The following is a 45,435-nucleotide window of genomic DNA, read 5'->3' as shown; positions in this document are numbered from 1 at the left end:
CTCGGCTGGGAAACCCCAGCCGAGCGCCTGCATAAACTGCTCGCGGCCTGATCAACACGACCACGTGTTGCGACGACCCCTAGAAAGCACCGTGCGAGGGGGGCCTCACGGCCGTCGCGGGGGCGTCACACCAGAGGGATGGTCACCTCGTCCTCGACGGGCGAGTCGAGTTCCTGGCGCAGATTGCCGGTCGCCGCGAAGCAGCGCAGCCGGACGGCCTCGGGGGTGACGTCCAGACGCAGGAAGTTCTTGAAGAACGGCGGGCTGTAGGTGGCCGAACTCGGCGAGAAGAGCCGGGTGTAGACCTTGCGGACCGGCAGCCGGAACCGCGAGGTGCGGTCGGGGCGGCCACCAGCACCGAGCAGAGAGGCCACGAGGCGGGTGCGCAGGGTGACCCGGGTGGGTGCGCCGGGGGCGCGGGTGGGGGCGATGCCGAGGCGCTCGGCCATCACGGCGGTCGCCTCCGCCTCGGTGAGCGTGAACAGGCGCCGCAGCAGCAGTCTGCGCCCGTAGAGCCGGCTGTAGAAGGCGAGGGAGTCGCCGCGCAGCGGGTAGCAGCGGAAGTCCCGCTCGGTGACGTTCGCCACCGACACACGCGGGATGGTGTGGGTGGCGTGCATGAAGGCTCCTCCGCCGCCGGAGACCACGTACTGGATGGTGCGGCCGTGCACATCCACCGGATAGCGCTGGTAGTTGTGGATGTCACCGCCGATCGCGGCGACGTAGTGGTGGTCCGGGTCGCGGACCACGTCGTCGACGGTGCCGCCGCCCTCGATGGGGCAGGGGTGGTGCTCGCCGTCCACGTACAGCGGGGAACCGGTGACGAGGATCTTGGGGCGGGGGCCTCGCGAGACCTCGCGCAGCCATCCGCCCTGTTCGGCGTCGAGGGTGCCCAGCAGGCCGGTGTCGATACCGACGATACGGACGGGGCCGGCGTCGATCGCCCAGTACGGACCGGGCAGTCCGGCCTGCTGGGCGGGAGCCGAGCGCAACCTTCGTGCCTCGGCCAGGCGTTGTTCGTCCGGGGCGCCCGGCCGGTGCCACAGCAGGGAGCGCAGCCAGGCACGGCTCGGCGGGCGGGGTGCGGGCTCCGGCGCGGGCGGCCGGGCGTCACAGAAGACGCGCATGAACCCGTGCAGGTCCTCGTACCAGTCGTGGTTGCCGGGTATGGCGTAGATGGGCGCCTGGTAGTCCTGGTAGGGGCGGAAGAACTTGGTGCCGTAGTCGGCGGTGGCTCCGACGGGATAGATGACATCGCTGGCCAGGACGGTGAAGCGGGTGTCCTGACTCACCCTCAGAAAGCCGGGCACCACCGCGTACTGGGGCGCGTCGCCCTCACCGGTGTCCCCGATGACCATGAAGGAGAAGCGGTCGGGATCGTCGCGCCGGATCACCTTGTCGGCGGGTGCGCCCGCCGCCTCCTGCTGCTGCGCCCAGCGCGTGCGGGTACGTCCGGTGGGGTCGCCGAACCAGGAGGCGAGCACCCCGTTGCGGGCCACCCAGAGGGTCTTCGGGTTGAGCCAGGAGAGCTTCTCCACCTGACGTGGCATCAACTCTTGGTAGGTGCCGCGTTCCGCGGCTCCCCAGCCGGCGCCCTCGGCCGTATCGCGTGAAGATTCGGACATCGCAGAACCGTAGCAATGATCCCTACGGCGAGAAGAAGGAGAGGTGAGGGAAGTGGGTGAGTCCAGGTGTCCGGCCGCCGTCGGGCGGGACGACGGCGGCCGGACCCATGGACCGATGTCCCCTCTGGGCCTCATGTCCTTGGCCGAGGTGCGGAGGTGACTGTCCGTCAGGCACGGGCGAGAAGGTCCGGGTGTCCGTCTCCCGGGAGGTCCAGAGCCCCTTGGGCGGCCAGGGCGAGGGCACGTCGGTCGGTCCCGGTGTCCGTGAGGAGCACCGGTTCCACCCGGACCTCCGCGACGAGCCGGTGTGCCGACAGCACGCGCCACAGGGACGGCAGCAGGGAGTCGCTGCCCACGAACGCGGGCGCGGTGCTCGCCGGTCCGCCGTCGTGCCGGTAGTGGAGCCGCACCGGCTGGACCGGGACGCCCGCGTCGAGTGCGGCCTGGAAGGCCGCCCGCCGGAAGTACCCCTGCGACCGGCCGCACCAGGTGCTGCCCTCGGGGAAGACCACGACCGCCGATCCGGCGCGCAGACCGTTCGCGATCCTGGCGACCGTGTCGGGCAGCGCCCGCAGCCGGTCACGGTCGATGAAGAGCGCGCCGCTGCGGGCCGTCAGCGCACCGGCCACCGGCCACTGCCTGATCTCGGTCTTGGCGAGCATCCGTCCGGGGCGGACTGCGGCGAGCAGCGGGATGTCCAGCCATGAGATGTGGTTCGCGACCATCAGCAGACCGCCGTGGGACGGAGCGGCCCCGGTGATCCGCAGCCGGACGCCGGCGGCACGGACCACCGTCCGGCACCAGGCCCTGATCATCCGCTCGCGGACCGGGACGGGCAGTCGGCACACCAGCGGGGAGAGGACGGTCCCCGCGACCACCACGGTCACCAGGGCCATGAGCCGCAGGACGGCGCGCGGTGCGGCGGCCGCCGACGTCGTGGCGTCCACGCAGGAGCGCGGGGAACAGGGAGCGCTGGGCAGCCAGGCGCTCGCGGGAGCAGCAGCCGAGGGCTTCGCCTCGGTGCCCTGCGGCCCCGGTGCCGGCGTGCTTGCGCCGGGGCTCACGGGTGCCGGAGTCCCACGCCGAGGGCGCAGCCCCAGCGCGGGACGGTACACGGCCTGCGTACCGGTCCTGAACATGGTCGTCACGCCGGCACGAGCGAGAGGAAGTGCCGCAGATAGCGCGCGTTGACCCGGCGCATCGACAGCAGGACATAGAGGTCGGCGACACCGAAGTCCGGGTCGTGCGCGGGCTCCCCGCAGACCCAGGCGCCGAGCCGCAGGTAGCCGCGCAGCAGCGGGGGCAGCTCGGCGTGCCCGGCCGGGGCCGGGGCCTCCGGCCGCCAGGGCAGCAGCGGACGTACGCGGTACTCCTCGGGGGCCATGTACTTGGCCTGGACCCGCTCCCAGGTGCCCGCGGCGAGCGCGCCGCCGTCGGCGAGCGGCAGGGAGCAGCAGCCGGCCAGCCACTCGTGGCCGCCGTCGATCATGTAGCGGGCTATCCCCGCCCAGATCAGTCCGATGACGGTGCCGTCGCGGTGGTCGGGGTGGACGCAGGAGCGGCCGACCTCGACGAGTCCGGAGCGGATCCCGGCCAGCGGGCCGAGGTCGAACTCGCCCTCCGAGTACAGCCGCCCGGCGATCGCGGCCCGCTCGGGCGGCAGCAGCCGGTAGGTGCCGACGACCTGGCCGGTCACGGTGTCACGGACGAGCAGGTGGTCGCAGTACGCGTCGAAGGCGTCGACGTCCAGGCCGGGCTGCGGGGTGGACAGGAGGGCGCCCATCTCCCCGGCGAAGACGTCGTGGCGCAGCCGCTGGGCGTCCCGGACGTCGGCCTCGTCGCGGGCGAGGGTGACGGTGTAGCGGGTCGGTGCCACGGGCGATGGGGGGCTGGCGAGGGTGGTAACGCCGGTCATGGCTCTCTCCTGGTCACGGGCCGGTTCGGCGGGGCGGCTGCAGACCGGGGCTGTGCGGTCTGTGCGCTCCTGTTCTTCCGATGCCGGTTGGCCTGCGCGTGACCGCTGCCAGGAGGGCGGATGTGGGAATGTTGAATGCCAGGGGTGACCGGTGACGCGGGGCGGCCGACCCGGCGGGTTCACGGGGCCCGCGAGGGCGCTGGCGGGACCGGGGTTGAGCACCACGCCCGGTCCCGCCCGTCCGCACCCTGCCGGCGAACGGCGTGCGGCCGGCGCCGCCCGTCCCAAGCGGCACCGGCCCGTCCATGGGGCGCCTGGTGCTGCGACCGGGAAGCTTCACCGGCTCGCGACGCCCGGCAAGCGTTCCCTGCCACAGCCCTAGGACCTGTCGTCAAACCCACGTCGTCGCCCGAAGGGCGGCCCTGCGGCGTCAGGTGCGCCCTCCGGGGGGTACCCCCGGCTCGAAGAGCTTGGGGAAGTACCGGGCGGAAGCCCTCGTACTGGGTGTACGTGGGGTTTCGCCCGGTGCGGCGGTGGGGGCACCGCCCCCGCGAACGAAGCCGAGCGTGGGGGAGCGTGCATGGCGTCGCGGGGCAGGCGGGAGTTTGACGACAGGCCCTGGGGGGTGTCGGATCAGTTCCCGCCGGGCGCGCGACTCCGCCGGCCCGGCGGCTGGGAGGTGCCCCCAGGCACGGCACCTCGCCGCGTTGCCGGATCACCCGAGTACGTCCGGTACGCGGATGATCCACCGCCTTGCGATGCTCCCCCGGCTACCGCTGGGAGGTGCCCCCTGCGCCGGACGCCGCGCGCTGATCCGGCGCGAACTGTCAGACACCCCTAGCGGCGGGCCGCCTTGCGGGTGGCTCGCAGCCACTCCTTGTTCATGTTGGTGATGGAGACCAGCGGGATGCCCTTGGGGCAGGCTGTGGCGCACTCGCCGGTGAGGGTGCAGCCGCCGAAACCCTCCTCGTCCATCTGCGCCACCATGTCCAGCACCCGGGTCTCGCGCTCGGGCGCGCCCTGCGGCAGCACATTGAGGTGGTTGATCTTCGCCGAGGTGAACAGCATGGCCGCGCCGTTCGGGCAGGCCGCCACGCATGCCCCGCAGCCGATGCACTCGGCGTGCTCGAACGCGAAGTCGGCGTCCGCCTTGGGCACGGGTGTCGCGTGGGCCTCGGGCGCGGAACCGGTCGGGGCCGTGATGTAGCCGCCGGCCTGGATGATCCGGTCGAAGGCCGAGCGGTCGACGACCAGGTCCCTGATCACTGGGAAGGCGGAGGCCCGCCACGGCTCGATGTCGATCGTGTCGCCGTCCTTGAAGGACCGCATGTGCAGCTGGCAGGTGGTGGTGCGCTCCGGGCCGTGCGCGTCGCCGTTGATGACGAGCGAGCACGCCCCGCAGATGCCCTCGCGGCAGTCGTGGTCGAAGGCGACCGGGTCCTCGCCCTTGAGGATGAGCTGCTCGTTGAGGGTGTCCAGCATCTCCAGGAAGGACATGTCGGACGAGATGCCGTCCACCTCGTAGGTGGACATGGTGCCTTCCGCGTCGGCGTTCTTCTGCCGCCAGACGCGCAGGGTGAGCTTCATGCGTAGCTCCGCTGGGTGGGGTGGACGTACTCGAAGACCAGGTCTTCCTTGTGCAGGGTGGGCGCCTCGCCGGTACCGGTGAACTCCCAGGCGGCCGCGTAGGCGAACTCCTCGTCCCGACGGGCGGCCTCGCCGTCCGGGGTCTGGGACTCCTCGCGGAAGTGTCCGCCGCAGGACTCGCTGCGGTGCAGCGCGTCGAGGCACATCAGCTCGGCGAGTTCCAGGTAGTCGACGATGCGGTTGGCCTTCTCCAGCGACTGGTTGAACTCCTCGCCCGTGCCGGGGACCTTGATGCGCCGCCAGAACTCCTCGCGGATCTGCGGGATGCGCTCCAGCGCCTTGCGCAGGCCCGTGTCCGTACGCGCCATGCCACAGAACTCCCACATGAGCTCGCCGAGTTCACGGTGGAAGGAGTCGGGGGTGCGGTCGCCGTCCACGGACAGCAGCAGGTTGACCCGGTCCTCGGTCTCGGCCAGCACCTCCTGGACGGCTGGGTGGTCGACGGTCACCTGATCCTGGTGCGGGTTGCGGGCCAGATAGTCGTTGATCGTCGACGGCAGGACGAAGTAGCCGTCGGCGAGGCCCTGCATCAGCGCGGAGGCGCCGAGGCGGTTGGCGCCGTGGTCGGAGAAGTTGGCCTCGCCGACCGCGAACAGGCCCGGGATCGAGGTCTGCAGGTCGTAGTCGACCCACAGGCCGCCCATCGTGTAGTGCACGGCCGGGTAGATCCGCATCGGCACCTCGTACGGGTTCTCCGCGGTGATCCGCTCGTACATGTCGAAGAGGTTGCCGTACTTCTCCTCGACCTTCTTCCGGCCCATGCGCTCGATCGCGTCGGCGAAGTCGAGATAGACGCCCTGGCCGCCGGGTCCGACGCCGCGGCCCTCGTCGCAGACGTTCTTGGCGGCGCGGGAGGCGATGTCGCGGGGGACCAGGTTGCCGAAGGAGGGGTAGATGCGCTCCAGGTAGTAGTCGCGCTCGTCCTCGGGGATCTGGTTCGGCGGACGGTTGTCGCCCTTGGCCTTCGGCACCCAGATCCGGCCGTCGTTGCGCAGCGACTCGCTCATCAGGGTGAGCTTGGACTGGTGGTCGCCGGTGCGCGGGATGCAGGTGGGGTGGATCTGTGTGAAGCAGGGGTTGGCGAAGTAGGCGCCGCGCCGGTGCGCCCGCCAGATGGCGGTCGCGTTGGAGTTCATGGCGTTGGTCGACAGATAGAAGACGTTGCCGTAGCCGCCGGAGGCGAGGACGACGGCGTCCGCGAAGTACGTGTCGATCTTTCCGGTGATCAGGTCGCGGGCGACGATGCCGCGGGCCCGCCCGTCGACGACGATCAGGTCGAGCATCTCGGTGCGCGGGTGCAACTCCACGTTGCCGGCGGCGATCTGCCGGGAGAGCGCCTGGTAGGCGCCGAGCAGCAGCTGCTGGCCAGTCTGGCCGCGGGCGTAGAAGGTACGGGAGACCTGGACGCCGCCGAAGGAGCGGGTGTCGAGCAGGCCGCCGTACTCGCGGGCGAACGGTACGCCCTGCGCCACGCACTGGTCGATGATCTCGACGGAGATCTGGGCGAGGCGGTGGACGTTGGACTCGCGGGCCCGGAAGTCGCCGCCCTTGACGGTGTCGTAGAAGAGGCGGTGGATCGAGTCGCCGTCGTTGCGGTAGTTCTTCGCGGCGTTGATGCCGCCCTGCGCGGCGATGGAGTGGGCGCGGCGCGGGGAGTCCTGGTAGCAGAACTGGACGACGTGGTAGCCCTGTTCGGCGAGGGTGGCGCCCGCGGAGCCACCCGCGAGGCCGGTGCCGACGACGATGATCGTGTGCTTGCGCCGGTTGGCCGGGTTGACCAGCTTGGCCTCGAAACGGCGGGTGTCCCAGCGCTCGTTGATCGGGCCCTTCGGCGCCTTGGTGTCGACGACCGGCTCGCCGGTCGTGTAGTCGGTGTATGCGGCGGAGGCAGTCATGTCAGCTCACCACTCCGGTCATGACGCCCACGGGGACGGCGATGAAGCCGACCGTGAGCAGCAGCGCAAGGACATTGGCAATGGTCTTCAGGGCGCGGTCGCGGGTGCGGCTGCCGACGCCGAGGGTCTGAGCGGCGCTCCAGAAGCCGTGCCGGATGTGCAGGCCGAGAGCGAGCATCGCGACGATGTAGATGACGTCGCCCCACCAGGTGGAGAAGGTGTCGACGACGTTCTGGTACGGGTGGCCCTCCTGGAAGCCGCCGGAGTGCACGGTGCCGGTGGTCAGGTCGAGGAGGTGCCAGACGAGGAACAGGCCGAGGATGATGCCGCCCCAGCGCATGGTGCGGGTGGCGTAGCTCGCCCGCGGTCTGGGGTGCACGTACTTGCTCGGGCGCGCCTTGATGTCACGGCGGCTGAGCTGGTAGGCGGAGACGGCGTGGGCGACGACGGCGACGATCAGCGCGACGCGGATCAGCCAGAGCGTCCACTCGTAGTGCATGAACGGTTCGCCGACGGTGCGCAGCCAGTGGGCGTAGTGGTTGAACTCGCCCGCCCCGAAGTAGATCTTCAGGTTGCCGATCATGTGGGCGACGAGGTACAGCAGCATGATCAGGCCGCTGACCGCCATGACTGTCTTCTTGCCGACGGTCGAGTCCCACACAGTGCGGGCCATGGACGGCCGTCGGTCCGTCCGCGTTGCCAGAGCCATGGCAGGAACGCTAGGCCGAAGTTCCCCATCGGTCCAAGACATGGTGCGCCTTGTTTCGATAGGCCAGCCCTATCCTGGCTGCATGCAGTTCCAGCAGCTCCAGTACTTCGTCGCAGTCGCCGAGACCCGGCACTTCACCCGGGCCGCCGATCTGGTCCATGTCGCCCAGCCGTCGCTGTCCCAGCAGATCAAGGCGCTGGAGCGGGAGCTGGGGGCTGATCTCTTTCTCCGGGCGCGCGGCAACATCACGCTCACGGACGCGGGCGAGGCGCTGCTGCCGCTGGCCCGCCGGATCCTCGCCGACGCGGACACGGCCCGTCACGAGGTGCAGGAGCTGGCGCAGCTGCGCCGGGGCCGGGTACGCCTGGGCGCGACGCCGAGCGTGTGCACGGGCCTGCTGCCCGGCGTGCTGCGCGCCTTCCACGACCGCTATCCCGGCGTCCAGCTGCTGATCGAGGAGGGCGGCTCCCACGATCTCGTACGGGAGCTGGCCCGCGGCGCCCTCGACCTGGCGCTGGTCGTGCTCCCGCTGCCCACTCCCTCACCCGCGCTGACCACGGTGGAACTGCTGCGCGAAGACCTGGTGGTGGTGTCCTCGCCGGACGCCCCGAGGCCCGGTGGCGGCCGCCGCGCGGTCCGGATCCCGGACCTGGAGGGCGAGCGCCTGGTCATGTTCCGCCATGGCTACGACCTGCGGGAACTGACCGTGGCCGCCTGCCGCGCCGCGGGCTTCGAGCCGGACTTCGCGGTGGAGGGCGGCGAGATGGACGCGGTGCTGGGCTTCGTCCGGGCCGGGCTCGGGGTGGCGGTCGTGCCGCGCATGGTCGCCGTGGGGTCCGGGCGCGGGTTGCGGGTGACTCCGCTGGCCCGGCCCGGACTCCACCGGACGATCGCGCTGGCCCACCGCAGCGATGTGGCGCCGCCGCGGGCGGCGAGGGAGCTTCAGCAGATGCTGCTGGAACGCTGAGCGGGCCGTCCGCAACAGCCCCTGCCACCCGCCCGCGCGGCTCCCGCCGCCCGCATCGCCCGTACGGCCGTGGAGGGTTCAGCCCCTCGCGTCCGCCAGCGCCAGTTCGTGCAGCCGCTCCGGCGGGCCCGGGCGGGCGTAGTACCAGCCCTGGGCCGTGTCGCAGCCCAGGATCCGCAGCTGCTCGGCCTGGGCGCCGGTCTCCACGCCCTCGACCGTGACCGCGAGGTTCAGGCTGTGGGCGAGCGAGACGATCCCCTCGACGATCTTCAGATCGACGGGGTCCGCCGGGCACTGCTGCATGCTCTGGGTGAAGGAGCGGTCCAGCTTCAGGACCCGTACCGGAAGCCGGCGCAGGTTGGCGAGGTTGGAGTACCCGGTGCCGAAGTCGTCGAGTGCGATGTCCACCCCCATCTCCGCCAGGCAGCGCAGAGGTTTGAGCAGGTCGTCGTCCGCCCCGATGAGCGCCGACTCCGTGACCTCCAGGCAGAGCGCGTCCGGTTCCAGACCGGCCTGCTCCAGGATGTCCACGGTGTCGGAGACCAGCCCCGGATGGGCGAGCTGGCACGGCGACAGATTGACGTTGATCCGCAGCGGGCCCTTCTCGTCGTGCGTCTGCTGCCACGCCCGGGCCTGCCGCACCGACTCCTGGAGGACCCACCGGCCGAGCGGCACGATCAGTCCGGTCCGCTCGGCGAGCGGGATGAAGCGGTCGGGGCCGAGCACTCCGTGCTGCGGATGCAGCCAGCGCACCAGCGCCTCGGCGCCGTGCACGGTGCCGTCACCGAGATGGACCAGCGGCTGGTACTCGATGAAGAACTCGCCCCGGTCCAGGGCGGTGGGCAGCGCCGTGGTCAGCCCGTGCCGGGTGATGGCGCGGGCGTCGGCCTCGGGGTCGGCGAGTTCGAAGCGGTTGCCGCCCGCCGACTTGGCCCGGTACATGGTGATGTCCGCGCTGCGCAGCACCTCCGCGGAGCCCCGCTCCCCCACAGGCCCCTCGACGACGCCGATGCTGCCGCGCACGGTCAGCTCCCGCCCGTCGACGCTGATCGGAGTGACCAGCGCGTTCATGATCCGTCCGACGAGTTCGTCGACCCCGCGCTCGGTGTCCGGCCCGGTGGTCAGCGCCACGAACTCGTCGCCGCCGAGCCGCGCCACCATCTCACCCGGTGCCGTGGCACACGCCTGGAGCCGGTCGGCGACCTCGACGAGCAGCCGGTCACCGGCCGCGTGCCCGAGGCTGTCGTTGATCGCCTTGAAACCGTCGAGGTCGAGGTAGCACAGGCCGAACCGCTGCCCCTCGCCCGCGCCGAGCGCCTTCTCCAGGCGCTCGAAGAACAGGGTGCGGTTGGGCAGTCCGGTGAGCGCGTCGTGGGTGGCCTCGTAGCGCAGCCGCAGATTCAGCAGGCGCCGCTCGGTGGTGTCCTCCATCAGCGCGAGCTGGTACTGCGGGGTGCCGTCCGCGTCCCGCAGCAGGGACACCGTCAGATTGGTCCACAGGACCGTGCCGTCGGGCCGGTAGAAGGCCTTTTCGACGTGGTAGTGGTCGCGCTCGCCGCGGACCAGTTCGTCGTACAGCCGCCACACCTGCGGCGCGTCGTCCGGGTGGGTCCACTCGGCGACGTTGCGCCCCCGCACCAGGTGCTCGGAACCGCCGAACATGCGCAGCAGTGCGCCGTTGACCTCCAGGACGTTGCCGTCCAGGTCGGCGATCCCGATTCCTATGGCCGCGCCCTCGAACACCGCGCGGAAGCGGGCCTCACTGGAGTGCAGCGCCTGCGCCACCACCCCCTGGGCGGTGAGGGCGGCCTGCGCGATGACCTCCTGCTCGGCGAGCGTGCACTCCTTCAGGGCCGCCGCGAAGCCGGCGGCCATCGCGTGCTGCAACCGGGCGGAGCGGGTCCGCAGGGCTTCCTGCGCCTCAGGGGAGGCGTCGGGATCGCCGCAGTAGAGCACCAGATAGGCGTCGACGCAGTCGAGCGTGCGGCTGAGGGCCTCCGGGTCCGTGCAGTGCGCCTCCGGGAGCGCCGCGCCGATCGCCTTGGCCGTGGGCGCGTCGAACGCCCGGGCTCGCAGTGCGTCGCACAGCCGCCTGGCCAGGGGCAGCAGTTGCTCCTCGAACTCCGGCCGCGTCAGCGAGGTCGAGGTCACCGGGTAGACGGCCCGGCTCCAGATCGTCGCGAACCGGCGCAGTCTGTCCTCCGGTCCGCCCGGTTCCCCGCTCACGCGGCGCGCCCCACGCCGGCGAATCCGGAGAAGGCATAAGGATCCTCGTCCTCGGGTGCCGTGTCGGGCCGCCACGTCGGCATCGGCACCAGTCCGGGTTCCACCATGTCGTACCCCTCGAAGAACCGCGCGATCTCCTCGCGCGAGCGCATGATCAGCGGATTGCGGATGTTCCTGTACACGTCGACCGTGCCCTCTGCGCGTTCCTGCGGCAGCGGGATTCCCTCGTACGAGGCATGCGTGAGGATGAGCAGGCTGCCCGGCGCGAGGGCGTCGCGCAGCTCGGCCACCGCACCGTACGGGTCGTCCGTGTCCTCCACGAAGTGCAGTATGGCAACGAGGAGCAGGGCGACCGGCCGGTTCAGGTCGATCAGTCGCTCCACCTGAGGGTTCGACAGTATCTCGCGGGGCTTGCGGAGATCGGCGGCGACGACGTCCGCGTCGTCGTTCCCCCGGAGAACTGCCTCGCTGTGCGCGACCGCGACCGGGTCGTGGTCGACGTACACCACACGGGCGCCCGGGTGCGCCCCCTGGGCCACTTCGTGCACGTTGCCGAAGGTCGGGATGCCCGAGCCGATGTCGAGGAACTGGGTGACGCCCTCCGCCACGGCGAAGCGCACCGCGCGGCGCATGAACGCCCGGTTCGCCTGCATGATCTTGGGGAGCCCCGGCATGAACTCCAGCGCCCTGCGCGCCGCCTCGCGGTCGGCCTCGAAGTTGTGCGAACCGCCCAGGTAGAAGTCGTACATGCGGGACACGCTCGGCACGGAGATGTCGATGCTCCGTGGCGCCCAGGCAGGACGCTCCATGTAGTTCTCCAAGGCGTAGACGACGGCGGGGGCGATCCGGTGTTTCGAGCAGAGGCTACTGATCGTCTGCCAACGGAGCGAGCAAAAACGGAAATTGACCGTCCGTTCCCGGTCACTGCCGGTGGCACGTGCCGTCGTTATCGAGCACTCCCGGACTCCCCGCCGCGGGGGGCGCACGCCGCCCCGCACCTACGACAAAGGGTCCGCCCCCTCCGTGCGGTGGAGAGGGGGCGGACCTGGTCGTGCGCGTCTGTGTCCCGTTGTTCCGGCTTGGGTGTCTCACTCCCTTCCGCGGTCTGAGCTGACTGGGGCGAGGCGATCGATCGACCCTGGGGAGGTGATCTCTACTTGGACGCGCCGACCGGCTTTCCGTCGGGCGAGACGGCGTACCACGTGCCGCCCACACCCTGACCGTTGGTCTCTCCGGGGGCCTTGTCACCGGAGAAGGTGTAGATGGGCCAGCAGTTGATGGTCATCTGCTTGGCGCCGTCGGGGCGGGTGAAGCCCATGAGGCCCTTCTTCTTGACGCCCTTGGTGTCGTCCGCCGCCACCGGCGAGACGACGGGCCACTTCTCCAGGCAGGCACCGGTGCAGTTGGACACCGGCTCGGGCCACGCCTTGTCCTTCAGGAAGCGGTAGACCGTCATGCCGTTCTTGTCGACGACGATCGGGCCGAGCTTGGCGTCGTTGCGGACCGACAGACCGGGCAGGTCGGAGACCGCGGCCTTCTTGCCGGTGGGCGCGGTCGCGAACCATGTGCCCTTCACACCCTCGCCGTTGGTGTCACCGGCCTTGGTGTCCTTGGCGAAGCGGTACATCGGCCAGCCGGCGATGGTCAGCTGCTTGGTGCCGTCGGCCCGGGTGACCTCGCCGACCAGGGACTTGTCGATGCCGGAGGCCACCGACGCGCCCTCGGCGGGAACCGGCGGCCACGTCTTGGCGCAGTCGCCGTCACAGGAGGACTTCGGCGGTTCGGCCGTGTCCTGGTCGAAGCGGTAAAGGGTGAAGCCCGCGCTGTCGGTGACGATCTTGCCGAGCTTCGCGTTGTCGGCGACGGTCAGCGCACCCGCGGACTGGCCGTTCGCGGAGGCGCTCGGGGCCGCCGTGGAGTCGGCGCCGTAGCCGTTCCCGGGGGTGGTGGAGAGGGAACCCAGTCCCCCCGGAGCAGCCGTCGCCCCCACGTTCTGGCTGCCCGTCGACTGGGTGCTTTCCTGACCGCACGCCGTCGTGAGCGCCAGCACGGCCGTAGCTGTCGCCACGAGGGAGGCGCTCCGCCAGGATGTCTTCATTCTCAACTCCAGCTGTCCGCTTGGGTGTTGCAGCGTCCTCTGGGCGCCGCGTATGGCCATAGGTACGGACGGGAGCGCTCGATGTGTTCAAGCGGGCCACAAATTTCTTTCGGGAATCCATGACGCTTCTCGGCCATCTGCCGGCAGGCGCCGTAACGGCCTCGCACAGAGGTGCTGAACTCGCGCCGGTCCGGACGTCGTTGCCGAAACCTCCCGAAGTGGGATCTCCCCCCTTCGGGCCAATTCGCCCTCGCCCGGGCGTGCGGGGAGACGGACCGGCCCATGATCTCCGTCGTGCATCGACCCGAACGGACCCGGTCCGCCCTCGTCAGAGGGGCATTGGCCGTGGTGACGGTGGCGTGGACCCTCATGGGCGCGGCTGCCCACACGGCGTCGGCCGACGCGTGCGCGTACGCCTCGACGGGCCCGGACGGCACGGCGGCGGTGGCGGTCGCGGGCGGCGGCCACCGGACCTTCCCCAGGCTCTTCGAGCCGGGGGCGCTCCCACCGCTGCCGTGTCAGCCCCCGAGCCCCACGCCCACTCCCACGCCTACGCCCACCCCCACGCCCGAGCCCACACCGCCTCCACCACCGCCGCCCGAGCCCGCTCCGCCTCCACCACCGCGGCCCGTACCGCCGCCACCGCCCCCGCACACGATGGCGCCGCGCCCCCGCCCGGCCCCCGTCCTCGCTCCCCCGCCCGCTCCCGAGCCGGCCCCGACGCCCCCGCCCCGCCCGAGTCCGCGCCCCTCGGCGCCCCCGGTGCACTACCCGGCGTACCACGCGGTGTCCCACCCCCGGCCGCCGCACGACGGTCCGTCGCCGCTCATCTTCACCCTGCTCATCGCCGCACCCGCGGTGTTCGCCATCGCCGCGCTGCGGCCCCGCTGACCCCCTGGAGGGACCTCTTGTCGGAATGGCTTGTTCTCACCCTCGCGATGGCGGCCGCCTGTGCCGTCGTGATCGTGGTGACCCTGGTACGGCAGCGCACGGCCGCCGTGGACGAGGATCCGTCCGAGACCCCCGATGTGATCGAGTACATGACGATGTGGATCGGGGTGGTCTACGCCATCGTGCTGGGTCTGGCCATCGCGGGCGTCTGGGAGGCCCGCAACGCCGCCCAGGACCACGTCCAGGCCGAGGCCCAGGCGCTGCACGAGATCTCGGAGCGGGTCCGGGTCTATCCGCCCGATGTACGCGACCGCATCCGAGCGGACGTCAACGTCTATGTCGGCCAGGTCGTCGGACCCGAGTGGAAGGCCATGGCCCACCAGGCCAAGGTGACCGGGCGCGGCGCGGACCTCCTCCAGCGGATCCGCCAGGACGTGACCGACTACAAGCCGCGGTCGGACTTCGAGGCGCAGGCCTACCAGCCCCTCCTCGACCAGGTCACCGCGGCCGACACGGCACGGACCGCCCGCGCCGACTCCACCGGCTCCACCATGCCGCCGGTGGTGTGGTTCGGGCTGATCGCCGGGGCGGTGATCACCATCGGGATGGTGTTCGCGCTGCAGATCCGGCGAACACCCCGCGAACTGGTCCTGGCCGGGCTCTTCTCCGCGCTGATCGCCTTCCTGCTCTTTCTGATCTGGGACTTCGACGCCCCCTACAGCCGGGGCATCACGGCCTCCTCGGAACCCTTCCTGGCCCTGTTCCCTCACCTGCCCGGGTGACGGACCCGCATCAGCACCCGCCGGGGCGGCGGGGACGGAACCAGGCGCTTCCGTTCCCGCCGCCCCGGTCGTCGTCCCCCGGCCTGTGAGACCGTCACCCGGCCCACAGGTTTGCCCCATTCGCACGACTCCAATCGCGCCCCGACATCATCTTTCCTAGCGTTTCGATCACCGGGGTGCATTTCAGGCGCAAGCGGAAGAGGTCCGCAGCACGGCTCCTCGGGGACCTGGAGGCTCACCATGCGCGCGATACGCGTCGCTTCGGTCGCACTGCTGGGCGTCACCGCCCTGGCCTGCACCGCGCCGGGATCCGTCGCCGGAGGGGGCGGGAACTACGACTCGTTCGGCTACGACCTGCAGCCCACGAGAATCGGCCCCGGTGAACGCGTCAACCTTCCCATACGGGGCTGTCAGGACAACGCCACCGTGTTCTCCGACGCCTTCGACACGGTCACCATTCCCAAGGGCCGATCGACTGCGACGGCCACCATCAACGGAAACGCCCGGCCCGGTGCCGACTACGACGTCACGTTCCAGTGCGGCCACCAGTCCGGCCACAAGCGGCTCGCCATCGCGGCGGGGAGCAAGAACGAGCGCCGTGACTCCGGTGGCGGCGGCGGGGGCAACGGGGGCGGCTTCTTCGGTGGGGGCGGGAACGGGGGCGGCGACTACGGGGGCGGTGGGGGCAACAGGGGCGGCTTCTTCGGTGGGGGCGGAAACGGAGGCGGCGGGAACGGGGGCGGCTGGGGCGGTGGCGGCGGGGGCGGCGAGGGGTCCTACGGACAGCACGGGGTGCGGGCCGGGGCCGGCGGCAGCATCGGCAGCTTCGACCCGAAGGAGATCGGGATCGGCGCGGCGCTCATCTCGGGTGCGCTCGGCACCGCCTGGTATCTGTCCCGTCGTCGTACCGCCCGGGACCAGTAGGGCGCGGTGACGGCCGCATCGAGAGGTGAGGGAGCATGTCCGAGCCGGAGCGACGTAAGAAGCGCGCCCCCTGGGGGGTGATCGCCCTCGTCCTGCTGACGGGCCTCGCCTGTGTCCGGCACGGTTCGGGAGAGTTCGCCGTGGGCCCGCCCCAGCCCGCTTCGGCGGTGGCCCCCGACTCCCCCGGCGGTGCGAGCCCCGGCTACACGGGGCCGGACGCCCTGCCCTACTCCGCGGCCGTCCGCGTCGGAATCCCGTCGCTCCACGTCGACGCCCCCGTCATCCCGGTCGCCGTGGACACCTCCGGCTGGGTGGACGCGCCGCCGCCCGACAACCCGGACCTCGCGGGTTGGTTCACCGGCTCGCCCACGCCCGGCGAGAAGGGCACCTCCGTGATCGTGGGCCATGTCGACAACAGCCAGGGGCCGGCCGTCTTCTACGGACTGGGCACGCTGAAGAAGGGCGACCGCGTCGAGGTCCGGCGCGTGGACGGCAGAACCGCCGTGTTCGAGGTGTACGGCGTCGAGGTGTTCAGCAAGGCGAACTTCCCCGGGGACCGGGTCTACGGCAGCAAGGGAGTCCCGGAGTTGCGCGTCATCACCTGCGGAGGAGCCTTCTCCGAGGAGAACGGGTACGCGGGCAACGTGGTGGTGTTCGCCCGGCTGGCCGCGGTGCGCTGACCGCCGCACCGCGGCCTGCGTACGGCCGGTTTCCTGCGGCGTGCATTCGTCCGATGCCCGACCGGTTCCGGACCAGGAGATTCCGATAGCCTCACAGAGTGACGGAACAGCACGCACAGGGGTTCGAGCGGGGCACGGACGGACCCAAGGTCATCGTCGTCGGCGTGGACGGCTCCGACTCCTCGCTCCGGGCGGCGGCGTACGCCGGGGGCCTGGCACGGCGGCAGCGCGCGCTGCTCGCGATCGTGTACGTGCAGCCCGTGATGGCGGCGGGGGCGGCGTTCGGGGTACCGGTGGCCGAGACGACGGACCAGATCGCGGAGGACGTCGTCACCTACATCCGTGAGGCCACCGAACGGGTCAAGGGCATATTCGAGGTGCGCTGGGAGTTCCACACCTTCCGCGGTGACCCCTACAACGGCCTGGTGAAGGCGGCCGACGAGCTCAAGGCGGACGCGGTCGTGGTCGGCGCGTCCGAGCAGGCCGGCCACCGGATCATCGGCTCGGTGGCGATCCGGCTGGTGAAGGCGGGGCGCTGGCCGGTCACGGTCGTGCCGTAGGAGAGCCGTTTCCGGGCGTCGCACGATCCGCCGGTGGACGGCAGGTAGCCCAACCAGGCCGTCACACGATCCGCCGGTGGACGGCAGGAAGCCCACCAGGCCGTCACACGATCCGCCGGTGGACGGCAGGTAGCCCAACCAGGCCGTCGCGGCGCCGTGCACGCGGTCTTCCGTCCTCGTCGGCCCTGCGCCATCATGATCAGCGGTCAGTCGCTTGCCGCCCGCGAAGAGGTGAGGCTCATGGCCAGGCTCAGGATGGGCGAGGGGATTCTCCGCCGCAAACCCGTCGAGCACATCGAGGAGACGGAGGCCCGCGAGGGCGCCGGGCTGGAGCGCTCGCTCGGCCTGTGGCAGCTCACCGCGATCGGCGTCGGCGGGATCATCGGCGCCGGCATCTTCACCCTCGCCGGCACGGTCGCGAACGGCACGGCGGGTCCCGCGGTCCTCGTGTCCTTCCTGATCGCCGGCGTGGCGAGCGCGGCCGCGGCGCTGTCGTACGCCGAGTTCGCCGGGCTCATCCCGAAGGCGGGCTCGGCGTACACCTATGGCTACGCGGTGCTCGGCGAGTACGCCGGCTGGTTCATCGGCTGGGACCTGCTGCTGGAGTACACGGCGATCGTGGCCGTGGTCGCCATCGGCATCTCCGGCTACTTCGGCTTCCTGGTCGGCGAGACGGGCGCGCATCTGCCGGCCTGGATGCTGGGTGCGCCCGGTACGGGGGCCGGGCACCGTGTCGATCTGTTCGCCGTCGTGCTGTGCCTGCTGATCGCCTATCTGTTGAACCTCGGCATCCGCAACGCGGCCCGCTTCGAGACGATCGTGGTGGCCCTGAAGGTGCTCGTCGTCGTGCTGGTGATCGGCGTCGGCGTGTTCCACATCGACAGCGCCCACTACCACCCGTTCTTCCCCTACGGCGTCGGCGGCGCGTTCACCGGTGCGGCCACCGTCTTCTTCGCGGTGTTCGGCTACGACGCCATGTCGACCGCGGCCGAGGAGTCCAAGGACGCGCAGCGCCATATGCCGAAGGCGATCATCTATTCGCTGGCGATCTCCATGGTGCTGTACGTGGCAGCCTGTCTGGTCCTCACGGGCATGCAGAGCTACCGGGACATCGACAAGGAGAGCGGCTTCGCCAGCGCGTTCAAGGCGGCCGGCCTGAGCGGTCTCGCCGACGTGATCGCGGTCGGCGCGATCATCGGCATCCTCACCGTGATGTTCACGTTCATGCTCGGCGTCACCCGGGTGTGGTTCTCGATGTCCCGGGACGGACTGCTGCCGCGGTGGTTCGCGAAGACGCATCCGACCCGCCGTGTGCCGACCCGCGTGACCTGGATCGTCGGGGTGGCGTCGGCCGCCATCGCCGGATTCCTTCCGATCGGGCAGGCGGCCGAACTCACCAACATCGGGATCTTGTTGGCGTTCGTGGTGGTGTGCACGGCGGTCATCGTGCTGCGCTGTCGGCGGCCGGATCTGCCGCGCACCTTCCGCACCCCGTGGATGCCGTTCGTACCGGCCCTCGGGGTGGTCTTCTCGATCTGGCTGATCACGTTTCTGCAGTGGCAGACCTGGGTGCGGTTCGCGGTGTGGTTCGTGATCGGGCAGGCCGTCTACTTCGGGTACTCGTACCGGCGCTCGGCGCTGGCAAGGGCGAGCGGCCCCTCCTGACCGCTCGCCGGACCGTTCACCGACGAACAGCGACCGTCCACCGCACGGTGCGGCGCACACCCTGTCCCGGGGACGCGGACCGCGTTGCCATACGGCCATGACGGCCGCAACCAGCACTGCCCCCGGGACGACCGCCGAGCACGAGCTGGCCGCACTGCAGCGCGAGCACGGGCGGCCCCTCTTCGCGCTGCTGCTCAGGCTCTGCGACGGCGACCGGCAGCGCGCCGAGGATCTGTCGCAGGAGACGTTCCTACGCGCCTGGCAACACCCCGAAGCGCTCCGCGCGCATGAATTCGACTCCGTGCGCCCCTGGCTGCTGACCGTCGGCCGGCGCCTTGCCATCGACGCGCGGCGGGCCCGCCAGGCGCGTCCCGCCGAGGTCGGGGACGGCGTGCCGGAGGGCGCGCGTGTGGTCGCCGACCACGCGGAGCGGTCTGCGGCGACGCTCGATGTGCGGGAGGCTGTGAAGACACTCACTCCCGAGCACCGGGAAGTCCTGGTGCAGGTGTATTTCCGCGGGGCGAGTGTGGCGGAGGCCGCCCGGACCCTGGGAATTCCGCCCGGTACGGTGAAGTCCCGCGCGTACTACGCGCTACGCGCTCTGCGCAGAGTTCTTCCGGGATACGCGGCCGACCTGCGGTGAAACCGAAGGCCGGGTCAAACCTCCGTAAAGCGCCTTGCTGCGGACCATGGTTGAGCAATCAGCTTGCTTCATCCGTGTTCCGAACCGGGGCCCGGGATCGGGCGACGCGCACGTACCGGAGGAAGGCAGGAAGGGATGCTGCACAGAGGCCAAGAGAGCACGGACGGCACCGGAGGCGGTGACCTGGCCGTCCCGATGGCGTGGCTGTACGCCGAGTACATCGCGGACGAACTGCTGCGGACCGGCGATCTCATGCCGCCCACGTCCTTCGAGTTCCGTGCCGGGCGCGACGCCCTGGCACTGACCATCTTCCTGTCCGACACCGGCGGCGAACTCCCCGGCATCCGGGTCGTCTCCCAGATGGAGACCTGGCTTTCGCTGACGGCGTACGACCAGCCGTGGGAGTACTGGGTGCGCGAGCGGATGGCGCAGCTGGCCGCCGAGGCGGCCCGGTCGGGCGGCCCGGCACCGGATCTGGACCTCGCCTCCGCGGCCTGGCGCTGGCTGGAGGAGACCGAGCTGCTCGCCCCTGACCTGGACGCGGTGCCCGGTTCCCTGGTGACCGGTGAGGACGACGGACCCCAGGTCTGGACGCCCGCCTGGCAGCTCGGACTCCCCCTGGGGCATCTCGCCATCCATCTTTTCTGAGCATCGGACCAATCCGCGGGGCCGACGGCTCCGAATGTCTTGGCCGCGATTCGGTAACGGCCTTGAGTGATTCGGGCGCCTGGTCCGTACCGGTGGGCAGCAACAGCACCATCCCCCACCCCGCTCACCGGCATGAGGATTTGGTATGAGGTCCCTGGAAAGCCATCGCGACGTCGGCGCCTACGCGCTCGGCGTGCTGGACGAGGCGGAAGCCTTCCGCTTCGAGGACCACCTCATGGAATGCCCTAGTTGTACAGCACATGTGACCGAGTTCGGGCCCGCCGCACGACAGTTGATGCTGTACCGGCGGGCGACCCCGCGGTCGGTCCACCCTTTCGCGGCCCCCGGGCCGCGAATGCTGGAGCGGCTGCTGGAGGAGGTGTCGACCAAGCACCGCACCCGGCGCAAGCGCTGGTTGTACGCGCTCGCGGCGTCCGTGGTGTTCGCGGTCGGCGGGGCCTCGGTGGCGCTGCTGGCCGGCCAGCAGGGCTCGTCCGCGGTCGCCGCGGCGATGACCGCGACCGACCCGGACACGGGGGTGTGGGCGAAGATCGACACGCAGGACCGGGACTGGGGCAGCCAGATCGCGGTGACGGTCAAGGACAAGTCCGGGCCGCACCCCTGCCGGCTCGTCGCGGTCGGCAAGGACGGCACGGAGCAGACGGTGACGAGCTGGATGGTGCCCTCGGACGACGGCGCGGCGACCACCGTGCAGGGCGGCGCGGCCCTCACCTCGGGGCAGATCGATCACTTCGAGGTGCGGACCGAGGACGGGAAGCACCTGGTCACGCTGAAGTCCCAGTGACCACCGGCGGCTACTTCAGCAGCCGTGACATCCTGCGGTCCGCGAGCGGCTTCCCGCCGGTCTGGCACGTCGGGCAGTACTGCAGCGAGGAGTCGCTGAAGGACACCTCGCGGATGGTGTCGCCGCACACCGGGCAGGGTTCCCCGGTGCGGCCGTGGACCCTGAGGCCGCTCTTCTTCTCCGCCTTCAGCCGCCCGGCCGCCAGACCGCGGGAGCGCTCGACCGCCTCCGTGAGCGTGGAGCGCAGCGCCTCGTACAGACGTCGGATCTCCTCGGGCGACAGCGACGACGCCAGTTCGAACGGGGACATCCCGGCCGCGTGCAGGATCTCGTCGCTGTAGGCGTTGCCGACGCCCGCGATCAGGCTCTGGTCGCGCAGCGCGCCCTTGATCTGTCGGCGCTCACCCGTCAGGAGCCTCGCGAGATGCTGCTCGTCGAAGTCGTCGGCCAGCGGGTCCGGCCCCAGCCGGGCCACTCCGGGTACCTCCTGGGGATCCCGGACGACGTACACCGCGAGCCGCTTCTGGGTGCCGGCCTCCGTCAGGTCGAAGCCCGCGCCCGTCTCCAGCGCGACCCGCAGGGCGAGCGGGCCCTTGCCGGGGCGGGGCGGTCCGTCGGGCAGGCGGTCGCGCCACTGGAGCCAGCCCGCGCGGGCCAGATGCGTGACGAGGTGCAGGCCGTCGGCCTGTAGGTCCAGGAACTTGCCGTAGCGGCGCACGCCCGTGATCTCGTGCCCCTCGACGGCGGTGACGGGCGGGTCGTACGTCTTGAGGACACTGATCGCGACGGGCAGCACCCGGACGACCTCGTGCCCGACGGCATGGTCGGTCAGGAAGTCCTTCAGGGCCTCGACCTCGGGCAGTTCCGGCATGTGTCCAGGGTGCCACCGGCCACCGAAGTCGCGCCCCGCGCCCGGCTCAGCGGCGCGGCGCGACCTTGAACTCGGCCCAGACGGCCTTGCCGCCGCCGCGTGACTCCACGCCCCACGCGTCCGCGAGCTGGTCGACGAGCAGCAGGCCCCGGCCCGAGGTGCCCCAGCAGCCCGCGTCCCGGCGGCGGGGCAGCGCACTGGAGGAGTCCTCGACCTCCACCCGGAGCCTGCGGTCGTGGCCGGTGATGACCCGCAGGGTGACGATCGCCGAGCCGTCGGTGTGCATGAGGACGTTGGTGATCAGTTCGTCGGCGACGAGTTCGATCTCGTCGGACCGCTCACCGGCGCCCCAGGAGCGGACGGCGGTGCGGATCATTCGGCGGGCCCCGACGAGGGCCTCCGGGTCGCCCGGCGCGACATGCTGCTGCTGGCGCCCCCCGGAGCGCTGGCTCAGGCTCCCGCGTCGCAGCAGCAACAGGGCCACATCGTCGTCTCCGCACCGTTCCGCGGCCGCGTCGATCAGCAGGTCGGCGAGGTCGTGCACATCGTCCGGGCCGCCGCAGACGAGATCCAGCAGGGTCTGTACGCCCTCGGAGAGGTCGGTGCCCGGCTGTTCGACCAGACCGTCGGTGCACAGCAGCAGGCTCTGGCCCGGTTCCAGCTCGACCGTGGTGACCGGGTAGGCGAGCCGGCCGAACTCCGCGGACAGGCCGAGGGGCAGCCCGCCCTCGACGGCCAGCGGCCGGCAGGATCCCTGGGCCGTCCGCAGCATCGGGTCGATGTGCCCGGCCCGGACCAGCTGCACCACCCCGGTGGACAGATCGGCCTCGGCGTAGAGGCAGGTCGCGAAGCGCTGGGTGTCGAGTTCCCGGAGGAAGACCGAGGCGCGCGCCATCACGGTGGCCGGGTTGTGGCCCTCGGCGGCGTACGCGCGCAGCACGATCCGCAGCTGGCCCATGACGGCGGCCGCGTGCGCGTCATGGCCCTGGACGTCGCCGATGACCGCACCGACCCGGCCGCCCGGCAGCGGGACGATGTCGTACCAGTCGCCGCCGATGTCCCGGCCGAACGCCGCCGAGCGGTAGCGGACGGCGATGTCGGCGCCGGGCACGCTGGGGATGGAGCGCGGCAGCATCGCCTGCTGGAGGCCCTGCGCGAGGTCCTTCTCCTGCTCGTAGAACATGGCCCGCTGGAGGCTCTGCGCGATGCTGCCGGCCAGGGTGAGCAGGACGTTGCGCTCCTCCGGGGTGAAGCCGCTCCGGTCGTCGTAGAGCAGTCCCATCGCGCCGATGGGGCGTGCCTGGACGATCAGCGGCATATAGGCGGCCGAGGTGATGTGCAGGTCGGTGAGGTCCGGCCACAGGATCGGGTAGCGCTCGGCGAACTCCTGCGGGGACTCGATGAACCGGGGGCTGAGGGTGCGGATCACCTCGCCCATCGGGTAGGGCTCGTCGATGCGGGTGACCTGGGTGCCCGGTACGGAGGCGGCCGTGGGACCCTCGGCGACCAGCCGGATACGGCCGCCCTCCACGAGGCCCACGACGAGGCTGGCGGCGCCCAGGTGGGTGAGTCCCCGGGCGTCCTTCAGGACGTCGATGACGTCCTGGACGGTGCGGGCGTGGGCGAGCGCCGCGGTGGTGGCCTGGACGACGTCCGTCTGCCGGCGCAGGGCCTTGTCCTGCAGGGCCTGGTCGGCGCGCGCCTGGCTGTCGCGCAGCTCCTGGGTGGCGTCGCGGACGATGCCGATGATGCGGCGCGGCCGGCCCGCCTCGTCCCGCCGGATGTAGCCCTGGGTGTGGGTCCAGCGCAAGGTGCCGTCGCGGCAGCGGAGGCGGAAGTAGGCGCCGTAGTTCTCGCTGCCGTCCTTGATGGCCCGGGCGATGAGGGCGTCGAGGCGCTGGCTCTCGTGCCGCGGGACCCTGTCCGCCAGGGTGGTGAGACGGCCGTCGAACTCCTCGGCGCGCATCTCGAAGATCTCATGGGCCCGGGCGTCCATGTGGATGAGTCCGGTGTCGAGGTCCCAGTCGAAGCTGCCCATGCGATTGAGTGCCAGGATCGGGTCCGGGTGGACCGGCCAGTTCTCCGGGAGTGCCAGCGCGCTCGCTCCCCGCTCAGCCATGGGGCCACCATGCCAGGGATTGCGCGAATCTTCGAGTCCTGTCCGCTCCTCTCCGCGGGGCCGGACAGGGGATGCGGGAGGGCCGCCCGCGCGCCGTGCGCGTCCCACCGGCCCCGGCGGGACACCGGGGTCACACTGGAGGGAGAGGAGCCCTCGCCGTGGACTGGTTCGTCGCACCGGAGTACTGGCTGAGCCGGCTGGTCTTCCAGCGGGCCCTGGCGGTCGTGTACCTCGTCGCCTTCCTCACCGCGGCCCTGCAGTTCCGGGCGCTGATGGGAGAGCGCGGGATGCTGCCGGTGCCGCGTTTCGTCGCCCGGGTCTCCTTCCGGCAGGCACCCAGTGTCTTCCACCTCCACTACTCGGACCGCTTCTTCGCCGCCTGCTCGTGGGCGGGGTGCGCGGTGTCGGCGGCACTGGTGGCCGGGCTCGACTCGCAGGTGCCGCTGTGGGCCGCGATGGTGCTCTGGCTGATCCCCTGGGCGCTGTATCTGTCGATCGTCAACGTGGGCCAGACCTGGTACTCGTTCGGCTGGGAGTCCTTGCTGCTGGAGGTCGGCTTCCTCGCGGTGTTCCTGGGCAACGACGAGATCGCCCCGCCGGTCGTCGTGCTGTTCCTGCTGCGCTGGGTCCTGTTCCGGGTGGAGTTCGGCGCGGGGCTCATCAAGATCCGCGGTGACGCCTGCTGGCGGCGGCTGACCTGTCTGGACTATCACCATGAGACCCAGCCCATGCCGGGTCCGCTGAGCTGGTTCTTCCACCATCTGCCGAAGCCGCTGCACCGGGCGGAGGTGGCGGCCAACCATGTCACCCAGCTGATCGTCCCGGTGCTGCTGTTCACCCCGCAGCCGATCGCGACGGCCGCCGCGGCCCTGATGATCGCGACACAGCTGTGGCTGGTGCTGTCCGGCAACTTCGCCTGGCTGAACTGGATCACCATCGTGCTGGCCCTGTCGGCGGTCCGGTACTCCGCCGGCGCCCCCGCGGTGGCCGGGCCGCCGCTGTGGTACGAGGTCCTGGTGCTGGTGGTCGCCGCGGGTCTGGTCTGCCTCAGCTACCACCCCGTCCGCAACATGATCTCGCGCGGCCAGATCATGAACCGCTCCTTCGACCCGCTGCATCTCGTCAACACGTACGGGGCGTTCGGCAGCGTGAGCCGGACGCGCTACGAGGTCGTGGTCGAGGGCACGGCCGACGATGTGCCGCGCGAGGACTCCGACTGGCGGGAGTACGAGTTCAAGGGCAAGCCGGGCGATCCACGGCACTGGCCACGCCAGTTCGCCCCGTACCATCTGCGGCTCGACTGGCTGATGTGGTTCGCGGCGCTCTCCCCCGCGTACGCCGGGTCCTGGTTCGGCGGCCTGGTCGAACGCCTCCTGGAGAACGACCCGGACACGCTACGGCTGCTGCGCCGCTCCCCGTTCCCCGCGGACGCGCCGCCGCGCTTCGTACGGGCCGGTCTGTACCGCTACCGATACACCACCTGGCGCGAGCTGTGGGAGACGGGGGCGTGCTGGGACCGGACGTTCGTCCGCGAGTACCTGCCGCCGACCCGGCTGGCCACCCCGATGGCTCAGAGGCGGTAGACGCGCCGGGCGGTGCCCTCGAAGACCTGTGCGCGGTCGTCGGCGCCGAGGCCCAGGGTGAGCTGCTCGGCGGTGCGGAGCACCTCCCCGTAGGAGGCGGCCGGTGTGCACACCGGCCAGTCGGAGCCGAACATGATCCGCTCGGGGCCGAAGGAGTCCAGCACGGTGTCGGCGTACGGGCGCAGGTCCGCCGGTGTCCATGTCGTCCAGTCGGCCTCGGTGACCATCCCGGAGAGCTTGCACACCGTGTTCGGCAGGGCGGCCAGCGCCCGCACCTGCGACGCCCAGGGTTCGAGGGCCCCGGCGGCGATGGGCGGCTTGCCCAGGTGGTCGAGGACGAAGGTCAGCCCGGGATGGGCGGCGGCCGCCCGGGCGCAGGCCGGGAGTTGACGGGGCAGGACCAGCAGGTCGTACACCAGTCCGGCGTCGGCGACCGCGGCCAGGCCCCGCCGTACGTCGGCGCGCAGCAGCCACTCGGGGTCCGGCTCGCCCTGGACCTGGTGACGGATCCCGCGCAGATGCGCACCGCCCGGCAGTTCGCGCAGCCGGGCCAGGGTCTCGGCCACGCCGGGCTCCGTCAGGTCCGTCCAGCCGACGACCCCGGCGACGAGGGGGTGCTCCTCGGCCAGGGCCAGGAACTCCGGCGTCTCCTCGGCGACGGTGACCGTCTGCACCAGCACGGTACGGTCGACGCCCGCTGCCCGTGCCTCGGGTGCGAGGTCCGCGAGGGTGAAGTTCCGGCGCAGCGGCGCGAGGGCGCTGCCCGTGATCCAGTCCTGGTCGCGGACGGACAGGTCCCACACGTGGTGGTGGGCGTCGACGGTCACGGCAGCTCCCATACGACGGGCAGGGAGGCCTCGGCTCCGTCGGAGGAGTAGTCGTGCACGACATCGAGCAGCTGCGCCATCCGCGCCTGCCAGGCGATGTTGACCGGGAGTCGCTCCAACTCGGCCAGGAGCCTTTGGTAGTCCTCGCACTCCAGGACATGGAAGAGGTCCGTGCCGCTGCGCCAGATCGTCCAGGAGGAGGCTCCGGCGGCCCGGATCGCCTCCGTCAGCTCCTTCGGCACCTCGCGGTGAGCGGCCTCGTACTCCTCGACGCGGTCGGCCCGGACCTTGGTGTGCAGGGCGACTCTCATGACCTCTCCTCGGCCCCCTGGGCGGGTCCGCCGCCCTGCGGCCCGGTCCTCGGCTCGTGCGACGGATCCTGTACGGGGACGGGGGCCTCGGCCGGCAGGAGGTCCGCGTCCTTGAGTTCCTGCCAGAAGCCCGCCGGTACGGTGGCCGCGAACTGCTCGGCGCAGTCGGTGACCTCGGCCGCCGAGCGGGTCCCCACGAGGACGCTCGCGACGGCGGGGTGGGCGGCGCAGAAGGCCAGCGCCGCCGCCCGCACCGTGGTGCCGTGCCGTGCGGCGAGGGTCTGGATCCGCAGGGCGCGGTCGAGCAACTCCTGCGGTGCCGCCATGTAATTGTAGGTGGCGCCCGGCCGTGGATCGGCCAGCAGACCCGAGTTGAAGGCTCCGCCGATGACGACCGACACCCCGCGTTCGACGGCCGCGGGCAGCAGGGTGGTCAGCGCGCTCTGGTCGAGCAGGGTGTAGCGGCCCGCGCAGAGCACCACGTCCACATCCGTCTCACGGATGAACCGGGTAAGCATCGCGGTCTGGTTCATGCCCGCGCCGATCGCGCCCACCACGCCCTCACCGCGCAGCTTCTCCAGCGCCGGACAGCCCTCGCGGAAGGCCTGTTCGGCGTGGTCGTCCGGGTCGTGGAGGTACACGACGTCCACCCGGTCCAGGCCGAGCCGTTGCAGGCTGTCCTCCAGGCTGCGCCGTATGCCGTCCGCGCTGAAGTCCCAGACACGCCTGTGGGTGGCGGGTACGGCGAAGCCGTTGGCCAGGTCGTCGCCGCCGCCGGTCGTGGGCTCCAGGACGCGGCCCACCTTGGTGGACAGGGTGTACGCGGCGCGGGGGTAGGCGCGCAGGGCCGCGCCGAGGCGCCGTTCGGACAGGCCGAGGCCGTAGTGCGGGGCGGTGTCGAAGGCGCGGATGCCGCTCTGCCAGGCGGCCTGGACCGCCTCGTAGGCCTGCTCCCCGCTCACCTCGGAGTAGAGGTTGCCGATGCCGGCGGCGCCGAAGGCCAGTGCGCTGACCTCGACCCCGCTCTTGCCGAGGCGGTTCACCGGCCGGCCGGGCGCAGTCGCAGGCCCTGCATCCCGCCGTCCACGGCGAGAGCGGTGCCGGTGGTGGCGGCGGACAGGGGGCTCGCCAGATAGGCGATGGCGCCCGCGACCTCGGCGGCGGTGACCAGGCGGCCGGTGGGCTGCCGGGCCTCGAGGGCCGCGCGTTCGGCGACCGGGTCGGCTGCCGCGTCCAGCAGCCGGCCGACCCAGGGGGTGTCGACGGTACCCGGGTTGACGCAGTTGACGCGGATCCCCTCGCGGACGTGGTCGGCGGCCATGGCGAGGGTCAGCGACAGGACGGCACCCTTGCTCGCGCTGTACAGGGCCCGCTGCGGCAGCCCGGCCGTGGCCGCGATGGAGCAGGTGTTGACGATCGCGGCGTGGGCGGAGGCACGCAGCCGGGGCAGAGCGGCACGGGTCGTGCGGACGATGCCGAGGACATTGACGTCGAGCACCCGGTGCCAGGCGTCGTCGTCGTTGTCCTCGACGGTGCCCCGGGCTCCGACGCCCGCGTTGTTGACGAGGACGTCCAGCCCGCCGAGGTCGGCCGCGGCGTCGCTCACCGCCGTGCGCACGGAGGCGTCGTCGGTGACGTCGGCCCGGTACCCGAGCAGCGGTTTGTCGACCGACGAAGGGTCGAGGTCGAGGACCGCCACCCGGGCGCCGCGCGCCGCCAGCAGGTCCGCGGTGGCCCGTCCGATGCCGGAGGCCCCGCCGGTCACCAGGGCCCTGAGCCCCTCGAAGTCGCTCATGCCGCATGCCCCTTCTTCCGGTCGAGGTCGGCGGCCCAGAAGGCACCGCCGGGGAACGTGTACTGCGCGAGGGAGCCGGGCCGCATCGCCGCCGAGAAGCCCGGTGCGGTGGGTGCCGTGTAGTGGCCCCCGCTGATCACCACGGGGTCGAGGAAGTGCTCGTGCAGATGGTCCACGTACTCGATGACCCGGTCGTCGGTGGTGCCCGAGAGCGCGACGAAGTCGAACATCGACAGATGCTGGACGAGTTCGCAGAGTCCGACCCCGCCCGCGTGCGGGCACACCGGCACCCCGAACTTCGCGGCCAGCAGCAGGATCGCGAGGTTCTCGTTGACGCCGCCGACGCGGGCCGCGTCGATCTGGAGGACGTCGATGGCACCGGCCTGGAGAAGCTGTTTGAAGACGATGCGGTTCTGCACATGCTCGCCGGTGGCGACCTTCACCGGGGCCACGGCCTCACGGATCGCGGCGTGGCCGAGCACGTCGTCGGGGCTGGTGGGCTCCTCGATCCAGTACGGCTCGAACGCGGCGAGCGCCCGGGTCCAGGTGATCGCCTCGTCGACGTTCCAGCGCTGGTTGGCGTCGACGGCGATCCGGATGTCCGGTCCGACGGCCGACCTCGCCGCCCGGCACCGCCGCACGTCGTCGTCGAGGTCCGCGCCCACCTTCAGTTTGATCTGCCGGAAGCCGTCCGCGACGGCCTGCACCGCCAGCCGGGTGAGCTTGTCGTCGCTGTAGCCCAGCCAGCCCGGGGAGGTGGTGTAGGCGGGGTAGCCCTGGGCGAGCAGCCGGCCGGCGCGTTCCGGGGCGCCCTCCTTGCCGCGCCGCAGCAGCTCCAGGGCCTCCTGCGGGGTGAGCGCGTCGGTGATGTAGCGGAAGTCGATCTGGCGGACCAGCCACTCCGGTTCGGCCTCCGCGAGCAGCCGCCACAGGGGCTTGCCCGCACGCTTGGCGGCCATGTCCCACACCGCGTTGACGACCGCCCCGATCGCCATGTGCATCACGCCCTTCTCGGGCCCCAGCCAGCGGAGCTGGCTGTCGGAGATCAGGGCGTGGAAGACCGAGCCCGGGTCGTCGCAGACCTCGTCGACGGCTCTGCCGACCACGTGTCCGCGCAGCGCCTCGATCGCCGCGACCTGGACGTCGTTGCCCCGCCCGATGGTGAAGGTGAACCCGTGTCCCTCCAGGCCGTCCGCGGCGTCCGTGCGCAGCACGAGGTAGGCGGCCGAGTAGTCGGGGTCGGGGTTCATCGCGTCGGAGCCGTCGAGCTCGCGCGAGGTGGGGAAACGGATGTCGAAGGTGTCGACCGCGGTGATACGGGCGGCAGTTGGGGACACGGGAGGCCTTTCGGTCCGGGACACGGGGTCGTACACGGGATCGCACGTCGTACGGCGCCTATGACGGGGAGTCTGGTCAGTCCTGGGCACGGCCCGTCGTCACCCGGGCGATCATGAGGGCGACGAGGATGATTCCGCCGTAGATGGCCTGGATCCAGAACGAGGGCACCTGGGCGAGGGTGAGCAGGTTCTGTACGACGCCCAGGAGGAGCACACCGGTCAGGGCGCCGAACATGGTGCCCTTGCCCCCGTCGAGGCTGATGCCGCCGATGACCGCGGCCGCGAACACCGTGAAGATCATGTTGTTGCCCTGGTTGGCGCTGATCGCGCCGACGTACCCGGTCTGCATGACGCCTCCGACGGAGGCCAGGCAGCCGGCCACGACGAACACGCCGAGCATCACGCGCTCGACGCGGATGCCGGCCGCGCGCGCGGCGTCCGCGTTGCCGCCGATGGCGTAGAGGGCGCGGCCGACGCGGTGGTAGCGCAGCACGAGGCCGGCGACGGCGAAGGCCAGTGCCGCGAGCCACACGGACAGCGGGACGCGCAGGAAGGTCGTCGTGGCCAGGGTGAAGAACGCGTCGGGCATCCCGAACAGGGTCTTGCCCTTGGTGGCGCCGACCAGCAGACCGCGCAGCACGATCAGCATCGCGAGGGTGACGATGAAGGCGTTCAGCTTGAACTTCACCACGAGGACGCCGTTGAAGGCGCCGATGACGGCGCCGACGACGAGGATCGCGACGAGAGCGACCGCGGTGGGCAGTTCGGTGCCCCAGCCGGACTCGGCGGCGGGCAGCACCAGCAGGGCGCCCACCGCCGGCGCGATGCCGACCACGGACTCCAGGGACAGGTCGAACTTGCCGGTGATCAGCACGAGCGACTCGGCGAGCACGACCATCGCGAGAGCCGCGGAGGCGCCGAGGATCGAGATGATGTTGCGTTCGGTGAGAAACGAGTCGTTGACGAACGCGCCCAGCACCATCAGCAGCAACAGGGCGGGGACCAGGGCGAGTTCGCGGGCCCGGCGGAGCAGGACGGCCTTGGCCGAACGAGGGTCGGGCACCGGGACGGGGGTGAGCGGCGGCGCCTTGGTGTCAGCCATGGTCCACTCCTTCGATGGAGGCGATCAGCTCGTGGTCGTGCCAGCCCGCCGGGTGCTCGGCGACGATCCGGCCGTGGAAGAGGACGAGGACGCGGTCGCAGCGCCGCAGGTCGTCGAGTTCGTCCGAGACGACGAGCACGGCGGTGCCGTCCTCGCGGGCGCTGTCCATCCGCGCCAGCAGCGACTCCTTGGACTTCACGTCGACGCCCGCGGTGGGGTTGATGAGGACGAGCAGCCGTGGGTCGGAGGCGAGGGCGCGGGCCATGACGACCTTCTGCGCGTTGCCTCCGGAGAGGTCGGAGACGGGCTGGTCGGGGCCCTCGGCGTGGATGTCGAGGCGTTCGATCAGCTCGGTGGCGAAGCCGCGCCTGCGCCGGGTGCCGACGAGCCCGTAGCGGCCGAGACGGCCGAGGACGCTCAGGGTCGCGTTGTCCCCGACGGTCATCGCGGACACGAGTCCCTGTTCGTGCCGGTCGCGGGGCACACAGCCGACGCCCGCCGCGAGCGCGGCGCCCACGTCGCCGAACGGGAGCGGTCTGCCGTCGAGCCGGGCCGAGCCGCCGGTGGGGGTGTGCAGCCCGGCGAGGGTCTCGGCGAGTTCGATCTTTCCGCTGCCGCTGGAGCCGGCGAGTCCGACGACCTCGCCGTGTCGGACGGTGAGGTCGATGTCCTCGTACGCCTGTCCGGTGAGCCCGTCGGTGTCCAGGGCCACCGGTGCGTCGTCGGCCACGGTGTCCCGGGCGCCCGTCGAGCGTTCGGCGACGGCCTGTCCCGCCATGGCCTCGACGAGGGCCGCGCGCGGGAGGTCGGCGACCGGGGCGGTGGTGATCCAGCGGGCGTCGCGCAGGACCGTGACGGCCTGGCAGACCTCGTAGACCTCCTGGAGGTGGTGCGAGATGAACAGGAAGGTGACGCCGGAGTCCTGGAGCGCCCGCATACGGGTGAACAGGCGCTCGATCTCACGGTTGTCGAGCTGTGCGGTCGGCTCGTCGAGGATGATGAAACGGGCGCCGAAGCTGAGCGCCCGGGCGATCTCCACCATCTGCCGGTCCTCGACCTTGAGGTCGGCGGTACGGGCCTCCGGGTCCACGTGCACGTCCCAGGTGCCGAGGACCTCGGCGGCCTCCTCCTTGAGCCTGCGCCAGCTGATGAGTCCGGCGCGGCCGGTCGGCTGCCGATTGATGAACAGGTTCTCGGCGACCGTGAGTTCGGGGACGACCGTGGGTTTCTGGTAGACGCAGGCGACCTTGCGGCGCCAGGCGTCCCGGTCGGCGAGCGGGGGTGCCGGCTCGCCGTCGAAGAGCACCGTGCCCTCGTCGGGGGCCTGGAGGCCGGTGAGCACGTTGACCAGCGTGGACTTGCCGGCGCCGTTGCGGCCGACGAGGGCGTGGGACTCGCCGGGGAGCACGGTCAGCTGTCCGTCCTGAAGGGCGACCGTGGGGCCGTACCGCTTGACGATGCCCCGCGCCTGCACGAGTGGGGTGCTCATTTGACCGTGTTGCCCCAGAGCTTGGGGTCGTCGACGTTCTCCTTGGTGACCAGCGGGGCGGGCAGCTGGTCCTCCAGGATGCCGCTGGGCAGTTTGACGATCATCGAGCCGTGGTCGGTGGGGCCGGGCTTGAACGTCTTCCCCTCCATCGCGGCCTTGATGTAGTACATGCCGTACTGGGCGTAGGCGTCGGCGGGCTGCGAGACCGTGGCGTCGATCTCGCCCTTGCGGATGGCGTCGAACTCCTGCGGGATGCCGTCGTTGGAGACGATGGCGATGTGGCCCTTCTGGCCCGCCGCCTTCAGCATGTTCTTGGACTTGAGGGTCTGCAGCGTGGGCGCGAGATAGACGCCGCCGGCCTGCAGATAGATGCCCTTGATGTCGGGGTCGGCGTTCAGCAGCGTGTCGAGCTTGGAGGCCGCGGTGTCGGACTCCCACTTGGCGGGGATCTCCAGCACCTTCAGCTTCGGGTACTTCTTCTCGGCGCACGCGCGGAACGCCTCGGAACGGTCGCGGCCGTTGACGGACGCCAGGTCGCCCATGATCTGCACGACCTTGCCGCTGGTGATGTGCCGGCCGAGGTAGTCGCAGGCCTTCTCGCCGTAGGCGACGTTGTCTGCGCGTACGACCATCGCGACCTTGCCCTTGTCGGGCGCAACGTCGACGGCGACCACGGGGACGCCCTTGCGTTCGGCCTGGTCGAGCCCGGCCTGGATGGCGGCGCTGTCGAGCGGGGCGACGACCAGTCCCTTCACGCCCTGGTTGAGTTCGTTGTTGATGTCGGTGATCTGCTGCGAGGGGTCGCTGTTGGAGTTGACGGTCTTCAGGGCGTCGACGCCCTCGGACCTCGCCATCTTGGGCACATAGTCGTTGTAGGACTGCCAGAACGGCGAGGTCAGCAGGGGCAGGATCACTCCGACCTTGCCGCTGCCGCCGCCTGTGGCGCCGGCGGCGCCGTCGTCCTTGGTGCTGCCGCATCCCGTGAGCGCCAGGGCGCCGCAGGCGGCCGCAGCCGTCGCGCGCACCGCCCACGCGGAGATTCGCCTGCCGTGCCGTTCGTTGCGCCCTGTCCTGACAGCCATCCGTCGGCTCCTCATCGAGCGTGATCGAGCAGTTGCCCGCATACTTATCAGACCACTCAGCCCGTACAACACCCTGCGGGGCCAAATTTTCGCGGTTTCGAGCCGTAGTGGTCCGACCACCTCCATGGTTAGACTGCGGCGCACGGCGACAGGAGGACTGGCGTGGAGGAGATCCCGAGCGCGGAGGCGGAGGCCGAGAGCGCGGCGAGCGCTCCGCAGAAGGGCACGGTGACGCAGCGGGCCATCGAGCGGATCAAGGCGATGATCGCCGACGGCGGGCTGGAGCCGGGCCAGCGGCTGCCCACGGAACGCGATCTGGCGGCCCGGCTGGGCATCTCGCGCAGCTCGATGCGGGAGGCGATCCGCGCGCTCACGGTCCTCGGCGTGCTGGAGGCGCGGCACGGCTCGGGCATCTATGTCACCCAGCTGGAGGCCGGCGACCTGCTGGAGACGTTCGGCGTGGTCGCGGACCTCTCGCGGGGACCGCGGCTGGTCGAACTGCTGGAGGTCCGGCGGATCCTTGAGTCGACGGCGACAGCGCTCGCGGCGGCCCGGATCACCGACGACCAACTCGCCGAGGTGGAGAAGCACTTGACGGCGATGAACGCGACGGACGACCCGGAGGAGATCCTCGCCCACGACCTCGCCTTCCACCGGGAGATCGCCGCCGCCGCGGGCAACGAGACGATGGCGGCCATGCTGGAGGGCCTGTCCTCCCGCACCTTCCGCGCCCGGGTCTGGCGCGGCTACCAGGAGGAGGGGGCCTTCGCCCGCACCCGCCGCGAACACGCGGCGATCCACCGCGCCCTGGTCGCCCACGACCCGGAGGCGGCCCGGGCCGCGGCGGCCGCGCATGTCGGCGAGGTGGAGGAGTGGCTGCGGAGCCAGCTCCGGCCCTAGGGTCTGAGGTCAGACCCGGACCGTGGGCGTGGAGCCGTCCCCTCGGGGAGGATCCTCCTGCGCCGGGGCCGCCCCTTGCCCGTCGGCCGCCGTGACGCGCACGCCACGCCGGGCACCCGTCGGCCGGCCGACCAGGGCCACCCCCGCCAGGGTCAGCAGACCGCCGGCGAGTTCGACGGGGTGCGGACGCTCGCCGAGCCACACGAAGGCGACGCCGAGGGCGACGGCCGGCACGAGATAGAGCGCGGCGGTCGCGGCCGTCACGGTGAGTCGGGCGACCGCATAGCCCCACAGGACGAACCCGGCGGCGGAGGGCAGCGCACCCAGATAGAGCGCGGCGAGGTCGGCTTCGACGGGTGCGTGGACCACGGCACGTACGGCGGCCGGGGCGAGCGGCAGCAGCAGCGCGGTACCCGCCCACATCGCGTACGCAGCGACCTCGAGCCCGGTGTAGACGCGCAGCAGCGGCTTGATGCCCAAGTGGTACAGCGCCTGGGCACCCGCGGCGGCCAGGACGATCCAGGCCGCGGCGGTGTAGCCGGTGTCGCCGCCGGCCACGGCGATCACGGCCGCCCCCGCCAGCGCGACACAGGACCCGGTGATCCTGGCCGCGGTGAGCCGCTCCCGCAGAAAGACGGCGGCGAGCAGCGCACTGATCGCCGGGGCGACGGCCACGATCAGGCTGGCGGTGCCTGCCGGAACGTGCAGCTCGCCCCAGTTCAACAGCAGCTGGTAGGCGCTCATGCCCGACGCGCCGACGAGGACGATGCGCGGCAGGTCCCCGCGGGCGGGGCGCCGCACCCGCATGAGGGGGGCGACCGCCAGCAGGGCAGCGGAGGCGACGGCCAGACGCAGCAGCGACAGCTCTGCGGGCCCGTAGCCGTGCAGGGCCACGCGGATGGCGGGGAAGGCGGAGGCCCACAGCAGCACGGTGGCGGCCAGGGCGAGCAGGGTTTTGTCGGGCTTCACTCTCCCGACTGTGCCGCCTAGAATGGATTAGGTCTATTTACTCTTTCTTCCGCTGACCAAAAGGTGAGCTTCTTGTTGGATGTGCGCAGACTGCGGGTGCTCGCCGAGTTCGCGGCGCACGGCACGGTCGCCGCGACCGCGCAGGCTCTGCACCTCACCGGCCCGGCGGTCTCGCAGCAACTGGCCGCCCTGGAGCGGGAGACCGGACTGCCGCTGCTGGAGAAGCAGGGCCGGACCCTGCGGCTGACCGGCGCCGGACAGCGCCTCGTCGACCATGCGCAGGTGGTGCTGGGCAATATCGCCGCCGCCGAGTCGGACCTCGCGGCGCTGCGCCGGGGCGAGCGCTCCCGGGTGCGGGTGGCCGCCTTCCCCTCGGCGGCGCGCACCCTGCTGCCCGGACTCTGGCCCGATCCGGGGGGCTCCGCGGACCCCGACGCCCCGCTCGTCCACCTCGTGGAGCACGAACCCGACCAGGCCGAGCGCGCGCTGGCCCGGCACGAGGTGGACATCGCGGTCACCCACTCCTACAGCCTGCTGCCCCGCCCGCTGCCCCCGGGCTGCGAGCGCCGCGAGCTGTTCGACGAGCCGGTGTATCTCGTGCTCCACCCGGCCGAGGCGGCCGACCGGGGACTGGCGCCCGGGGCCGCCGCCGACCTCGCCGCCTTCGCCGGCCTCGCCTGGCTGCTGCCCGGCCCCGACACCGCCTGTCACGAGATGGCCCAACGGGCCTGTGGGTCAGCCGGGTTCGTGCCCCGTCCGGTGGCGGTCGCCAGTGACTTCGCCGTGCTGTGCGCGCTGGTGGCCCGCCGCGCCGGGGTCGCCCTGGTGCCGCGTCTCGCGCTGCCCGATCCCGGGGCGCCCGGACTGAGCGTCCATCCGCTGCGGGTTCCGGTCCGGCGGAGCGTGCACGCCCTTCACCGGGCGGGGACGGGCGCGCACCCCGGCACCCGCCATGTCCTCGAACGCCTCGCCGCGCTCGCGCCCGGTCCCGGGTCCCAGGCGGCCTCGCCCGCAGGCACCACGGGCTGAGCCCGCAGTGCCCCCGGGCGCGCTCAGGCCCGCTTCAGCCGCAGGGTCGCCAGCTCGAACGGGCGCAGCCGCAGCGTGATCCGGTTCCCCTCGCGCTCGGGTGCGGGCTCCGCCCCGGCGATCGGCCGCTCCAGGAGGTCCGTCGCGGTCACGGCCGCCACGTCGAAGTCCGCCGTGAGCGTGGCGCGCGTACGGCCGCCACGGGACTCGTGGAAGCGTACGACGACGTCACCGCTGCCGTCGTCGGCCAGCTTGACCGCCGTCAGCACCACCGCGTCCTCCGCCACGCTCACCAGCGGCGCCACCGCGCGCCCGCCGCTCAGCCGCCGCTCCGGCAGGTTGATCCGCCAGCCCTCGCGGACCGCGTCCCCGATCGTCGCACCCGGCACCAGGGCGTGCCGAAAGCGGTGGACGCCCTGGTCGGTCTCCGGGTCCGGGAAGCGCGGGGCGCGCAGCAGGGATACCCGGACGGTGGTGGTCGTGCCGGAGTCCGTCTCCCGTACCGTGCGGGTCACATCGTGGCCGTAGGTCGAGTCGTTCACCACGGCCACCCCCCAGCCGGGCTCCTCCAGCTGCACGAAGCGGTGGTTGCACGCCTCGAACTTCGCGGCCTCCCACGAGGTGTTGGTGTGGGTCGGGCGGAAGAAGTGCCCGAACTGGGTCTCGGACGCATACCGTTCGGCGTGCACGTCCAGCGGGAACGCCAGCTTCAGGAGCTTCTCCGTCTCGTGCCAGTCCACCTCCGTGTCGATCTCCAGCCGCCGCTCCCCCGGCGCGAGCGACAGCACCTGGGTGACATGGGACGCGCCGAAGGACCGTAGGATCCGGACGGACCCGCCGTCCTCGCCGGGCCCGACCTCCTCGGCCTCCACCAGGTCGGTGACCGTGTTCCGGTAGAAGGCGTCCACGTCCCAGGCGTCCCACATGTTGGGGAAGTCGGGGTGGAGCTGGAGGAGGTTCGCGGCACGTCCCGGTGCGAGTGTCTCGCGGCCGGCCCCGATGTCGTACGCGGACACCACCAGCCCCCGGCCGTCGATCTCCACCCGCAGCAGCCCGTTGTCGAGGACGAAGCCGCCGTCCGGCCGTGGCTCGCGCGCCACCTCGCCCGCGGCGGCGGGGGCGCCCGCACCGCCCGCGGGGATCCCGGAACGGGCGTGCGGCGCCGCGTTGAACGTCAGCGGCACCGTCCCCTCGCCCGCCAGCACCCGCTGCGCCGCCTCGATGATCCCGGTCAGCTCCGCGGCGATCCGCTCGTACGTGGCCCGCGCCTCCCGGTGCACCCAGGCGATCGACGAGCCCGGCAGGATGTCGTGGAACTGGTGGAGCAGGACCGTCTTCCAGATGCGGTCCAGTTCCTCGTACGGGTAGGGGAACCCGGTGCGTACGGCGGCCGTGGCGGCCCAGAGCTCGGCCTCCCGCAGCAGATGCTCGCTGCGCCGGTTGCCCTGCTTGGTCTTCGCCTGGCTGGTCAGCGTGGCACGGTGCAGCTCCAGATACAGCTCCCCCACCCAGACCGGCGGGTGGGCGTACTCCGCCTCGGCCCGGGTGAAGAACTTCTCCGGCGTCTCCCACACCACCCGCGCGGAGCCCTCCAGGTCGCGCAGCCGCGCCGCCTTCGCCACCATCTCCCGTGTCGTGCCGCCGCCCCCGTCGCCCCAGCCGGTCGGCGCGAGCGAGTGCCGGGCCGCCCCCTTGTCCTTGAAGTTCCGTGCCGCGTGGGCGATCTCGCTGCCCTTCATGGAGCAGTTGTAGGTGTCGACCGGCGGGAAGTGGGTGAAGATCCGGGTCCCGTCGATGCCCTCCCAGAGGAAGGTGTGGTGCGGGAACGTGTTGGTCCGGCTCCAGGAGATCTTCTGCGTCAGCAGCCACTTGGAGCCCGCCGCCTTGATGATCTGCGGCAGCCCGGCCGCGAAGCCGAAGGTGTCGGGCAGCCATGCCTCGTCGTTCTCGATCCCGAACTCGTCGAGGAAGAACCGCTTGCCGTGCACGAACTGACGGGCCATCGCCTCGGAGCCCGGCATGTTGGTGTCGGACTCCACCCACATGCCGCCCGCCGGTACGAAGCGGCCCTCCGCCACGGCCTTCTTCACCCGCGCCCACACCTCGGGCCGGTGCTCCTTCACCCAGGCCCACTGCTGGGCCTGCGACATGGCGAAGACGAACTCCGGCTCGTCCTCGATGAGCGCGGTCATGTTGGACGTCGTACGGGCCACCTTGCGCACCGTCTCGCGCAGCGGCCACAGCCACGCCGAGTCGATGTGCGCGTGGCCGACGGCGCTGATGCGGTGCGCGGAGGGTGCGGCGGGCGCGGCCAGCACACCGGCCAGCCGGGCCCGGGCCGCTTCGGCCGAACCGCCGACGTCCTGGAGGTCGACCGCGTCCAGCGCCCGTTCCACCGCGCGCAGGATGTCCCACCGCCGTGCCGAGTCCACCGGCAGCTCCGCCATCAGCTCGCCGAGCACCTCCAGGTCCAGGACGAGCTGCCACACGGTCTCGTCGAAGACGGCGAGGTCCATGCGCTCCAGCCGGTACTGGGGCTCGCCGCCCGCGGTCTCCTTGTCGCCGAGCTGTGTGGGCAGGAAGGGGTGGTAGCCCAGGACGACGGGGTTGGACGCCGCCTCGATCCGCAGATCCACCTCCTCGCCGCCCTCGGCCGGGGAGCCGATCCGCACCCACTGGTTGCGCGGGTTGAGGCCCTTCACCGGGGTGCCGTCGGGCCGGTAGACAAGACCCTCGCACTGGAATCCGGGCATGTTCTCGTCGAAGCCGAGGTCCAGCAGCGCCTCTACGGTCTTCCCGGCCCAGGCCTCGGGGACCCTCCCGGTCACCCGGAACCAGCTGGTGCCCCACGGGGCACCCCAGCGCGCGCCCACCGCGATCGGCTCGGCCGGGGCGGCCAGGCCCTCGGCGACCGGCACGGGCTCGCCGGGCGCGTGCCACACCGCCACCGTCAGCGGTACGGACTCGGGATACACGGCGGGGCGGATGCGCTCGTCGAGGACGCGCCTCAGACGGCCTTCGACCAGGGTGCGGTCGTCATGCATGGGGTGCTCCGTGGGGTGAGGGGTGCGGGGTGCCGGTGTCACCGGCCGTGGGTGGGGCTACCAGCGATGGGTGGTCGTGGCGGGCGTCGAGACGTTGTAGAGCTCCCCGACCGCGCGCAGTTCGAACCGTGCGACGCTCTCGTTCTGCTCCGGGGCGAGCCCGCCGGCGCAGTAGGCGCGCTGGCAGGTGCCGCCGAGGAAGCGGCGCGTGCCGTCGGGCAGGACGCGGTTGCAGCTCGTAGTGGCGGAGGGCGGATGTGTCCGCCCGGTGGACCGCGCCGGGGGCGGGCTGCCAGGCGAAGCGCAGGTTTCCGCCGTCGGCGTCGGTGAGGGGGCGCCGACCTCCTGGAGCCAGACCGGACGCTGCGGGTCGTCCGCCCAGGCCTTGGACAGTTCGACGAGGTACGCGGCGTGGTGCTCGGTGGCGGTGCCGGTGCGGCCGTGGCGCTGGGCGGTGCCGTTGAACACCCAGGAGTGCCCGGCGGTGAGGTCCCCGAGGCGGGCGGAGTGCTCGGGGGTGAAGGGCTGGTCGTCCTGGTACCAGGCGGCGTCGCAGGACGCGTGCAGATGCAGCTTTCCGGGCGCGCCCTCGGCGCACGCGGCGAGCAGCCGGGTGAGCCACCGTCCGGCCTGCTCCGGGGTGACGCGGTCCGGGTCGGGGTGCGGGCCGGCGGCGAACTGGTTGACCTCGTTGCCGACGGTCATGCCGATGAAGTTCGGCCGGTCGGCGAGCGCGGCGGCCAGCGTCCGCAGATAGGCGGCCTCCGCCTCGACCACGTCCGGGTCGGTGAAGATGTCGCGCCGGTGCCAGGTCCGGGTCCAGGCGGGCAGGAAGTCGAAGCTCGACAGATGCCCCTGGAGTCCGTCCACGTTGACGTCGAGTCCCCGTTCGGCCGCCGCGTCGGCGAGCGCGACGAGCTGTTCGACGGCGCGGGGGCGGATCAGGGTGCGGGGGGCGTGACAGTCGGGACGGACGGTTCCGCCACCCGCCTCACCACGGCGGGACCACCTGGCGGAACCGTCTCCTGCTGACCTCAGCCCTGCCACTCCACCTTGAAGACCCACACGTACCGACCCGCCTTCCGGGCCGCCTCCGGTACGTCGATCACCAGAGAGCCGTTGCGCGTGGTCCAGGTCAGCGGTCGGTCGTGGCCGAGCAGGGTCACCTTGTCACCGCTGCGGATCGGCACCGGCGCCTCCACGGTCAGCGTGCTGCCCGGTGCTGTCAGCGAGTGGACGTAGAACGCCTTGTTCTGCCGCACCGTGAAGCGCAGGTCCTCGCCGAGCTGCGCCATCCGGGACCAGTACGTCGTGTCGTAGATCGCCTCGCCGTTGGTCTTCAGCCAGCGGCCGGTCTCGAGCAGCCGGGTCTGCATGATCTCCGGGATGGTGCCGTCGGCGCGCGGTCCGATGTCGAGGAGGAAGTTGCCGTTCTTCGAGACGATGTCGACGAGGCTGCGCACGACCTCCTCGGCCGTCATGTAACGGTCGTCCGGGGTCGCCTTGTTGTAGCCGTAGCTGAAGGGGTCGAGGCCGCGGCTGGCCTCCCACTTGGCGACGACCGTGCTCGCGTAGGTCGTGTACTCGGGTGTCGTGAAGTCGTGGAAGGCGATGCCCGAGCGGTCGTTGACGGCCACCTCGTACGGCTTCGGCCGGTTCTTGCCGTGGTTGAAGAACTCGGCGAGGACGTCGCGGCTGTCGTTGGCACCGCCGATGTCGCACCACAGGACGGCCGGGTCGTAGCCGTGGATCAGCTCCAGCATCTGCGGGGCCTGATAGTCCCTCACATAGTCCTTGCCCGCGGTGTATCCCGTGTACGGCAGGGGCTCCAGGGTGTACGGGTTGCGCGGGGCGTGGCCCATCCAGGGGCTGTCGGGGTTGAACCACTCCGGCATCGAGAAGTACAGCCCGCGGTGCAGTTCGGGCGTGTACTTCTCGGACGCGTCGAAGAGCTCACGGATCAGATCGCGCCGCGGGCCCATCTTCACGGCGTTGCGGTCGGAGACCTTCGTGTCCCACAGGGCGAAGCCCTCGTGGTGCTTCGACGTCAGCACGTGATACTGCGCGCCCGCGTCCCGGAACAGCTCCACCCAGGCCCGTGGATCGAACTTCTCCGCCGTGAACATGGGGATGAAGTCGTCGTAGGCGAAGTCCTCGCCGTAGGTCTGCGCGTGGTACGCGTACACCGCGTTGTCCGCGCTCTGCATGTGGTTCCAGTACCACTCGGCGTACTGCTTGCCGACCGGCGACCAGGCGGGCACGGAGTAGACACCCCAGTGGATGAAGACGCCGAACTTGGCGCGGTGGAACCAGTACGGCGCCTGGTGATGGGCGAGCGACGCGTCGGTGGGCCGGTAGTCGGGCACGCCGAGGGTCAGCTCGCGCGTGGCGGAGGTGACCTGCTGTCCCCGGCCCCGGACGGTCACCGTGCCGCTCTGCGCCGTGCCGGGTGTGGTGCCGGGGCGGCTGCGGATGCCGATGCGGACCCGGGCCTGCTCGCCGGGGTCGAGGCGGTCGATCCGGGCGGGTTCGACCGTGCGGGCGCCGGACACGTCGACACCCACGGACACGTGGTCGTCGGCGAGGACGGGGAGGGTGCCCGCGTTGACCACGGTGGCCTCGACGCTCTGGGCGCCACCGGCCTCCAGGAGCGAGCAGGTCGAGTGTGCGTCGCGCAGTGCCAACGCCCGTCCCTGGGCGGCCGGTTGCAGGGAGAGCGCGAAGACGTGCAGCGACGCCTTGCCGGCCTCGGCGGGGTTGGTGACCGGGAGCGTCAGTGCGACCGCCTCGCGTCGGGGGTCGATCCAGACCTCGGCCGTGCCGATGCCGACGGGGTGCTCGTCCTTGCTGCCGTCCGGTGTGTACCGGTACGGGGCCGAGAGCGAGCCCCCGGCGGAGTACCAGTCGGAGCCGCCCAGCCCGGCGGTCGTGGCCGAGCCGTCCGCGTAGTGCACGGTGGCCTGGCCGGAGGCGTTGCCGTAGCTGCAGGCGGTCAGGAACAGAGCCGACAGATAACGGCCCGCGGGCAGGTCGATACGCTGGCCGAGGGCCACGACGTTGTTGCTCGCGCCCGCGGCCGACGGTCCGAGGACGAAGGGGATGCCGTCCACGTCCACGCGTCCGGTGGGGAGTTCCTCGCCCGGGAAGGTGTAGCCGGAGCCGTCGAAGTCGCCGCCGCGGGCGGAGGCGGTGTCGATGCCGTCGTTGTCGAAGTGGGCGTCGAGGGGGACGAGGACGGGGGTGGGGACCGGCACCCACTGGGGGCGGGGGGCGGCCGAGTCGGCGGACCCCGCGGCGGAACCGGCGGCCGCCGCGGCGGGCGGAGCGGAGAGGGGAAGGGTGGCGCCGGCAGCGACGACCGCGGCGGCACCGAGGACCTGACGTCTTGGATACGTACCCATGAGCGCCTCCAATTCATCGGAGGTCTGATGATTTATCCAGCCCTCATGGCTGTCAATGGGGCTCGCACCAACGGGATTTGAGCCAGTGGTCGGATGACCTCTCGCCACTGCGCCGGTGAAGTGGCGACACGGCACTCTCAGGCTCTCGACGCGGTGCCGCCCCTCAGGGCACAGTGCTCCTCGTACTCGTCAGTACGCCCACCTCCACCATGCCGAGGACCGACAGGGAGCGCCCGTGAGCAGCTGGGCCGGCCGGACCGCCGCCGAGATCGCCACCGCCGTACGCGAGAAGCGGGCCACGCCGCGCGAGGTCGTCGCGGAGCACCTCGCGCGGATCGAGCGGCTCGACGGCCGTATCGGCGCCTTCCGCCGACTGCGTGCGGACGCCGCGCTCGCCGAGGCCGAGGCGCTCGCGGACCGTCCGAATCTGGCCGAACTCCCGCTGGCCGGTGTGCCGGTGGCCGTCAAGGACAATCTGGCGGTGCGCGGCGAGTCCACCCGAAACGGCTCGGCGGCGACACCGGACACGCCCGCCGAGCACGACCATGTCACCGTGGCCCGGCTGCGCGCGGCGGGAGCGGTCGTGGTGGGTCTGACGAACGTGCCGGAACTGTGCGTGTTCGGCACCACGGAGGGGGTGCACGGGACGGCCCGCAATCCGTGGGACATCGCCCGTACGGCGGGCGGCTCCTCGGGCGGCAGCGCGGCGGCGGTGGCCGCCGGCATGGTACCGATCGCGCTCGGCAACGACGGGATGGGCTCGTTGCGCATCCCGGCGGCCAACTGCGGCCTCGTCACCCTCAAACCGGGCCACGGCACCGTCCCGGCCGGCATCGGCAACGGCGACTGGTTCGGGATGGCCGAGAACGGCCCGCTCGCGACGACGGTCGAGGACGCCCGGCTGATGTTCGACGTCCTCGCGGACCGGCACACGACGGCCGGGATGCCCGAACCGCGGTCGGCGACACGGGGCATCGCCCTCTCGCTGCGCAGCCCGCTGCCCGGTGTGACCGTGAGCCGGCCCTACGCGGACGCGGCCCGTGCGGCGGCCGACCTGCTCACACGGGCGGGCCACGACGTGCGTCCGGCCGAACCGCCCTACCCCTGGTGGCTGGGCACGGCGTCACTCGCCCACTGGACGGCGGGTACGGCGGTGGACGCCGCGGGCCTCGACCCGCGACGGCTCACCCGGCGCACCCGGGTCCACGCGGCGGTGGGCCGCCGTTTTGTGCAGGGCGTACGCACGGGGGACCGCCGTGAGCAGTTGCGGCGTCGCCTGGAGCCGTTCTTCGCCGAACACGACGTCCTGCTCACTCCCGCGCTCGCGCGCCGCGGCCCGGCCGCCGCTCCCTGGCACCGCCGCGGCTGGCTGCGCAATCTGCTGGCGAACACCAACTACTCCCCCATGACCCCGCCGTGGAACCTCACCGGATGGCCGGCCATGTCGGTCCCCTTCGGCGCGCTCCCGAACGGCGCTCCCTGCGCGGTCCAGTTGGTCGGCCGGCCGGGTTCGGAGACGGCTCTGCTGGAGGTGGCGGGTCAGCTGGAGGCACTGCGGCCCTGGCAGCGTACGGCGCCCCTGGACTGAGACGATGACCCGGGTACGCCGCGGGCGCACGCCGGACAGCGGGATGCGACCCCGGGCGAGCGGGCCCGCCGTCCGTGAAGGACGTTCGCCGGTATTCCCTGCGCCTAGGCGTTCGGCCTCGCGCGGCTGATGTCGCCGAGCGCCGACTCCGGGTCGCGTTCGATGGCGAGGTCGCCCAGGGAGATGATCCCGATCGGATGCCCGCCCTCGACCACCGGTATGCGGCGGACGTGGTACTCGCGCATCAGATGGACAGCGCGGCGGACGTCCTCGTCGGGCGCGATGGTGACGAGGTCCTCGCTGCATGCCTGGGCCACCGTGGTCTCGCCGGGATCGGCGCCCTCCGCGAGCGCGCGCACCACGAGATCGCGGTCGCTGACCAGCCCGCGCAGCTCGTCGCCCTCGGTGACGAGGACGGCGCCGATGTTCTGGTCACGCATCATCTGGGCGACTCTGCCGACCGAGGTCCGCGGTTCCACCGTCACGGGCTCCGCGGTCATGATGTCGCGTACGTGCCGGGCCATCGTCGGTCCCTTCTCCGGGGCAGCGGTGCCGTTCACCGCCGCTTCAGGCGCCGAGTACCCGGCGAACCGGACGCTGCACACGTTCCGGACGTTTCTCCGTCCTCCCCTCCTCACCAGGCCGCACGCACCGAACCGCCGAGGTGTCGGACGCTCGCTCCAGGGGACCCGGAAGGACCTGGCCGACATGCGTCCGGAGGAATGGACATGCGAACAGTGACCTGGCAGGGCCGACGGGAGGTCCGCGTCGAGACGCGCGTCATGTCCACCGGGATCTGCGGTTCCGACCACGCCATGCCGCTCGAGGACGCCCCCAAGGCCTACGCGATGTTCCAGGACGGGATGGTCAAGACCCTCCTGGAGCCCTGAGGAGCCCGTTGTCCGATCCGACCAGACGGAGTTGGAACACCCATGCCCACGAAATTGTCGGCCGACGACCTGCGGGAGATCACCGCCCGGCTCGCCGAGGAGGCGGACCTCCTGCGCGAGGAGTTGTCCGCGACCGAGTCGAAGATGCCCAGCCTCCACGCCGACTGCGATCTCGACGCGGCCGACGTGGGTGCCAAGGTGATCGCGCTGGAGGCCCTGCGCGCGGACGCGGATCGCGCCCGGAACCTGTTGGACCGGGTCCTCGCCACCCTGCCGAGGGTGGGCACCCCTGGCTACGGGCAGTGCACGGTGTGCGGCGACATCATCAGCCGGGACCGCCTCCTGGCGGTGCCGCACACAGAGGTGTGCATCGACTGCGCCCGGGCGGGCTCCGGGGACTGAGGCCCCGGCCGCTCCG

40 protein-coding genes are annotated in these 45,435 nt (G+C 71.6%); 16 read left to right on the top strand and 24 right to left on the bottom strand.

Going from position 1 to position 45,435, the window contains the following annotated elements; genetic code table 11:
• Positions 1-125: 125 nt before the first annotated feature.
• The 6 genes from ACFY2Z_RS24040 to ACFY2Z_RS24015 form a co-directional block, all read right to left on the bottom strand.
• On the bottom strand, positions 126-1,625 hold the full coding sequence (locus tag ACFY2Z_RS24040) for a metallophosphoesterase family protein (RefSeq protein ID WP_390746148.1): 1,500 nt from the start codon (positions 1,623-1,625) through the stop codon (positions 126-128).
• 167 nt (positions 1,626-1,792) lie between these two features.
• Complete coding sequence (locus tag ACFY2Z_RS24035) at positions 1,793-2,605, bottom strand: lysophospholipid acyltransferase family protein (RefSeq protein ID WP_390746157.1); 813 nt, start codon at positions 2,603-2,605, stop codon at positions 1,793-1,795.
• A 164-nt stretch (positions 2,606-2,769) separates the two neighbouring features.
• Entirely contained in the window at positions 2,770-3,540 is a 771-nt protein-coding gene (locus ACFY2Z_RS24030; RefSeq protein ID WP_390746147.1) for a GNAT family N-acetyltransferase, read from the bottom strand.
• An 837-nt stretch (positions 3,541-4,377) separates the two neighbouring features.
• Positions 4,378-5,127 carry a succinate dehydrogenase/fumarate reductase iron-sulfur subunit gene (locus ACFY2Z_RS24025; protein ID WP_390746146.1) on the bottom strand — a complete coding sequence of 250 codons (750 nt, stop codon included), beginning with the start codon at positions 5,125-5,127 and terminating at the stop codon, positions 4,378-4,380.
• A complete protein-coding gene (locus ACFY2Z_RS24020) occupies positions 5,124-7,082 on the bottom strand; it encodes a fumarate reductase/succinate dehydrogenase flavoprotein subunit (RefSeq protein WP_390746145.1) in 1,959 nt (652 codons plus the stop codon). Before ACFY2Z_RS24020 ends, ACFY2Z_RS24025 begins: the two co-directional genes overlap by 4 nt.
• 1 nt (position 7,083) lies before the next feature.
• Positions 7,084-7,755 (bottom strand): succinate dehydrogenase, encoded by a 672-nt coding sequence (locus tag ACFY2Z_RS24015; protein ID WP_390746156.1) that lies wholly within the window; start codon positions 7,753-7,755, stop codon positions 7,084-7,086.
• A 118-nt stretch (positions 7,756-7,873) separates the two neighbouring features.
• Here ACFY2Z_RS24015 and ACFY2Z_RS24010 point away from each other — a divergent pair, with 118 nt between their 5' ends.
• Complete coding sequence (locus ACFY2Z_RS24010; protein ID WP_390746144.1) at positions 7,874-8,758, top strand: LysR family transcriptional regulator; 885 nt, start codon at positions 7,874-7,876, stop codon at positions 8,756-8,758.
• 78 nt (positions 8,759-8,836) lie between these two features.
• Here ACFY2Z_RS24010 and ACFY2Z_RS24005 read toward each other — a convergent pair whose 3' ends face one another.
• The 3 genes from ACFY2Z_RS24005 to ACFY2Z_RS23995 all read right to left on the bottom strand — a co-directional run bounded on the left by ACFY2Z_RS24005 (position 8,837) and on the right by ACFY2Z_RS23995 (position 13,082).
• Positions 8,837-10,984, bottom strand: a complete 2,148-nt coding sequence (locus ACFY2Z_RS24005; RefSeq protein ID WP_390746143.1) for a putative bifunctional diguanylate cyclase/phosphodiesterase — start codon at positions 10,982-10,984, stop codon at positions 8,837-8,839.
• The gene (locus tag ACFY2Z_RS24000; RefSeq protein WP_390746142.1) at positions 10,981-11,793 is read right to left on the bottom strand and encodes an SAM-dependent methyltransferase; all 813 of its coding nucleotides are present in this window, start codon (positions 11,791-11,793) and stop codon (positions 10,981-10,983) included. The genes ACFY2Z_RS24005 and ACFY2Z_RS24000 overlap by 4 nt, the downstream gene beginning before the upstream one ends.
• A gap of 344 nt (positions 11,794-12,137) precedes the next feature.
• A complete protein-coding gene (locus ACFY2Z_RS23995) occupies positions 12,138-13,082 on the bottom strand; it encodes an SCO0930 family lipoprotein (protein WP_390746141.1) in 945 nt (314 codons plus the stop codon).
• Between the two features lie 294 nt (positions 13,083-13,376).
• Between ACFY2Z_RS23995 and ACFY2Z_RS23990 the strand changes: the two genes are divergently transcribed.
• The 9 genes from ACFY2Z_RS23990 to ACFY2Z_RS23950 all read left to right on the top strand — a co-directional run bounded on the left by ACFY2Z_RS23990 (position 13,377) and on the right by ACFY2Z_RS23950 (position 20,680).
• On the top strand, positions 13,377-13,973 hold the full coding sequence (locus ACFY2Z_RS23990; RefSeq protein ID WP_390746140.1) for a hypothetical protein: 597 nt from the start codon (positions 13,377-13,379) through the stop codon (positions 13,971-13,973).
• Positions 13,974-13,990: 17 nt separating this feature from the next.
• Entirely contained in the window at positions 13,991-14,755 is a 765-nt protein-coding gene (locus ACFY2Z_RS23985; RefSeq protein WP_390746139.1) for a hypothetical protein, read from the top strand.
• Between the two features lie 240 nt (positions 14,756-14,995).
• Positions 14,996-15,679 carry a hypothetical protein gene (locus ACFY2Z_RS23980; RefSeq protein ID WP_390746138.1) on the top strand — a complete coding sequence of 228 codons (684 nt, stop codon included), beginning with the start codon at positions 14,996-14,998 and terminating at the stop codon, positions 15,677-15,679.
• Between the two features lie 35 nt (positions 15,680-15,714).
• Positions 15,715-16,359 carry a class F sortase gene (locus tag ACFY2Z_RS23975; protein WP_390746137.1) on the top strand — a complete coding sequence of 215 codons (645 nt, stop codon included), beginning with the start codon at positions 15,715-15,717 and terminating at the stop codon, positions 16,357-16,359.
• Positions 16,360-16,457: 98 nt separating this feature from the next.
• Positions 16,458-16,919: a universal stress protein gene (locus ACFY2Z_RS23970; protein ID WP_365165760.1), complete on the top strand. Its 462-nt coding sequence runs from the start codon at positions 16,458-16,460 to the stop codon at positions 16,917-16,919.
• A gap of 240 nt (positions 16,920-17,159) precedes the next feature.
• Complete coding sequence (locus ACFY2Z_RS23965) at positions 17,160-18,584, top strand: amino acid permease (protein WP_390746136.1); 1,425 nt, start codon at positions 17,160-17,162, stop codon at positions 18,582-18,584.
• A gap of 97 nt (positions 18,585-18,681) precedes the next feature.
• Positions 18,682-19,227 (top strand): sigma-70 family RNA polymerase sigma factor, encoded by a 546-nt coding sequence (locus ACFY2Z_RS23960; RefSeq protein ID WP_390746135.1) that lies wholly within the window; start codon positions 18,682-18,684, stop codon positions 19,225-19,227.
• A 135-nt stretch (positions 19,228-19,362) separates the two neighbouring features.
• The gene (locus ACFY2Z_RS23955; RefSeq protein WP_390746134.1) at positions 19,363-19,875 is read left to right on the top strand and encodes a hypothetical protein; all 513 of its coding nucleotides are present in this window, start codon (positions 19,363-19,365) and stop codon (positions 19,873-19,875) included.
• A 145-nt stretch (positions 19,876-20,020) separates the two neighbouring features.
• Positions 20,021-20,680, top strand: coding sequence for a zf-HC2 domain-containing protein (locus ACFY2Z_RS23950; RefSeq protein ID WP_390746133.1), 660 nt, complete (start codon positions 20,021-20,023; stop codon positions 20,678-20,680).
• Between the two features lie 10 nt (positions 20,681-20,690).
• Here the strand turns inward: ACFY2Z_RS23950 and ACFY2Z_RS23945 are convergent, their stop codons facing one another.
• Positions 20,691-21,551, bottom strand: a complete 861-nt coding sequence (locus tag ACFY2Z_RS23945; protein ID WP_390746132.1) for an Fpg/Nei family DNA glycosylase — start codon at positions 21,549-21,551, stop codon at positions 20,691-20,693.
• 46 nt (positions 21,552-21,597) lie between these two features.
• The gene (locus ACFY2Z_RS23940) at positions 21,598-23,670 is read right to left on the bottom strand and encodes a SpoIIE family protein phosphatase (RefSeq protein WP_390746131.1); all 2,073 of its coding nucleotides are present in this window, start codon (positions 23,668-23,670) and stop codon (positions 21,598-21,600) included.
• 158 nt (positions 23,671-23,828) lie between these two features.
• Between ACFY2Z_RS23940 and ACFY2Z_RS23935 the strand changes: the two genes are divergently transcribed.
• Positions 23,829-25,253, top strand: a complete 1,425-nt coding sequence (locus ACFY2Z_RS23935; protein WP_390746130.1) for a lipase maturation factor family protein — start codon at positions 23,829-23,831, stop codon at positions 25,251-25,253.
• Here ACFY2Z_RS23935 and ACFY2Z_RS23930 read toward each other — a convergent pair.
• The 8 genes from ACFY2Z_RS23930 to ACFY2Z_RS23895 all read right to left on the bottom strand — a co-directional run bounded on the left by ACFY2Z_RS23930 (position 25,241) and on the right by ACFY2Z_RS23895 (position 33,196).
• Positions 25,241-26,092, bottom strand: coding sequence for an amidohydrolase family protein (locus ACFY2Z_RS23930; protein ID WP_390746129.1), 852 nt, complete (start codon positions 26,090-26,092; stop codon positions 25,241-25,243). The genes ACFY2Z_RS23935 and ACFY2Z_RS23930 overlap by 13 nt on opposite strands.
• Positions 26,077-26,391, bottom strand: coding sequence for an L-rhamnose mutarotase (locus ACFY2Z_RS23925; RefSeq protein ID WP_390746128.1), 315 nt, complete (start codon positions 26,389-26,391; stop codon positions 26,077-26,079). The genes ACFY2Z_RS23930 and ACFY2Z_RS23925 overlap by 16 nt, the downstream gene beginning before the upstream one ends.
• On the bottom strand, positions 26,388-27,434 hold the full coding sequence (locus ACFY2Z_RS23920; RefSeq protein WP_390746127.1) for an aldo/keto reductase: 1,047 nt from the start codon (positions 27,432-27,434) through the stop codon (positions 26,388-26,390). The genes ACFY2Z_RS23925 and ACFY2Z_RS23920 overlap by 4 nt, the downstream gene beginning before the upstream one ends.
• The gene (locus tag ACFY2Z_RS23915) at positions 27,431-28,186 is read right to left on the bottom strand and encodes an SDR family NAD(P)-dependent oxidoreductase (protein ID WP_390746126.1); all 756 of its coding nucleotides are present in this window, start codon (positions 28,184-28,186) and stop codon (positions 27,431-27,433) included. The genes ACFY2Z_RS23920 and ACFY2Z_RS23915 overlap by 4 nt, the downstream gene beginning before the upstream one ends.
• Entirely contained in the window at positions 28,183-29,523 is a 1,341-nt protein-coding gene (locus ACFY2Z_RS23910) for an L-fuconate dehydratase (RefSeq protein WP_390746125.1), read from the bottom strand. Before ACFY2Z_RS23910 ends, ACFY2Z_RS23915 begins: the two co-directional genes overlap by 4 nt.
• A gap of 76 nt (positions 29,524-29,599) precedes the next feature.
• Positions 29,600-30,625: an ABC transporter permease gene (locus ACFY2Z_RS23905; protein ID WP_390746124.1), complete on the bottom strand. Its 1,026-nt coding sequence runs from the start codon at positions 30,623-30,625 to the stop codon at positions 29,600-29,602.
• Positions 30,618-32,114, bottom strand: coding sequence for a sugar ABC transporter ATP-binding protein (locus ACFY2Z_RS23900; RefSeq protein WP_390746123.1), 1,497 nt, complete (start codon positions 32,112-32,114; stop codon positions 30,618-30,620). Before ACFY2Z_RS23900 ends, ACFY2Z_RS23905 begins: the two co-directional genes overlap by 8 nt.
• Positions 32,111-33,196 carry a sugar ABC transporter substrate-binding protein gene (locus ACFY2Z_RS23895; RefSeq protein ID WP_390746122.1) on the bottom strand — a complete coding sequence of 362 codons (1,086 nt, stop codon included), beginning with the start codon at positions 33,194-33,196 and terminating at the stop codon, positions 32,111-32,113. Before ACFY2Z_RS23895 ends, ACFY2Z_RS23900 begins: the two co-directional genes overlap by 4 nt.
• Before the next feature lie 162 nt (positions 33,197-33,358).
• Between ACFY2Z_RS23895 and ACFY2Z_RS23890 the strand changes: the two genes are divergently transcribed.
• Entirely contained in the window at positions 33,359-34,096 is a 738-nt protein-coding gene (locus ACFY2Z_RS23890) for a FadR/GntR family transcriptional regulator (protein ID WP_390746121.1), read from the top strand.
• A 9-nt stretch (positions 34,097-34,105) separates the two neighbouring features.
• Here the strand turns inward: ACFY2Z_RS23890 and ACFY2Z_RS23885 are convergent, their stop codons facing one another.
• Positions 34,106-35,065, bottom strand: coding sequence for a DMT family transporter (locus ACFY2Z_RS23885; RefSeq protein WP_390746120.1), 960 nt, complete (start codon positions 35,063-35,065; stop codon positions 34,106-34,108).
• Positions 35,066-35,146: 81 nt separating this feature from the next.
• Here ACFY2Z_RS23885 and ACFY2Z_RS23880 point away from each other — a divergent pair, with 81 nt between their 5' ends.
• Positions 35,147-36,094 carry a LysR family transcriptional regulator gene (locus ACFY2Z_RS23880; RefSeq protein ID WP_390746155.1) on the top strand — a complete coding sequence of 316 codons (948 nt, stop codon included), beginning with the start codon at positions 35,147-35,149 and terminating at the stop codon, positions 36,092-36,094.
• A 23-nt stretch (positions 36,095-36,117) separates the two neighbouring features.
• Here ACFY2Z_RS23880 and ACFY2Z_RS23875 read toward each other — a convergent pair whose 3' ends face one another.
• The 3 genes from ACFY2Z_RS23875 to ACFY2Z_RS23865 are packed head-to-tail and all read right to left on the bottom strand — an operon-like array spanning position 36,118 to position 42,539.
• Positions 36,118-39,138: an alpha-mannosidase gene (locus tag ACFY2Z_RS23875; protein ID WP_390746119.1), complete on the bottom strand. Its 3,021-nt coding sequence runs from the start codon at positions 39,136-39,138 to the stop codon at positions 36,118-36,120.
• A gap of 57 nt (positions 39,139-39,195) precedes the next feature.
• Positions 39,196-40,185, bottom strand: a complete 990-nt coding sequence (locus tag ACFY2Z_RS23870; protein WP_390746118.1) for a hypothetical protein — start codon at positions 40,183-40,185, stop codon at positions 39,196-39,198.
• The gene (locus ACFY2Z_RS23865; RefSeq protein ID WP_390746117.1) at positions 40,173-42,539 is read right to left on the bottom strand and encodes an alpha-L-fucosidase; all 2,367 of its coding nucleotides are present in this window, start codon (positions 42,537-42,539) and stop codon (positions 40,173-40,175) included. Before ACFY2Z_RS23865 ends, ACFY2Z_RS23870 begins: the two co-directional genes overlap by 13 nt.
• Before the next feature lie 235 nt (positions 42,540-42,774).
• On the opposite strand from ACFY2Z_RS23865, the gene ACFY2Z_RS23860 reads away from it, so the two are divergent.
• Positions 42,775-44,127, top strand: a complete 1,353-nt coding sequence (locus ACFY2Z_RS23860; RefSeq protein ID WP_390746116.1) for an amidase — start codon at positions 42,775-42,777, stop codon at positions 44,125-44,127.
• Between the two features lie 104 nt (positions 44,128-44,231).
• Here ACFY2Z_RS23860 and ACFY2Z_RS23855 read toward each other — a convergent pair whose 3' ends face one another.
• Entirely contained in the window at positions 44,232-44,651 is a 420-nt protein-coding gene (locus tag ACFY2Z_RS23855; protein ID WP_390746154.1) for a CBS domain-containing protein, read from the bottom strand.
• A 204-nt stretch (positions 44,652-44,855) separates the two neighbouring features.
• Here ACFY2Z_RS23855 and ACFY2Z_RS23850 point away from each other — a divergent pair, with 204 nt between their 5' ends.
• Entirely contained in the window at positions 44,856-45,017 is a 162-nt protein-coding gene (locus ACFY2Z_RS23850; protein ID WP_390746115.1) for a hypothetical protein, read from the top strand.
• 42 nt (positions 45,018-45,059) lie between these two features.
• On the top strand, positions 45,060-45,419 hold the full coding sequence (locus ACFY2Z_RS23845; protein ID WP_390746114.1) for a TraR/DksA family transcriptional regulator: 360 nt from the start codon (positions 45,060-45,062) through the stop codon (positions 45,417-45,419).
• Positions 45,420-45,435: the final 16 nt, after the last annotated feature.

Source organism: Streptomyces sp. NPDC001222 (genome assembly GCF_042896945.1).
GTDB classification, from domain to species: Bacteria; Actinomycetota; Actinomycetes; order Streptomycetales; family Streptomycetaceae; genus Streptomyces; species Streptomyces gibsoniae.
Note: the sequence above shows the minus strand (reverse complement) of the source record. Positions and strands in the feature narration are given on the sequence as shown.

Bases quoted from the DNA above. Each gene is read 5' to 3' on its own strand.
- ACFY2Z_RS24000 (WP_390746142.1), bottom strand. From the start codon at position 11,793: ATGGAGCGTCCTGCCTGGGCGCCACGGAGCATCGACATCTCCGTGCCG.
- ACFY2Z_RS24040 (WP_390746148.1), bottom strand. From the start codon at position 1,625: ATGTCCGAATCTTCACGCGATACGGCCGAGGGCGCCGGCTGGGGAGCC.
- ACFY2Z_RS23940 (WP_390746131.1), bottom strand. From the start codon at position 23,670: ATGGCTGAGCGGGGAGCGAGCGCGCTGGCACTCCCGGAGAACTGGCCG.
- ACFY2Z_RS23850 (WP_390746115.1), top strand. From the start codon at position 44,856: ATGCGAACAGTGACCTGGCAGGGCCGACGGGAGGTCCGCGTCGAGACG.
- ACFY2Z_RS23995 (WP_390746141.1), bottom strand. From the start codon at position 13,082: ATGAAGACATCCTGGCGGAGCGCCTCCCTCGTGGCGACAGCTACGGCC.
- ACFY2Z_RS23895 (WP_390746122.1), bottom strand. From the start codon at position 33,196: ATGGCTGTCAGGACAGGGCGCAACGAACGGCACGGCAGGCGAATCTCC.
- ACFY2Z_RS24010 (WP_390746144.1), top strand. From the start codon at position 7,874: ATGCAGTTCCAGCAGCTCCAGTACTTCGTCGCAGTCGCCGAGACCCGG.
- ACFY2Z_RS23975 (WP_390746137.1), top strand. From the start codon at position 15,715: ATGTCCGAGCCGGAGCGACGTAAGAAGCGCGCCCCCTGGGGGGTGATC.
- ACFY2Z_RS23950 (WP_390746133.1), top strand. From the start codon at position 20,021: ATGAGGTCCCTGGAAAGCCATCGCGACGTCGGCGCCTACGCGCTCGGC.
- ACFY2Z_RS23925 (WP_390746128.1), bottom strand. From the start codon at position 26,391: ATGAGAGTCGCCCTGCACACCAAGGTCCGGGCCGACCGCGTCGAGGAG.
- ACFY2Z_RS23945 (WP_390746132.1), bottom strand. From the start codon at position 21,551: ATGCCGGAACTGCCCGAGGTCGAGGCCCTGAAGGACTTCCTGACCGAC.
- ACFY2Z_RS23875 (WP_390746119.1), bottom strand. From the start codon at position 39,138: ATGCATGACGACCGCACCCTGGTCGAAGGCCGTCTGAGGCGCGTCCTC.
- ACFY2Z_RS23905 (WP_390746124.1), bottom strand. From the start codon at position 30,625: ATGGCTGACACCAAGGCGCCGCCGCTCACCCCCGTCCCGGTGCCCGAC.
- ACFY2Z_RS23955 (WP_390746134.1), top strand. From the start codon at position 19,363: ATGCTGCACAGAGGCCAAGAGAGCACGGACGGCACCGGAGGCGGTGAC.
- ACFY2Z_RS23855 (WP_390746154.1), bottom strand. From the start codon at position 44,651: ATGGCCCGGCACGTACGCGACATCATGACCGCGGAGCCCGTGACGGTG.
- ACFY2Z_RS23900 (WP_390746123.1), bottom strand. From the start codon at position 32,114: ATGAGCACCCCACTCGTGCAGGCGCGGGGCATCGTCAAGCGGTACGGC.
- ACFY2Z_RS23865 (WP_390746117.1), bottom strand. From the start codon at position 42,539: ATGGGTACGTATCCAAGACGTCAGGTCCTCGGTGCCGCCGCGGTCGTC.
- ACFY2Z_RS23930 (WP_390746129.1), bottom strand. From the start codon at position 26,092: ATGGGAGCTGCCGTGACCGTCGACGCCCACCACCACGTGTGGGACCTG.
- ACFY2Z_RS23915 (WP_390746126.1), bottom strand. From the start codon at position 28,186: ATGAGCGACTTCGAGGGGCTCAGGGCCCTGGTGACCGGCGGGGCCTCC.
- ACFY2Z_RS23965 (WP_390746136.1), top strand. From the start codon at position 17,160: ATGGCCAGGCTCAGGATGGGCGAGGGGATTCTCCGCCGCAAACCCGTC.
- ACFY2Z_RS23845 (WP_390746114.1), top strand. From the start codon at position 45,060: ATGCCCACGAAATTGTCGGCCGACGACCTGCGGGAGATCACCGCCCGG.
- ACFY2Z_RS23960 (WP_390746135.1), top strand. From the start codon at position 18,682: ATGACGGCCGCAACCAGCACTGCCCCCGGGACGACCGCCGAGCACGAG.
- ACFY2Z_RS24025 (WP_390746146.1), bottom strand. From the start codon at position 5,127: ATGAAGCTCACCCTGCGCGTCTGGCGGCAGAAGAACGCCGACGCGGAA.
- ACFY2Z_RS23980 (WP_390746138.1), top strand. From the start codon at position 14,996: ATGCGCGCGATACGCGTCGCTTCGGTCGCACTGCTGGGCGTCACCGCC.
- ACFY2Z_RS24020 (WP_390746145.1), bottom strand. From the start codon at position 7,082: ATGACTGCCTCCGCCGCATACACCGACTACACGACCGGCGAGCCGGTC.
- ACFY2Z_RS24030 (WP_390746147.1), bottom strand. From the start codon at position 3,540: ATGACCGGCGTTACCACCCTCGCCAGCCCCCCATCGCCCGTGGCACCG.
- ACFY2Z_RS24015 (WP_390746156.1), bottom strand. From the start codon at position 7,755: ATGGCCCGCACTGTGTGGGACTCGACCGTCGGCAAGAAGACAGTCATG.